The following is a 53,007-nucleotide window of genomic DNA, read 5'->3' on the forward strand; positions in this document are numbered from 1 at the left end:
CAAACCACATTTTTGGAAATGGCAGACTTGCCGAAAGATTTTTCTGTGGTCGGCAATGCATTTTTCTGGGCAAATATCGGGGCATTCATACTATTGGGCGTCTTACTTTGGGGCTTCTATCCCGCTCTTGTAATGGCTGCTTTCGAGCCTGTTAAAGTGCTTAAAGGCAGTTTTACCCATTCAACCAAAGGCGCTTTGATCCGTAAGTCGCTGGTTGTGTTTCAATTTACCATTACCATGATCCTGCTCGTGCAGACCTTCGTTGTGTTCCGGCAGGTGAAATTTTTGCGGGAGCAGGAACTGGGCCTGAATATCGGCCATACGATCGTGGTAAAAGCACCAGGGAACATTAACGACAATAAACCTTATGATGCATTCAAAAACATGCTCCTTGACGAGTCCATAGTAAAGTCTGTCAGCTATTCAGGGACTGTCCCCGGCATGGGCTCTGCCGATATGGGTACCACACAAGGAATCACCTTGGCTGATGCTGGCCAAAAAACAAGCTACAATTTCTATCTGACCGAAATCGACACCTCGTTTATCGAGCAAATGTCGCTTCGGCTTTTGGCAGGAAAAAATTTCGACGCCTCGACCATCCCTGGGTTTTCCGATACGATAAACCGGCAACTGATTGTCAACCTGGAAACATTGCGGCTCTGGGGCGTCAGCAGACCTGAAAACGCCATTGGCAGGCAGGTCGATCTTTGGGGAAAGAAGGCGACGATTAGAGGTGTGATCAACAATTATCACTACCTCTCGCCCAAGGACCCGCATATTCCTATAATCCATTTTTACAATCCAGGCTTCTGGAATTATGCCAGCATTAGATTTGCCTCCGGCGAGGCCGCCTCGCAGCTGGCCACATTGAAACGCGTTTTCGAAGCCAGTTTCCCGCGCTCGCCGTTCGTGTACTTCTTCTTGGACAACGAGTATGACAAACAATACAAAACCGACGACCGCTTCCGCCAGGTATTCGGCATGCTGACCGTGATTGCGATTGTGATTTCGTGTATGGGCTTATTCGGCCTCGCGACTTTTACCGCTTCCAAACGCACAAAGGAAATCGGTATCCGCAAGGTGATCGGCGCCACGACGACCAGTCTGGTTGTGCTGCTTTCAAAGGAATTTTTACGCCTGATAGCCTTCTCGGTCCTCATAGCCATTCCGGTAACATACTTTTTGGCCGACGCCTGGCTGAGTAGCTACGCCTCCCACACGGAGCTGACATTCTACATCTTCACCGGCCCCGCCATCGTAGTCCTTTTGATGGCGATCATTTCCATCGGCGGAAAAACCATCGCCACGGCGTTACTTAATCCGGTGAAATCGTTGCGTAGCGAATAAGTGGGATAACCGGATAGTACTGGCGCAGTATTAAGTCTCACAAAAAAGGAAAGTGAATTAAGTATCACATAGTCCTCCGGCCCGGTGCCGGATTCTGTTGTCAGGGTTTTGTAGGATAAAAAGTCAAACGAGCCTTCAAACACGCAAACCACTGAAGCTCCGTTCTTAATCGTTGTAATGTCCTTGGGGTTATTGGCATCCTTTCTTGAGAGGTAATTTCTGGGGTATAGGTCCAAATTTTTCTATTCTCATTCAATACCCTGGAATTAATCATCTCTTTTGTACCTATATAAATTCTTTCCTTATTTTGAGCATTTCCACAAAAGAGAGCAGCAGTAAACTAATGTTATAAATATTGGTTTCATAATCGGATTAGTGTTTGGTTTCATCTACATATTCAAGGATATCCGCAGGCTGGCAGTTGAGGGCCTTACATATGGCCTCTAAAGTGCTGAAACGTATGGCTTTCGCTTTTCCAGTCTTTAAAATGGACAGGTTAGAAAGCGTCAGCTCAACTTTTTCTGACAGCTCATTAAGCGACATCTTCCGCTTTGCCATCATCACATCCAAGTTTACAATGATTGGCATATTTATACAGTTAAATCGTTTTCGTTTTGAATATCTACTCCTTTTTTAAAAATAGTCGCAATAATATAGATTACAGCTCCCATAAAAATAAATGCTTGACTGTCTGCCCAAAATTGGTTCAAGTTGTCGGTAGCAAAACCGTAATGCATTAAATTTTTTGCTGACTTTCTGGCAATGTAACTTAACAGTCCGATTGAAAGGGTGTAATAACTAATTTGTGAAATTTGTCTGGCAACAAAAGTGTTGAATGGCTTTGATAAATCCATTTTATGCATTAGTCTGATAACTATGTAAAATAGGCAAACTTTTAAAATTGAAATGATTAGAATAAAGCTATAGATGCCGAAAAAAGCTAATCTACTTTCTTTATACATTTTAGTTAAGTCCAACTTTTGATAAAGATTTTGGACAAATTCAGGCTTATACAGACTGAAAATGAAATTTACTATTATGCCTCCTGCTTCAATGGACAAGCCGACAAAAATGACCCAAGCCACAATATATAAGCTCCAAAATACGAAGTTGTTGGTTTTTGACATAGTTTTTAAAGTTTGTTCTATGCACCAAAAATAATAAAATATTATTGATAAACAATAAAATTTTCTTGATAAAGAAGAAATGTTTGTTTATACTAATGACTTATCCCAAGCCTTTTGGGCTCCACTGGGATCGTGGCCGTTGCTCAACTCGGTCAAAAGTGTTCAAAATGGATGGTTACTAATGACAAGTGATGGTAAGGGCGCCACCGAAGAAGACAGGGAAAACTTTATGTTGATCCAGAACTTCACTTCGAACTTCATAAGGTTCTAATCGATGTCCACATGTTCTTTGCCAAAAATCTGTGTATCTTGACTCTATAGTCATAAAATGACAGACACCGGCATAAGGAGTTACCTATGGATAATGATCTGTATTCGACGCTGCCAGATGAAATGTTGGGAAGGCTTCTTTTTACGGGGGATGCAAAAGCCTATGAGGCAATCTACCGGCGCTACTGGCGCTCGCTGTTTTCCATTGCTACTTGGAAAACAAATAGTCGGATTGCTGCCGAAGAAATGGTTCAGGAGTTATTCATGAGATTGTGGGAGAACAGGCAAAAGATCCTCATTGAAAATCCGGATGCCTACCTGAAAACGGCTCTCAAATACAGTGTGATCGGCTTTATTAAAGCCAGGCTTGCCAACATGCAGACCGACCTGGGAGAGGTTCCCGAACAAGCCACGGACCAGCTGGCTGATACCGGCGTAGGGCTGGCCGAGTTATCTGCTGCACTAGACAATGCGCTGAACCTGCTTCCTGAAAAAACACGGCTAGTATTTCAGATGAGCCGTTTTGAACAGCGATCCACCTCAGAAATCGCAAATCATTTAGGGCTGTCCGATCGCGCGGTTGAATACCATATCACGCAATCTTTACGCATCCTGCGATTTCAATTAAGGGATTATCTGGCTTATTCAGTCGTTGCCACCCTTATATGCGCATAAATTTTCTCTGCATACAATGATCCTGACCGGACTCTGCGATGATGCGGCAATTCCCATTGCCGAGTGAAGACGTTCGTATCCGTCCGAGCAACCCATCTATCCCTGCATTCTGTAATTCCTAATCTTGTGTCATGAAAACAGACACAGAACAAATGCGCGTTCCTTACGATCAATGGTGCTTGGAAGGGTTAGTAAGCAGCCATTTTGTAACCGAAATGGCATCGGCTATTACAAATTCAGTTATTGGGTGAAGAAATTTCGTCACGATAATGCGAATGAATCGATTTCCCGAAAAGGATTTTCACAGATAGCAATTCAGCAACCACCGTTACCGCGGCCGCAAAGACCTCTGCTTACGTCTTTTATTTTTGCTTCCGGGGCCAGACTGGAGTTATTTACCGCGCTGGACTCGTCCTTCATCAAGGAGCTGGCGAACTAAGTATGCTGGCCCTCTCGCATACATGCCGGTGTTTTCTGTACGACAGCCTAACCGATATGCGCTATGGCCACGTCGGCGGTCCGAATTTACAGCTGGGCGTATGTATGTGGACAAAATGGCAAGTAGATTACCGTCGTCGCTGAATAGAGGGGTTTTGTGAGATTCTTAAAAATTAACACATATATTACTCGCAAATGAAGGCGACACCTCGGTTGAGTGTTTGCTTTTCTTTCTGGCCGGATCATCCCCGGCATGGAAAGGAATTGAGCATCTGAATTTTAATGGTTTATTTCCACTCTGGGGCAGTCTCCCGATGTACTTCATCGCTGTCACTTGGGGCTCACAACAGAAGAATATAATAAACTCGCTTACTCTCGAATGTATTTTGATTTCGTATTAGAGGGTTCGCAGAGAGTGACAATGAGTTCATTGTCAGACTGATCAATATCCCATGTAGCGCAGCCAATACAGTCAACAATGGGGCACTGGGAACTGATTGATATCGCTTCCTTAGGGATCACTTCGAAGAGCTCCCCGTTCACATAATACGATTTGGGTGCACAATTGGGACAACCATTTGAATCAAGTATCACGCCATCATATCTAAAAACTATGTAGTTTGGCTCTCCATCTATTGGAACCCAAATATTGGATCCATTTACATTCTTTTCATAAGCTGTATGCTTCCATTTGCCCACGATGGTTTTAATTTGTGGATCAGGTTTTGGGCTGTCCTTTTCACAGGCAACCAGAACAAAAAGCAGAACAATTGAGAATAAGGGGGTTTTCATAATTTGAGGTTTTTGATAGGATAAATATTAATCTGTTATCGTTGGAAAGCTTGGCATTTAATTAATCCGCATCCGTCCGGTAAAACCGTATTGTCCTGTCAGCTTAATTTACAAGGCGCCTAAACACCCGGTTTCCGGTACTTGATCCAGTTATTGGGAGTAATTGGTAAAGATTTTTGTGCTTGTGTGATTGAATTCTTTCCAGCACATCGGTGAGCCATTGCTGCTCATCAACACCGTTTTTCTTGCAGGTTGCCATAAAGGAATACATGGCAGCGGTCATTTCGGCTGCTTGGTGGGAGCCTGCGAATAAAAATGCCTTTCTTCCAATGGCAAGCGGCCTGATGGCATTTTCGGCCAGGTTACGAACTAAAAGATCTGTTAAAATATGGTTCTATAGGACGCATACAGACGCTCTACGCCTAAGTTAGGTTTCTTTTGCCAAATCGGACTTTGATATTTAATTATTTCAAGAATTGCTGCGTATAGTTGCCATTTATTTTTCATTTTTCAAATAAATACAAAATTCGTTTACGGCTCCACCTGCTTTTTCATACTTTCTCATTGAACACTTCCGAAGTCCCGATATAATGAATCGATCTGCTTTTCTTGCTTTATTGACCCGTTACGAAACGCATACGTGCACATCTGAGGAAAGTCAGCTGGTTGAGCAGTGGTATGAGTTGCTTGGAGAGCCGATTGAAATTCCGTTGTCGGAAGAACACTGGCTAATGATGGAGCAAATGCTTTGGCGTAAGGTCCAGCCGCAAACTCCGGAATTGGGCGTAGAACCTGTACTGTTCGTGAGGCCATTGTGGCGTAAAGTTGCATTCATCGCTTCCGGGATCGCTGCTGTTATTGCAATTGTGATCGGTCTGAATTGGTACCAGAAGCTGCACTCAAACTGGTTCGGACAGCAGTCGCTGATTGATAAAGTGGAACAGACCGAATGGACGCAGTTTGTGAATGAGTCTGGAAAATATAAGGAAGTTAAGCTGCCTGACGGAAGTATTGTCGTGCTGTCGCCGCGTTCGCAACTGGCCGTGCACAAGGAATTCAATAAGAAGACCAGGGATGTGAGATTACTGGGAGAAGCCAGCTTTAATGTGCGTCGGGATCCCAGCCGGCCGTTTCTGGTTTATTCCGGCGATATCACTACCAAAGTATTAGGGACGACATTTCAGGTTCGGGCAGGCGATCCCGGGCAACCTATTCAGGTGACCGTTCAAAGCGGTAAAGTTACGGTGTACAGGCAGGCGGCAAAGGACCTTACCAATGTTAGTCCCAACCGTGGTGTTATCCTGACTCCAAATCAGAAAGCTACTTATTTTCCTGACAATGAGCAATTTGTTACCAGTATTACGGAGGATCCGCAGCCGATTATGGCCTCTGTATCAGAAAAAGTGACAGCTCCTTCGCTCGTATTCGAGGATACGCCCATTGGAGAAGTGATCCACCAGTTGGAAGTCATTTACGGGACGGAAATAGAACTGGAGCAGGAGTCTTTGAGCCATTGCCCATTTACCGGGAATCTCACGCATCAGGACTTGTATACCAAACTGGAATTGCTTTGCGGGACGATCAACGGAAGTTACGAAGTGCGTGGGACCAAGATCCTGATTACCGGAAAAGGCTGTCAATAATCACTCAACTATAACCCCAATACTATGTGATAATCTTTATCTGACTTCCGGAAATGAAATCGGTACCGTTGCACCGGTACCGACTTTCTTCGCCCTTCCTGTATCTCGCAGAACATCCATTCCAGGGTGTAAAAGGGCTGCTATTGCTAAATCCTAAACAAAACTTAACAAACATTCAAAAGTATGAAAGACCATCTACATTGTCAAACCTGGCTTTGGGTAGTTATGAAACACTCCGTCTACCAATTTATCCTGGCGGCTTTTGTTATGAGTGCCATCCAGGCAGGGCCCACCCATGCGCAAAACCTGCTGGAACGGATCGTCACGATTCATCTCGACCATAGTAATGTTGGTACATTTTTGAATACCCTGGAAAAATCGACCGGAGTCGATTTCGTATACAGTTCCAAGGCGATTGGTGTCCAGCGAAAACTGTCTGTTCATCATATCAATCAAAAGCTGTCTTTTGTGCTCGAAACCACATTGAAACCCTTGAATATCGGTTTTCGGCTGGTAGATGGCTCCATTCTTTTGAACCGGTCTACCGGAGATTCTCCCGAGACAGTCGGTAATCCAGGTAATTTTCTGGGTGCAATTCCCATCGTAGATCCTCAGGACCGGACGGTAACGGGTTCGGTAACAGACGAAAAGGGCGAAGGGTTGCCGGGCGTGAGCGTAGTGGTAAAAGGTTCGCAACGTGGTACAGTCACCGGTACCAGTGGCCTATACAGCATTAGTGTTGCCTCAGATGCTGATATGCTTGTGTTTTCGTTTGTAGGGTATCTCTCACAGGAAGTTACTATTGGAAGCAGAAAAAAGATCGATTTGTCGTTGGTAACTGACACCAAGGCTTTGGAGGAAGTGATGGTAGTGGGCTATGGTACTCAGAAAAAGTCGGACCTTACCGGTTCTGTCAGCTCGGTAAAAGGTTCTGACCTGACCCGGCTGCCTACCCAGCGTGTAGACCAGGCATTGCAGGGCCGCGCCGCGGGTGTAATGGTGCAGAATACGGACGGGGCTCCGGGAGGTAATGCCACCATTCGCGTCAGGGGCGGTAACTCCATTACCGGCGGGAACAATGCGCTGGTGGTTGTAGATGGGATACAAGGCGTAAACATCACGACCATTAACCCGAATGACATCGAATCCCTGGAAGTGTTAAAGGATGCATCGGCCACGGCCATTTACGGTGCCCGGGGTGCTAACGGTGTTATCTTGATTACAACCAAAAGAGGCGCGTCAGGCAAAGCGGTTTTCAACTATGGTTTCAGTATGGGCGTGCAGACATTGAACCATAAATTGGATTTGATGAATGCCGGCGACTACGCCCGGAAGTCCAATGACTGGGCGGCCACGCAGAATGGAACCCCCAGCGCTCCCATTACGCCAATAATACCTTTTTCTACCGAGCAAATCGCCAAACTGGATGCTACTGGTGGCACCGACTGGCAGAATGAAATATACCGGAGCGGCAAGCTGCAGAACCATCAATTATCTGTCAGTGGCGGCGGTGAATCGGCCCGCTTTTTCGTGTCGGCGGGTTATATGGATCAGCAGGGAATCGTGTTAAACACGAAATATACCCGCTATAATTTGAGGAGCAACCTGGATCTGAAAGTAACCAGCTGGATGAATGCAGGTGTAAATCTTAACGTGATCAAGGACAAAGGAAATGTGCCGCCTGTGGGAGAGGGGACGCGTTTTGGCGATATTCTTGGTCAGGTAATCAATACGGTTGCAAGATTCGATCCGATCACACCCGTTTATGATGCGAATGGAAATTACAATAGCAAAGCTTTAAAAGGCGGACCCGATGGTTCGAAGATCTACGCCGATAATGATGTGTGGAATCCTGTTGCGACCGCCTTGGAAACCAAGTCGGAGAAAAATAACATCACCAACGAGATCAGCACGTTTCTTGATTTTAAACTGCTGAAAGGATTATCATTACGGGTTACCGGTGCTGCCAGCATTAACTCCAATGATGAGCAACATTATTACAGCACCAAAACGCAGCCCGGCCGCGGCGTGAACGGACTCGGTGACCTCAATGAAAGCAAATATCAGTATTTTCAAAACTCCAACATCCTTACTTACAGCAACATTTTTAACAAGAAACATGCGTTAACGATCACAGGGGTAGCAGAACAGCAATTGATACAATCCAAGAACTCTTTCATTTCCGCTCAGGGTTTTTTCAGCGATGATACCGGTATCAACGATTTAGGCGGTGCTTCTCAGATCAACGAACGTTACAATGCACAGGCAAAACAGGTTTTGAATTCTTATCTGGGCCGTGTGAATTATGTATTTGATGAAAAATACATGATCACAGCCAGTTACCGGGCAGACGGTTCATCGGTTTTTGGAGCCAATAATAAATGGGGCTATTTCCCTTCTGCGGCTGCTGCATGGCGCGTTTCCCAGGAGGCATTTCTAGAAAATGTAAAGGCTATTTCCAACTTGAAACTGCGGGCAAGCTGGGGAAAAACAGGTAACCAGGCTATCCAGCCTTACCAAACATTGGCAACGGTTGCATCGGGTTTCAATTATCCCTACGAAGGGAACAGTGAGCCCAATGTAGGCTTTGCCCTGGGCCGCGCCGCAAATCCCAATTTGAAATGGGAGACTACGGAGCAAACCAATGTTGGTATGGATCTGGGCTTCTTCGGTGAGCGGCTGGTTGCCACGGTGGATCTTTACAAAAAAACAACCACAGATCTTTTGTTAAACAAACAGGTAGAAGCCTACACGGGCTTTACCACCATTCTTTCCAATGTAGGCTCGATCGAAAATAAAGGACTTGAAATTTCTGTCGGTGGTAAACCGCTGGCAACCGGAGCTATAAAGTGGAATACCTCCGCCAACATTTCTTTCAACAGGAGCAAGGTTTTAACCCTGCTCGATAATGCTCCTTTGGCCATTCGGACCAATACGGGCGGCGGTTACCAGATCTATGGCAGCGGTTTTTCGCTGAAATACCTGCAGGTTGGGCAGCCGGTAGATCAGATGCGCGGTTATACAAACCTCGGAACATGGAGCGAAGCCGAACGTGCCGAGGCAAAGAAAATGGGGCAGGCCCCCGGTGAGGCCAAATGGAAGGATGTGAATGGCGACGGTAAAATAACAAGGGCCGGCGATGGGCTGGAAACGATCGGGAATGCTTCACCAAAATTCATATATGGCTGGAACAACAGTGTGAGCTACAATAACTTCGATCTGACTTTCCTGATACAGGGCAGTTATGGTAATGACATTTTCAATGCGGTGCGGATTAAAACGGAAAACCCATCTAATGGCCTGAGTGCGAATCTCAATAACAGGTGGACCGCCGACAACCAAAATACCGACGTGCCCGTGTTTTTGAGCTCACGCGAGAGAAACCTGCTGGATCTGGGAAGTAATCAGACCTCAGGTATTGGTGTGGATCAACGTTCCAGCCGATGGATCGAGAATGGTTCGTATCTGCGTATGAAAAACGTAACGCTTACCTATACCATTCCTACGTCGATTGTCGGTAAGATTGGCGTGAGCAGGCTGTCGACTTATGTGACGGCGATCAACCTGTTTACCATTACCAAATACACCGGCTATGACCCTGAGGTAAGCTCGTTCAATGCCGGCGGGGCAGGTGGCCTGGGTATTGACCTTAGTAATTATCCCACAGCCAAGTCATTCATGTTTGGAATCAATCTGACATTTTAAGAGCGCATCACAATGAAAAAGAACATATTATATCCAGGTAAAAGTGTCGTAGCACTCGTTTTGATGATTGTTAGTCTCTCCTGTCAGAGTTTAGAAGAGGCACCTGAGGGCATTTCTACTCCACAGAATTTTTATACGACCGTTAGTCAATGTGAGGCAGCCTATGCTGGTTCGATGAACGCCCTGTTTGTAACCTGGGGCGGCTACCAGAATATTCCAGCTTTTCCTGACGGCCAGTACGAAGGTACCAGCCTTGATTTTGGGGTTACCGCATTCAATGACCTTTGGAATTGGCACTACAAGTCGATCGCCAACATCAATTCCGTACTAAAAGCGGTCAAAGGTGGTAGTCTGGCCAGTAACCCGCAGGATGTCATAGACAATGTGATTGCACAGGGCAGATTCCTGAGGGCCTTCAACTATTTTACGCTGGTACGTTTGTATGGCAAAATTCCTTACATCACCGAAGATACGCCTGACCCGGTGTTGACGCCGCTAACACCCGAATCACGCCTCGAAGTAGCGGAAGTGTACGATTTGCTGGAAGCCGATCTGACATTTGCAGTGGACCACCTCGGCGACTACGACGCCGCAACTCCGGGCAAACCAAACAAATGGATTGCAAAAGGCTATCTGGCCAAAACATATCTGACCAGGGCAACTGCCCCGCTCAACCAGGCAGACTATTATGCAAAAGCACGCGATGTGGCCGACGAGATCATTACAAAAGGACCGTATAAACTGTTACCTAGTTTGCTGGATGTTTTCAAAACGGCCAACAACCGCAACATGGAGATTATGTTTGCTTTTCATACGACATCTCAAACACCCTACATGCCCGGCAATGTCTTTGCGCCTTCGGAAATGGACGGGTGGAGCGGCGGTCCTGTGAAGATCTACTGGGCTTCGAACATTTATCCCGAGCAGCCGCGCAAGCATAGCTACTTGCTCCTGGATTTTACTTCGGATATTTATGATCCTTCCGCACCCATTATCAACTGGTCAAAATCTGCCGACGGCGTTCCTTACATTGGCAAGTACAACATGCCAAACCTGACATATGACCAGCAGGTTGGCGGAGGAGATGCAGGCATCGAAATGAAGCTGCTCCGTTTTGCCGACATATTGCTCATCTACGCAGAAGCGGCCAACATGGCGGCCGGCGCACCTACCCAGCTTGCGGTAGACAGGCTGAACATGATCATCGATCGCGCCAATGCAGGTAATGGAAAAGAGCCGCGGGCCACGCTGGCTATGAGCAAAGCAGTTTTTGATCAAAAGGTCATTGATGAAAGAAGTTACGAGCTGTGTTTTGAAAACGACCGGTACTTTGATGTGCTGAGAAAACGGATTTTGGAGCAGGTCAATCTACCCGACAATGCCCAGGGGTTCCAGGAGACTGATTATTTGCTGCCTATTCCGGCACTGGACGCAAAGGCGATCGGGCAGAATCCGGGGTATTGAGCATTGCGCGGTCGCTGGCGCGTTCTGTTTAATTTGCTAAATCAGATACTTGATTGGTCAGCGTGAGCGCAGCGGCCGCCGTTGCGCTCGAAGTCAATAAACATCAACCCCAGCCTAAAACCTAAAATGCTAAAAACCGCCTTTACGATATTGCTTTTTATAGGTAGTCTGAATTTCTGCGCTGCACAAAGTCCGGATTCCCTTCTGCTGAAAAACTACCGGCCGCATGCTATTTACAAAATACCGGTAACCAAAATCACCAAAGCTAAATATCCGGTGATCGACATGCACGCCCATCCGGGAAATGTAAAGTCTGATGCCCAATTGAATGAATGGGTAAGTCGTATGGATCGTTTTGGTGTTGAAAAAACAATCATACTGACAATGCTGACCGGTGCCGCATTCGACTCGGTTTATAAGGCATATGCCCGGTACGGTGACAAGTTTGAGGTATGGTGTGGGTTTGATTATACGGGTTACAATGAGCCGGGGTGGGCGGAAAAAGCGGTGAGGGAGCTGGAACGTTGTGCCAAACTAGGCGCGAAAGGGGTGGGTGAGCTGGGGGACAAAGGCCTGGGAGAAGTTTTTTCGGAACCAGTACCTGCTTATGGTATGCACATTGACGACCCGCGAATGAAACCGTTGTTTGAGAAATGTGGTGAGTTGAAGTTGCCGGTAAATGTGCATGTGGCCGAACCGATGTGGATGTACCAACCAATGGACTCTACCAACGACGGGCTAATGAATGCTTACAGTTGGAAAGTTGACCAGACCAAACCAGGGTTTCTGGGCCACGGCGCGTTGATTAAAACGCTGGAGAATGTGGTCCGTGACAATCCCGGGACCACATTCATCGCCTGCCACCTGGCGAATTGCGAATACGATCTCTCCATCCTGGGCCGGTTGTTGTCGCGATATAAAAATCTCTACGCCGATTTTGCGGCCCGATATGCAGAGTTATCGCCCATACCAAGGTATATGTATTCATTTTTTGAAAAATACCAGGATAAGCTGGTGTACGGAACGGATATGCAGGCTACCGACTACATGTATGAGACGACGTTCCGGATACTGGAAACGACAGACGAACACTTTTACGCCATTGACCTCACCGGTTACCATTGGCCGCTGCATGGCTTTGGGTTGAGTGATACGGTCTTGAAGAAAATTTATAAGACCAACGCCGCAAAAATATTAAGTAGGAAATAGGCTGACCTGTCAACCATTAATTCGTTAGAAAATATGTATTTCAAAGTGGTATCGAAGGCCATTGTTTTCGTGTGCTTTCTTGCTGGCATTTTCGCATTCCGGTCTGCATTTCATGACGATCATTTTAAAGAAGATCAAAAACCTCGGTGGGAGAAAATAGGGCCTGGCGGTGGGGGCGCCACATTTATTCCCACATTCTCCTATCAGAGCACTTCTGAATTTTTGTTAAAATGTGATATGACGGGATCATACCTGACCAAAGACGGAGGTAAATCCTATGTCCAGATCAATCTTCCGAATGGGGCAACTAGTTTTGCTTATGATCCTGCGGATTCCAACACCATTTACATTGGTTCCAGTACATTAAAGAGGAGTAAAGACGGCGGTAAAACCTGGCAGCAGCTATTTCCAGCAAAAGCCGAAATCATGGGCGAATCCTACTCCGGCGATCACGCAAACTATCAGATTCAAACCGAAACCGGCTCACTTTATGAAATGAAAGACGCACGTATAGGAACCATCCGTGTGGACCCGGTCCGGTCGTCGTCATTATATTTTAGTATGGGTTCGTTTCTGTTCTATTCTGTCAATGGCGGCAAAAGCTGGGAGAAAAAGGATTTGGGAAAACGCATTGACTATTTGTATAGCAATACCTCGGGGCTCAAAGATGAGCTGATGATCTTTACTGCCGAGTCGGCTTTTGTTTATAATAAAACTACCCACAAGATCATTCCAAGAACTTTCCCGAAGGCCATGAGCCCCGCGTTTTCGTTTACGGCTGGCAGCGTGTCAAAAGGTGGTAAAGAAATTTTTTACGCATTGCATCACGATCCTGAGCAGGAGATCCGGGAGGAATTTGGCCATAGTGAGGTGTGGGTTTCGGAGGATAGGGGAAGTAGCTGGAAGAAAAGTGAAAGTCCATTTATTAGCAATGTAGAAGCAGGCGTAAAGCCCAGCTACTCCATGATTTCCTGTGCTGAGTTTGACGCCCGGCAGGTATACCTGGTCACTAACCGCTATGAAGAGAAGAAGGGCGACAGGTTTATTTATTGGTACGGCGCATTGAAAACGGGTGACGCCGGAAAAAACTGGGATTGGGTATGGAAAGGCGGCGGAGGCTCGGGGCAATATGGTGTGAAAGATGGCATCGATGTCGGTAACCTGAAAGATGCTTGGACGGCCAAAGCATTTGGCGGCGAGTACATCCGGTTAATGGATGTGGGCGTGTCCCCGATGGACGGAAACGTAGCGATCGTGACGGATTGGTACCGAACTATGAAAACCATGGACGGCGGTAAATCATGGAGTGAAATTTACAGTGAACCACAGCCCGACGGGTCTTACAAAAGCAGAGGACTCGACGTGACCACCAGCTACGGCGTTCATTTTGACCCTTTTGATAGCAGCCACATTGCGATCAGTTATACCGATATAGGCTTTCATCATAGTCTCAATGGAGGCAAAAGCTGGGTGCGGTCTGCGGATGGAGTTCCGGCTGAATGGGTTAATACTTGCTATTGGGTGGAATTTGATCCGAAAATAAAAGGAAAAGTGTGGTCGGTGTGGTCGGGCATGCATGATTATCCGAGGGGCAAAATGACCAGAAATCCTGCGTGGAAACAGAACGCAAAAGGTGGCGTTTGCGTCTCGACAGACGGAGGCAAAACCTGGCAACCCAGCAATGAAGGTATGGGAATGGATTCGCCTGCGACCAGCATTATCCTTGATCCAACGTCCACTCCGGGGAAGCGCACATTATATGCCAGTGTGTATTCCAAAGGCGTTTTTAAATCGACGGACGATGGCAAGACGTGGCAGTTAAAAAACAAGGGAATAGGGGAAAATACATGCGCCTTCGAGCTGACGCGGACCAGCAACGGTACACTTTTCCTGACCGTGAGCGCAACTCCCGCGCACAAGAACGGCAAAAAAGGCAGAGCGTTTTACTCGGGAGCCGTTTACAGATCGACAGACGGAGCTGAAAACTGGACCAAACTGCATGTTACGTCCGCCGACGAATTGCTTTTTCCGAGCGGTATCGAATGTGATCCCCAGAATCCAGACCGCATATACGTGGCTGGCTGGGCCGACATTGACCTAAGCGACCTGATCGGCGGAGATGTAGCACGGTCGACAGGAGGAAATGAAAAACTTAAAATCCCTGGCGGTATTTTTCTTTCGGAAGATGGCGGAACGAGCTGGAAAACTATTTTTGACGATAAACAATATGTATATGACGTGACAGCCGATCCGTATCATCCGGGAAGGCTTTATTGCAATACATTCAATAGCGCTGCTTATCGAAGCGATAACTATGGGAAAACCTGGAACAAAATCAAAGGCTACGATTTTCATTGGGGACAACGCATTACCATTGACCAGAATGACCCGGAGCAGATCTACATTAACACATTTGGTTCCAGCGTATGGCATGGCGTTGCTTTGACAGATCAGGGAAAAGGCAAAAACCCGAATGGCAGAAACGACCAATGGGGATTTGTAGGCTTTGGCGGCGGAGGAGCGATGTTTTATCCTGCAATCAGTCCGCATAACCCAAATCGTGCTTTGGTAGCCTGCGATATGACGGGCTCATTTGCTACTTATGACGGCGGGAAATCGTGGCGGATGTTTAATTTGAAAGGGCCTGTGAATTACTTTGCTTTTGATCCCGTCGATTCCAATACCGTTTATGCCAATTCAATCGGTTTATACAAAAGCACCGACCGCGGCAACACCTGGTCACTTTTCTACCCGTCTCCGTCAGATGTGAGCGGCATTGTTTCACAGGGTGATCACGCCAATGAAAAAGTCGTTACCAAAGATGGTACTGCGAGGAAAGTGCAGGCCTTTGCAGTCGATCCGGCTGATTCTAAAAAGCTATATGCAGCGATCTTAATTGATGAACAGTCTGGTTTTTATACATCAACAAACGGCGGTAGCAATTGGCGAAAAGAACACGAATTAGAAGGAAAAACAAAGAACATTTACATTCAGCCCGACTCTCCGGAAAACAATCGGACGATTTATATATGTGGCCAGAATGCGATCACCAAACGTGAAAAAGGCATTTGGAAAATCAACAAAAAACCGGACGTAAAAGAGCTTACCGAGTTTTCGGGAGGCTTTGACAAGAAAAATAAAAATTACATCATCTATGCCATTTCAGGCACTTCTTACTTTAATCCTGGAAAAGAAATCTCCGGAATTTATTACACAAAAGACGGCGGAGAGACATGGGAAAACAGGCAAGCCGGGCTGACTAAATTTACCATTAAAGGCGCCGCAGCTCCCGAGTGGCGCAGCATTGCTACAAGTGCCCAGCACCCGGAAGTGGTATATGTGTCTTACGCGAATTTGAAGGTACATCAGGACACTACCAGCATCGGCGTGGCGAAAAGTGAGGATTTTGGGTTAACCTGGAAGCTTGTATGGAAAGATGACCTTACCAAAAACAAGAATGTTATTTCCAAGAACTTTGAACTTGAATGGATCAATGAACGCTTCGGCCCGACCTGGGGAGAAAATCCTTTCTCAATCGGTGTATCACCTACTGACCCGGATATTTGCTATGCGACTGATTTCGGTCGTACCATTAAGTCACAAAATTGCGGCAAAAGCTGGGAGCAGGTTTATACCAGAAAAAAGGACGGTGGCGGCTGGATTTCGCGCGGATTGGAGGTAACAACGAGTTATGCGGTGGTTTTTGATCCTTTTGATACCAATCATGTTTTCATTGCGAATACCGATATCGGGTTGATGGAAAGTAAAGATGGAGGTGAAAGCTGGCTTAGTGCGACTCAAAATAATGGCGTTCCGGCAGCCTGGGCCAACAGTACTTACTGGCTTGAATTTGATCCGAAAGTGAAAGGCCGCATCTGGGCAGTCATGAGCGGAACACACGACCTGCCGCGACCGAAAATGTGGCGGAAAAGCGGGACGAAAGACTATCAGGGAGGCGTGTTGCTCAGCGAGGACGCAGGGAAAACCTGGAAGCCCGTCAGCCAGGACATCGGAGAAGGAGCCATGACGCACATTCTGATCGACACCGCCAGTGACCCCGAACGCCGGACATTGTATGTTTGCGTTTTCGGTAAAGGCGTATACAAATCCACCGATGGCGGGAAGAGCTGGAAGCAAAAAAACACTGGAATTGAAGGCAATCAGCCTTTTGCGTGGCGGATCGTGAAAAGAGAAAAGGATAATACATTGTTCCTGGTCGCAAACCGCCGAAGCGAAAATGGCAGCATCGGCGCGGGAGACGGAGCATTGTACCGCTCCATAGACGGAGCAGGGTCGTGGACAAAAGTAACATTGCCCGACGGAACCAACGGTCCGACCAGCCTGGCAGTCGATCCTCAAAAACCGCACAGGCTAATACTCTCTGCCTGGGGAAGAAGAACGGGCGGCAAATACGCGCCGGATACGGGAGGAGGGATTTTTGTTTCAGATGATGATGGAAACACCTGGGAGCAGACCCTGCAAAACGATCAGCATGTACATGACATTACCTACGATGCGCGCGTAAACACTTTTTACGCCTGCGGATTCAATGGCTCGGCTTATCGGTCGGAGGATTCCGGTCATTCTTGGACGCGAATCAAAGGCTACAATTTCAAGTGGGGCAAACGGGTAGATCTTGATCCGCGCGATCCTGAGAAGGTTTTTATCGTGACATTTGGAGGAGGTATCTGGTACGGTCCTGCGGGCGGTGATGAAGCTGCCGTGGAAGATATCGTGAATTGTTGTGATCAGAAACCTTCAACAGACGCTGATACCAAAGTCATTCACGAGATCAATCACAAAGAAATTCCTGCCGGTACAAAGACAATTGCCATTACAGGCGCAACGATCATTGACGGAAATGGCAGTGAACCTGTCGCGAATGGTTGTGTGGTGGTTGAAAATGGAAAAATCATTGAGGTTGGTAAAAACGGAGATGTTACCATTCCCCAGGGAGCCGAAATTGTCGATGGAAAAGGAATGTCGCTCTTACCCGGATTCATAGATTCACATTTTCACCTGGACGGAGAGGAGGGACTTACTTCCTTGTTTTTGCAACATGGCATTACTTCTTTGAGAGATCCGGGCGCGTGGATTGAAGCCTATGACGGAGAAAGAAAATCGGGAAAAGCAGTCCCGCGTTTATTCCTCGCCGATCCGCATCTGGATATGTTTCCACCTGCTTATCCCAAAGATGCATACGTAGTAAGAGATGCATTGGAGGCCGTCAATCAGGTTAATAAGATGGCTGACAGGGGAGCGTCGGTGATAAAAGTGTATTTCAGGCTGCCACCCGGGATTATTGCGGAAGTTTGCAAAGCAGCGCACAAAAGAGGCCTGCCGGTGACGGGACATCTGGAAACCACCGAAGCAATGGAAGCCATCAATGCCGGTTTGGATGGGATCGAACACATTACCTCATTCGGGCTTTCGCTACAACCAAAAATCGAGGGAGAAAAATACCGGCAAATGGTACTGGCCGATAACAATGCCCGAAAGCACGGCCGCTACGATGTGTGGGATAAACTCGATATCCACGGATGGCGTGTAGATACATTACTGTATTTTTTGGTGAAAAAAGGTACGTTTGTCAGCCCAACTCTTGGCGCATTTGAATATCAGGCGCCCGGCCAAAGCGACACCGCGTCAGTAGATTCCACGAAACTGGTTGGTTTCAAAAATATGAAAGCCTTAACCGCCAAACTGAAAAAAGGAGGCGTGAAAATGGTACTCGGCTCACATTCCATGATACCTTATGCGGAGACCGGCTGGGCGTTTCAGCGGGAACTGGAATTGTTTGTCGAGAGTGGGATCAGTCCGTCGGATGCCATTGTAGCGGCGACCATGGAAAATGCCAGGTTTTTCCGCATTGACGACCGGCTCGGCAGCATTGAAAAAGGAAAGATCGCCGATTTGATCCTGGTAAAAGGAAATCCTGTTCAGGATATCAGGGCTACAAGAAATGTTGTGAAAGTGATGTTGAATGGCCTTTGGGTTAAATAAAAAACAACTTAGATCAATTTCGCGCCGCGACTTCGTTAATACGTCCTTACTTGTTGATTTTTAGGTAGTTGTTCGGGAGATGCACATCTCTCTACCGTTGGCTGTTCCATACAGCAAGAGGTTTTTTGTAGTCTGCCTGGCGGAAATTACGAAGGAAAGCTGCGAGAAGTATCCGTTTTAAGGGTTGCTTTATTCCTTTCTTCTGAAATAGTACAGAAAATCGGAGCGGCCGTCGTTTCGGTTAATGGCAGTGTCATAATGCGCCCAGCCGTGGCTTTCCAGGAAGTTCAGCAACGCGGCTGTGGAGGTAAACAATTTCTCCTTTTTCGTTTCACTGTCGACGATTTGCAGGGCTTTTTCATTGGTTTCAAGGTTCCGAACTTTGAAATTCGTTTTTTGTCCATAATCAACAAAAACATGGACAGACTTACCGGAAAGGCGTTCGGCAACCATGACCTCGATAATCTGCACATTTTTTTCCTGGTTGATATCTACGTCTCCAACCCAAACCTGGGCGAATGAACGGCCCACGTAATTCAGAATAATGAAAGATATGAGTAGGTATTTCATTTCAATTAATCGTTGATTTCCTTTTGCCGCAATTTCGGGAAATCCTGGCGCTGAGGAAACGAATGTCGAAGGCTTAATGATTAATTAATATGGATTCACCTGGAACGGAGCAGCTGTCCTGTCTGACCAATCCGATCCGCGTCATGAGACCACGTTTTCGGATATAAACTTCTTGGATATGGTTAATCCGCTCGGTTGCATCTTTCCTAGTTTTGCTTTCGTTAAAAACAAACGAAATTACCGAAGCTGAAACTTGCAGCATTGGGAAGCCAGGGACTTAATGTTCCTGAACTGGAATTGGGCTGTATGGGAATGACCGGCATGGCCCACATGGATATCTACGGAAAAGCAGCTATTTTATGGTAGTTGACAATTCATTCAATATCACCTGGTGAGGCATCACATTTACATTTCCCTTTGTTGGAATCAAATTTCTCCAAACCCAGTTGTAGTGCTCAATCACCTGAACTGCATTTAAATGCGGTCTTTCCCCGGTCGTGTGACCATCCTCGATGACAGTTACTTTATAATCTTTTGATAACGCTGATTGAATTGTTGCTTCTACACAGAAATCTGTTGCACAGCCCGAAATTATCAGCTCATCCACAGAACATTGTTCTAGTTGTGATTGAAGATCAGACCTATAAAACACATCATTTGCGTATTTACTTATCAGAATGTCACCGGCTTCTACTTTTAAATCGTCCAGTAATTCCCACTCTGTTGTATGCGGAACAAAATTGCCAGCCGTAGTCCCGTCATGCTGAATAAAAAAAACAGGCAACGAATTAGTCCGAAAAGCCTTGGCCACCAAATTTATCCTCTGAACCACACCATCTGTATCGTGACGGGGAGTGAATGCAGTAAATGAACCTTTTTGCATATCAATGACCAGTAATGCTTTTCTATTTCTCATGAATAATGACTCTTAAAGATTGTACAGTAGCAGTCGCCGCAAAGTGTAATTGGTGCTCGCTAAAATAGTCAATTCATTACTTATCTCACGTGCGTTTTCACATCATACAACGATAGTTTTTTAGCAAAATATCAAGTTTCAATATGGGGATTTTGCTTTTTACTTGTCTGTAAAGGGATATGTTGCCAAAAATCTTCAAAATACTTCTACGTGACGTCGACTTTCTTTACGAAAATAAGTGCCATTTAGAAGTAGTTTTTCCGATGCGGTGACAATCCAGTTTACATCATAATACTAACGTAACATTTATGAAAAGATCGATCCGAATCATGCTCCTGCTGATTGCATTTGCAGGAGCTTTGAATTTTGCAGCCAACGCGCAGACTTACAATTGGCGACCCGTAAGAATAGGCGGGGGCGGCAACGTCACAAGCATTAAGGCCCATCCGAAAGTCCCTAACCTTTATTTTATTACTACCGATGTAGGCACGCCGTACCGGTGGAACCATGCATCCCAGAAATGGGAGGACCTGATGTGGAACGATAAAATACCGACCACGTACTGGAACTGGGAAGCCGCTGCAAAATGCGGGGATCTTGCTTTTGATCCCAGCGATGCAACCGGAAATATTCTTTATGCGACTCATCAGACAGGCAAGGGAACGGTTCCCGGGGGCGGAACCTCTCCCGGAACGATCATGAAGTCGGTGGACCGGGGTGCTACCTGGACCGACTGCCAGCTTCGGATAACAGTTCTGCCTAACAGTGACCAGACTTACTCGGATCGTCTGGCTGTCGATCCCAACAATAGTAATGTAGTGTATGTAACAACCCGGGCCAATGGTACCTATAAAAGCACAGCCGCAGGAGCGGTAGGATCATGGACGAAGGTGAACACTTCTTTGCCGGATTCCGTATCAGGGAGATTTATCTTTTTTGACAAAAGCGGAGGTGTGGTCAATGGAGTTACCCGAAATATTTTTCTCGGTGGCAAGGCCGGTGTATATCGCAGTACAGACGGAGGAAACACGTTCGCATTGATGATCGGTAGCCCGGCCGAACCAAGGCGCGCCAGCATCAGCAACGACGGTACTTTTTTTGTAACACAGTTGCCAAAAGCTGATTACCGCCCATTGGGAGGTTTTACGTTGCATAAATGGAATGGAAGCAGCTGGGTGGATATTACCCCCGTTGCCGGCAAAGAGTTTAGCGGCGTGGGCGTCAATCCTGCCAATAGCAATGAGGTGGTCGTATCAACCACCGGCTCGTGGAACCACGATATTGCTTATCGCAGCATTACCGGTGGAAGCCAGGGCAGCTGGTCGTCGATGGTTCCGGCAACCCGCGATGCTTCCGAAGCACCCCATTCAGCCGGAAATGGAGCTGACGGAAATATCGGTCACAATGTCAATGGTTTTGCCTGGGATCCCTTCAATGCCGGTCATGTCTGGTTTTCGGATATGCTTGATGTCGGCCATACGACCAATGTTTGGGCAAGCAGGGTTACCTGGAAATTGCGCGATAACGGACTGGAAGAAATTGTGGTAGCAGGTCCATCGGTTTGCCCGCCTTCGGGTCCCAACTTCCTGGTTTCGACAACGGGCGATGTAGGCGGTTTCGACCATAAATCGCTGGATCTGCCCCCTGCAAAGGGAATAGCTTATTGGTTTCCAACCAATTTTGGTACCAATACATCCGGCGGCGCCATTCAATATTCAGATCCGAATTTTATCGCGCGTGTAGGAAGTGATGGCTGGAATGGTACTGGCATAGGAGGTTATTCAACCAACGGCGGAGATTCTTATACAAAATTCCCATCCATTCCCGGAGCAAGGGGAAGGATCGCCGTTTCTGCTACCAGCAGGAAAATGGTATGGGTCACACAGGGCGGCCTGACTTATCATTCCGACAACCTGGGTACAAGCTGGACGGCATGTAACGGAGTTCCCAATGCGGTTTTAAAGCCCGGAAGCATTTATGAGGTATGGGCCGGGATGCAGCCATTGGCAGCAGACAAAGTAAATGGCAACATTTTTTACATTTATGCAGCAGGCAAGGTTTACGTAAGCACCGATGGCGGTGTGAATTTCGCTGCCACGACAGCTTCTAATTTACCCAATGTCGGAAATGTGGCACAAATGAATGTGGAAACGACGCCCGGCAAGGAAGGTGATATCTGGATCTCATTTTCGGGTGACGGAATTTACCATTCTACCGATGCGGCTAAAACGTTTACCAAGGTAAATCCTACGGTGATTACAAAACCAAAATGGATTGCTGTTGGAAAGGCAGATACCACCGCATCGTCCAACCCGGTGATCTATGTAAGTTCGGAGGGAACTGCTATCAATGGTGTTTCTTACGGTGTTTTTCGTTCAGATGATAATGGTGCGACCTGGACGACGATTGCCAACCCGGTTCCGGGGATTGTGAGCAATATGACTGCGGATTTGCATGGCAGAGTGTATTTGGGGATTGGAGGAAACGGAATCTTTGTTGGCGAGCCTGCGGGCGGACCAGTCGTTTCAGTGGCGGTAACCCCCGCTGCGGATTCTGTCATAGTTGGTTTTACCAAACAACTTAAAGCCACACTTACCCCCGCATATCCGTCAAACAGTGCAGTTAGCTGGTCTTCATCCGATGCGGGCATTGCTACCGTCAGTGCAAGCGGACTGGTTACCGGCGTTGCTCCTGGTATTGCAGCCATTACAGTAACGACACAGGATGGAGGGAAAACTGCCCAAAGCAGCATCAAGGTAACTCCTGTCATTGGTGCGACGGGTGTCGTGCTTGACTCTGCGATCATAATAGGGCTGGGTACCAGCAGAAATCTGACGGCAACCGTGCTCCCTGCCAACGCCACGAACAAAAAAGTGAGTTGGGCATCATCGGATACGACCGTCGCCAAAATAAATTCCAGCGGACTGGTCACAGGTTTAAAGCTGGGTTCCACCACCATTACTGTCACCACAGAAGATGGGGCAAAAACAGCCACATCCCTATTGACGGTTGGAACGGTCGTTATTGCAAACAACTGCGGTGGACCTACTATCGGCAATTTTATAGCAGATACGCCACAATCCGCATCTATGTGGACTTCTACTGTGACGACGCCAATCGATCTGAGCGGGGTAGTAAAGCCCGCGCCTGCCGACGCCTACAAGACTCAGCGTAATGCCGGACAACCGCTGATTTACCAATATGATAACCTGATCCCTAATGCATTATACGTGGTAAGGCTGCATTTTGCGGAGATTTCAACAACCATCACGGCTGGAAAAAGGAAATTCCATATGACGGTCGGTGCCGATACGTTGCTTAGAAACTTTGATATTTTTACAGAAGCGGGCGGCAGATACAAAGCCATCGTTCGGGAGTTCGCAATCAGATCCACTTCCACAGGTCAGATCCGCATGGTATTCCGGCCGATTGCAAACCTCAACTACCCCGCCATCAATGCGATCGAAGTTGGACTCACTCCATTGACTTCCATTGCCGTCAACCCATCCACTGCCACAGTTGGGGTAGGCGATACCACAAGGCTGTCAACGAGCATATTACCTGTAACTGCAACCAATCAAAAGGTGACCTGGAGCTCGTCGAACACATCCGTTGTAAGTGTGGATGGAAGCGGACTTGTAAGAGGAATGTCACCGGGCACAGCCACCATTACCGCTACCACTAACGAGGGTCAGAAAACAGCTTCATCAACAGTTACTGCGGCCAACATTGCGGTAAGTGGCGTTACGATCGCACCCACGGCGTCCGTCGGCGTGAATAACTCCATTACCCTTGTTGCGTCCGTACAGCCTGTCAATGCGACTAATAAAGCGCTGACCTGGTCCACTTCCGACGCAGGCATTGTATCTGTCAGCCAGAGCGGCGTGCTAACAGGGGTAGCACCCGGAACCGCCACGGTGACGGTCACAAGCCAGGACGGGGCCAAAACCGCAAGCAGTGTGATCACAGCTTCTAATGTTTTGCTCACATCCATTACGTTAAACAAACCGGCTGTTACCGTTGGAGTAGGGGATACGACTACCATCAAAGCAGCGATAGCTCCCCTTAATGCAAGTAACAAAACAGTAGTATGGAGTTCATCCAATCCGTCTGTTGCAACGGTAAATGCGACGGGGATTGTTACGGCAGTGGCCGTCGGTACTGCCACTGTTACTGCCACAGCGCAAGATGCAGGCGGTGTTTCCTCAGGCTCAGCGGTAACCATAGTTAGCGCGGGGTCATGCGGGGTACTTACCAACAATGGCTTTGAAAGTGGTTTTGTAGACTGGGTCAGAAACCCCAATACTGCGGCTGCAACTATTGGTACGTCAGCTCAAAGCGGATTGAAGAGTGCTGTTATTACCGCCGACGGCGGAGCAATTAATTACGGCAAGACGATTGCCATAACCGGAGGCCGGGAAATCACTTTCGATGTCTGGGCCAAAGTGGAAGGTACGCCTAATCCTGCTAATGCTGCCCAATTGATCCTGCCGTGGTGGGCCGGGATCGGAATCGATTTTTATGACGCACAGGGAGTTAAAATTGCTAGTGGTACCACGCAGTTCCAGGTTCACCCATTTGATCCACCTAAAACAGTATATACCAAGTACTCAGTGACCAAATTAGCACCTGCAAACGCCGTAACGATTGGTATATGGGCTTCAAAAGCAGGCCCGAGCGGTAAGCTTGTGCTGGATGATTTCTGTCTGACGATCGCTGCTCCGGCACTGATCGCACAAACGGTTTCGCTGGATAGTTTAGCGCAAAAAACAGTTGGCGATGCGGGTTTTGATCCGGGTGCAGTAGCAACGTCTGGCTTGCCGGTCAGTTATGCAAGCTCGGATACATTGGTTGCCGTCATAACTAACGGAAAAGTAAACGCAGTAGGGCCTGGGACTACCGTAATCACAGCTTCTCAGAATGGGAACGAAACATACAGCCCCGCTCAGCCATTGAGCCGTACGCTGGTGGTTTCGTCCGGTTTGAAAGTGCTTTACAAGGATGGCGACAATGGCCAGGTCAATAATAATACCGTTAAACCCTTCCTGACCATTGCCAACGAAAGTTCAGTTGCCGTCCCGTACAGCGAACTCACTGCGCGATACTGGGTTACTGCCGAGAATTATGCAGGCATTAACAAATGGATCGACTATGCCGAAATGGGCAACAGCAAGGTAACAATGAACTATGTTGCACTTGACAAACCGCGCCAGGGCGCATTAGGGTATGTTGAATTCGCTTTCAATGCATCTGCGGGTAATTTAAATCCGGCATCAAATTCAGGTGTTATCCAGTCCAGGTTCGCCAACGCAAATTGGGCTAACCTTTCGGAAACCGACGATTATTCGTTTAAAAGTGCTTCCGCTTACATTGCCAATAATCATATCACTTTGTATCGCAATGGAAAACTTTGGTGGGGCGCAGAGCCCGACAGTGCTGCCGCAGCTTTGGATCTGAAAGTCTATTCTGAAAACAAAAACACCAATGCGGCACCAACGGCCCTGAGCACGTGGATCAAAGTAGAGAACAAAGGCAATGTCCCGGTTGACTACGCCGATCTCGTAATTCGCTACTGGTTCACCTCAGACGGTACCGCCAGCCTGAACCACTGGATCGACTTTGCGGAGTTGGCCGCTGCAAACATCACCGGCCAGTTTGCGGGCAACCAGCAGAAAGCCAAGGCCGACACGTATTTTGAACTGAAAGGCGCTCCGTCCCTCGGAAAACTGTATCCGCTGAGTAGCACCGGGAATATTCAGTACCGGATCGCGAAATCAGACTGGTCGGTAATGGATGAAAGCAATGACCATTCGTACAAGATGGCGGGCACATTTGCAGAAAATGACAAGATCACGGTTTACTATAAAGGCCAGCTCGTATATGGTGAAGAACCGGCAAGCCAAAGTAATGGCCGGATTGGTGTAATAGCGAGTGAAGTGTCGCCAAACAAACTGAATGTAATCGTGCTGGGAAACCCGGTAACCGGCGACCAGGCCGAGATTGTGATCAGCGGGGCGAATGCAATGCCGCTCAGTATTGCGGTGACCGACGCGAATGGTCGTTCGCTGTTCAGCAAGTCAATTGGGAAACCCGTTGACAACGATCGCCATGTATTGCCTTTGGGTAAAAACGGCGGGCTTTACCTGATTAAGGTCGCTTCCTCGAAGGAAGTGGTGGTGTTGAAGGTCGTTAAGCCTTAGGAGTTTTATTTTTAATATAATTCGTTTTCGTCCGGATCAGCCCAGGTTGATCCGGACATTTTATCGCCTTCCACCAGCCACTAATATGTATGTCGGCAAAATTGAATTATTTATTGAAAAAAAAATATTATTTATAGCATGGGGATGAGATTTGCCGACTTGTCTTTATGATCAGACTGCAAATCCGCAATTGGTTAAAGAAACGCTATGGCAATTGATTCTACCAAAACACTCCAGCCGCCCGGGGTCATGGGGCCTTCCGTGCAGGATAACGAACCATTGATCGTCCACGACGAATACCTGATAACGGAAACGTTCAGCCAGGACCCTAAAAAAGGATGTGAGCTACTTTTTAGAAAGTATTATGCTAATTTATGCAACCACGCGATCCGGTTTGTGCATTCACGGGAAGTGGCCGAAGATATTGTTTCTGAGGTATTTGCCGCGTTCTGGCAAAACCGCTCATTTGAGCTGATCACCTCTTCCTACCGCGCCTATCTGTACAAGTCCGTCCGCAACCGATCATACAATCACCTGAAATGGGAGCTGAACCGCACATCCCCGATCGAACTGGTCACTACACCTTTCCTTGCGCAGGCGCTCAATCCGTACGAGGCTTTGCAATACAGCGAGTTGCACCAGCAGATCGAACGCATTGTGCAGGAAATGCCGCCGCAATGCAGAAAGGCTTACTTATTGAAACGGATGGAAGGTAAAACGCTGGAAGAGATTGCGGCCGAACTTCGGATCACTCCCAAGTCCGTGGAGGCGCTGATCACCCGTGCCATTGCGAGGCTCCGCAAGGGATTAAAGGACAGCTGGTTTATATGTCTCGTATACTGCTTGCAATAAAAGTGTTCAATCCGGTATGGGGTTGCGTATACTGTACTTGTCTGTTCTTGTAAATAGTCTAAATGAGCATTGCCGTGTGCCGTTCTATCACGGTTATGTGGTTGCTCTGAAATCACTCAAACAGGCCTGACCGGACTGTAAATACTAAAAAGTATAAGATGAAAGAATCCCTATCCAAAGATGTCCTATTCGATTTTTTTGACGGAAGGACCACATCCATTCAGCGTAAGCTTGTCGAGGACTGGCTTGCGGACCCCCAGAACGAAGAGCTCTACCACCAATATCTGGACGAATGGGAGAGCCGCCATCCGCAGTTTTCGCCCCAGATCGAAAATGCGCTGTCAGATTACATTGCATTGATGAATGATGAAGATACGGGCAAAGAAATTCCTTTGTCCCAAACAGAAGTGAAGCAATCCGGAATCTGGAAAAGTCCGTGGCTCTATGGTGCAGCAGCGGCATGCTTCCTGATGGTGGTCAGTTTTGTTTTTAGAAACGAGCTGATGTATAAATCATTGGAGTCTGAAAATGGCCAGACATCTGAATACAAACTCTCCGACGGTACAAACGTGGTGCTCAATGCCAATTCTATTTTACGGGTTCCGAGGATGGGTTTCGGTTTGGGTAACAGGGAGGTGATGCTGGATGGTGAAGCGGAGTTTAAAGTAGTTCACACTGAGCACAGTAGCCGTTTTATTGTACGTATGAACCAAAACTACGTGATAGAAGTGCTTGGTACCGAGTTTGTTGCGTTTTCAAGAAAACGCGGCACCAAGGTTTTTCTGACGAAAGGAAAAGTGAAGCTGAGCTTACCCAAGGGAAAGCAGCTTTACCTGAAACCCGGTCATCTCTTCGCCACAGGAACGAATGGGGCATTTACCCTTACATCCTCGTCCACACCGGCTGCGTTCGTGGCCTGGAAGGAAAACATGTTTTATTTCGACAATACACTCTTATCCGAAGCAGTGGAGCAAATAAATGACCGCTTCAAGGTGAATGTACGTATACTGGACCCCGTTTTGGGGAAACGCCGTATCGGAGGGGTGTATAAGGTGAAACAGGCCGACGACCTACTGATCATATTATCCGAGCTGCTCCATCTGGAAGTGGTAAAACATGACGAATTTATCGAATTGAGAAAATCAGTAACCAATACAAATCATGAGTAGCAGATTTCTACAAAAAATACGTATCGTGCTGACAATGTTATCTGTTCAGCAGCTTTGCGTGGCGCAAGGGATTTCCTTGGCGAGTCAGCCGGTTGCGGCCCAGCCGTTACCAGCCCAGGCGCAGCCGAATGCGGCCCAGCGCGGAGAAAGCCGGGCCAAAAATCTGAAAGATTTGTTGGTCGACTTGGGCAAGCAGCACCAGGTGAGCATTTTGTTTGAAGAAGAAACGGTGAAAAACATTGTGGTTACCGGCGCGGATTACCACCAGGAAGGGAGCAAGCTGGAACGGCAGCTGACCGACCTGCTCAAACCGTTCAATCTCCGTTTCAAAAAGGCGGGAAAAGAAGCCTATGTGATTGTGCCGAGATTTGAGAAAAAGGACCCGGAATCCGGTATTGCCACGATCGAAAGTGCAACTATTGCGCCGCCAGCCTCGCCCGCAGCTTCGGACAAGGCTGATGCCTCCATTTTAAAAATTATCAGGTCCGGTCGGGAGGAAGTAACTGTGAAAGGTAAAGTCTCCGATGAGCATGGAGACGGACTTCCCGGTGTAAGCGTCGTGCTCAAAGGCTCCCAGCGCGGTGTTACAACCGACCTGTCCGGGAAATATGAAATAACCAGCGGAAGTGCCGACGCTATTCTGATCTTCTCGTTTGTGGGCTATTTGCCTAAGGAAGAGATTGTCGGTAACCGTTCGGTAATAGATATTTCGCTCGCGGTAGATACGAAAGCATTGGAAGAAGTAGTGGTTATCGGCTATGGAACGGCTAAAAAGAAGGACCTTACCGGCGCGGTTTCAGTGGTGGGCCGCAGGGAGTTCGGCGATGTGTCCGCTACATCTGCCCAGCAGCTTTTGCAGGGAAAGATAGCTGGTGTACAGATCGTCAATACGGGCGGATTGCCTGGCTCTAATGCTAAAATCATCATTCGTGGTGTAGGCTCACTTACCAATTCGGATCCCCTGTATGTGATCGATGGCATTCAGGGTGGCGATATCAACTCGGTCAGTCCGTATGATATTCAAGATATTACAGTTTTGAAAGACGCTGCCTCTGTGGCTATTTACGGGGCTTCGGCCGCAAATGGGGTGGTTTTAGTCACGACAAAAAAAGGAAAGGCCGGAACGCCCAAAGTAACCTACAATGGCTATGCAGGCATAGCGAAGGCATGGAAGAAGCTGGATATGCTCGATGCGGCTCAATATGTCCAGCTGGTAAAGGACATTGATGAAGTACAGGGAAACAAAGTGCCTGACAAACTGAATACACCCGAAGTGCTGGTGACCCGCACGGATTGGCAAAAGGAGATTTTCAGAAATGCGAAGGTAACCGAGCACCATGTGAACGTAACGGGGGGAAGTGAAAAGGCAACCTATAATTTCTCCGCCGGTTATACCAACCAGGAGGGTATCATGAAGGATTACGGCTATCAGCGGATCAACCTGCGGACACAACTCGAAGAGCAAATCGGTAAGAAAATCCGCCTGGGACAGACTATCAATTTCAAATACAACAGGACAACGGGAAATGCAGCCAGTTTCGTGGAGGCCCTGCGGATGCCACCCTATGCACCAACAATGGACCCTAGGAACCTTGGAGGATATAGTAAGGTGACGACAATCATCGACCAGAACGATGCATTGAATCCGTTACCAGGAATTTATCTTACTGAAAAACTGGGAAGAAGTGTTTCCAACCTGTTTCAATTGTGGGGGGAAGTGGATATTATTAATGGATTGAAATTCAGGACTCAGGCGAACATTGGCCTTTCCAATAGCAACAGTTATAATTACACAGGCGAATATTTGAACGGCAATACAAGAACCGATCGTAAGATCGATGAAAGCTATTCTTTCTCAGTCTCGCCGATCATTGAAAATATCCTGAGCTATTCTCGGAATTTTGGCCGTCACGATTTTTCGGTCATGGCAGGCAATACCTTCAATGAAGGCAACAGAAGCAGGAGCGTCAATTTGACTGGTTCGGGCTTTACGAATGACCTGATCAAACAGATCGGTGTTTCCAAATCCAACAGCATCACAGGCGCTGGCTCGGGTATTTATGCTTCACGCTCCTATTTCGGTCGGCTTACTTACGCTTTTCACGACAGGTATCTGGTAAATGCTTCCATCCGGCAGGATATTAACCCGGCATTCGGGAAAGCTCACCGGAAAGGGAATTTCCCATCCGTAGGTGTGGCATGGAAGGCTGCTAACGAGGACTTCATGAAAAATGTTGCCTTCATTTCCGATCTGAAACTCCGGGGAAGCTGGGGCATTACCGGAAACGCCAACATTGGACTGTTTCTCACCGATCCAACCGTGTACCGGGGTTATGGAAACAACAACATCGTATATTCTTTTGGAGAAAACAAAGCATTTCAGCAGGGAGCGACGGTTACGCGCGTGCCTAATCCTTTCCTGAAATGGGAGGAAACCACGCAAGTCGATTTCGGAGTTGACTTTGGTCTTTTGCAAAACAGACTCCAGGTGAGCCTGGACTACTACAAACGCGACAGCAAAGACTTGTTGCTGGATGTGAAATTGCCGGTTTCTACGGGCCTGGGTGATGTTTACAATGATGCCAGCATGGTGCAGAATGCTGCGAATGCAGTTAATAAGGGTTTTGAAGTAGCGGTCTCGTATGCGGGCCAGGCGGGAGATTTTAGTTATAGTATTTCTGCCAATACCGGTTTCAACAAGAATAATGTGGTTTCACTCGGTAACGGTGCGCCCATCGTGAGCGGTAGCACCAATGGAGGGATTAATATTACCAAAACCGATGTGGGAGCGGCAATCGGTTCGTTCTATGGTTTTAAAATGGATCGCGTAATTTCCAGCGCCGCCGACGTAGCCAGGTTGAACGAACAGGCTATTGCCAAAGGCTTTAAAACATACCAGGATGGATTGAAAGCCGGTGATATTGTTTACAAGGATTTGAACGGCGACGGGCAAATTACAGATTCAGACCAGGCATTTCTGGGTTCTGCCATTCCGGTTTGGACTTATGGGGGCTCTGTCAATTTATCATACAAAGCGTGGGACCTTTCGATGGGCCTGGCCGGGATTGGTGATGTGAAAGTTTACAATGCATTGCGGTATTGGACAGAGGGGACTACCCGCCCGTTCAATTCTTCTACGGCCGTTCTGAATGCCTGGAAAAAAGATGGAGACATGACAGACATGCCCAGGTCGGGGCAAAATACGCCCTCCAATCTGCGCGCGTCCGACCGCTTTCTGGAGAATGGCTCATTCATGCGGCTGCGAAACCTGACCGCCGGATTCTCTATTCCAAAATCATTGCTGAATTCCACCGGTGCAAAAGTGTTTTCGAGTTTCCGGATTTATGCAACAGCGATGAACCTGCTGACCATCACCAATTATAAAGGATATGATCCCGAGGTAAGTGCGAGTGTCAATGATGCCAAGTCGTTCATTTTCACAAAGGGAGTGGATACAGGTCAGTATCCGCAGCCAAGGACTTTTCTGCTAGGGGTTCAGGTCGGGTTTTAAATTCTTTTCATTCATTCTCAATCAGTCATCATGAAAAAGCAGATACTTTCACTGGGAACGCTGGCCTGCCTGGCTGCGGCCGGGTGTGACAACTCGCTGGATAATGTCAAAAACCAGACGAGCTATAACGATGATACTTATTTTACCACGCCTGCCACCATTTCAGAAGCAGTAACTGCCGCTTATGGCCTGATGCTTTACAAAGGGTTGTATTCGAGGGATTTCTACTTTCTGATGGACCTCACCGGCAACGAAGCAGAGGCGGACGCTCCCCTTTTGGGCGATGTTTTGCAATTGCACGATTATAGCTATGCTTCAAACCACGCGCAGATTAATGATCTCTGGTCGACTGCCTATAAAATGACATTCCGGGCTAATCTGGCGATCGACAAGGCTGCAAAAGTGGTGCCCGCTTCAGACGCTGAGAAAACGAAGCTCGCCCAATATACCTCCGAAGCGTACTTTCTAAAAGCATATGCGGAGTTCTTGCTGGTAACGCTCTGGGGCAGGGTACCCATTCGCAAGGATTACAGCGGTAACAGCGAATTATATCTTCCAAGGGCCACCGTAGAAGAAAGCTGGAAACAGGTGGAATCCGACCTGACGAATGCCATCAGCGGGCTGCCTTCCGCCTATGCGAACACGGCGAGCGATCTGGGTCGTGCTACCAAAGGCGCTGCCATTGCGCTATTGGGCAAGGCCTATTTATACCAGAAAAAATATGCAGAGGCCTCCGCGCAATTTGAATTACTTACCAGAGCTCCTTTTACGTATGACCTTGTCCAGAATCTGGACGAGCTTTTTACCAAATCGCCCGTGAAAAACGCAGAAACGGTATTTGACATCCCGCATAAAGAATGGGGCGGTTGGGCGGAAGGAAATCCGTACTATATGTTTGGCTCGCAGGAAGGGTCGGGTAGCGGTAAAAATACATTGACCGGCCGCGCCATGGAATACGGCTGGAACGACTGGCGCAACGTTTTTATCTCCGATGCAGCAGTGAAAGCATTCACTTATAAGGACGAAGCGGGCAAAGTCTATATTGATCCGAGAGCCAAGAATACGTTTTACGGAGATAAGGCCAGCGGGGGGGACGTGACCTATTGCGATAAATGTACTGCCGGGCCAAAGCCTTATCCTTTCGCAGAAAACGGCAATGGCTACCGCTGGAGAAAATACGAGCCTTATGAATACAAGGAAAAGGGGGAGTTGCCTCAATCGGATATCAATTCACAGGTGATCCGCTATGCCGACGTGTTGCTGATGTTTGCGGAAGCACAGATCAATATCGGTAAACTAAGTGAGGCCCTGCCGTTGGTTAATAAGGTGCGCGCACGCTCCGGCGCATTCGCCTACACAACACTAGGCAATAAGGAGGAAGCGATGAGGAAAATTATGCTAGAACGCCAGCTCGAACTGGCCGGTGAGCAGGTGCGCTGGTTTGACCTGATCCGCTGGGGCATTGCCAAAGAAACTCTAAACGCGGAGAAGAAAGCCAAATATCCGGCTTCAAGCCAATCTTTTTTTCAGGACAAACATGTATTATTCCCTATTCCATTAACTGAGAAAAACACAAACCCAGTTGTCGCCAAAGACATCAGCAACGACTGGAATTAAGAAGTCGATTGTTTTCAGATATTTGATATTACCCGTTGGCGTGAGTCAGCGGGTTTCCATGTTCAGGGACTTGATCTTAAACCAAGCCATCCACCCAATTATGGAGATTAGGAGCACCCAAATCCAGCTGGGAACGGTCCTTGGTGATTCACTACCGGTCATGAAGAATTTTCGCTGGTCTGCTTTCCCGTATGCGTTGATCATAATGGGTAAGGTGCCATCGACTTGCTGGTTGTCTTTCAGCCCTAATTAGCAGGGAGCCAATGGTACAAATTACTGTTACGGTGGAAATACTAGTGCGGTCATTTTCTGTATATTACACCAGCAGCATAAGCACCTGTCTTTACCCCATCGGCACAGCTTTATAGCTTTGTGTATTCACCGCGGGCTCGGGCAATTCAAAAAAAGGATTGTGAAGTTTCCTTGAAAATGACACCAAGGTACATTATTATGCCTGGTATAAGTAAAAAGTGCCATAGGTGAGTTAAATAGTACCTTTTGTTGAGACGGCTCTGAGATACTTTTGAAGGGATTTAATATGTTCCTTAAAAGAAGTTTTCATGGCACTGACAATTAGCGAGAGGGTACACAAAAAGGCGGTACGGGATATTATTGAACTGGATACCAAAATCAAGCTCTTCCAAGCCGGGAAGCTTGATAATGAATCATTTAGGGCATTCAGGCTGACACGGGGCGTTTATGGTCAGCGCCAGCCCGATGTCAATATGATCCGGATAAAGCTCCCCTTCGGGCGCGTAACGCCGGCACAATTAATACGGATAGCCGAGCTATCTGACAGATACGGCAGCGGTAACCTGCATGCGACTACCCGGCAGGATATCCAGCTTCATTACGTGAAGTTGGCCGATGCCCCCCAGCTTTGGGCCGACCTGGAAGATGAAAGGATTACCCTCCGGGAGGCTTGTGGCAACACAATCAGAAACCTGACAGCATCTCCTTATGCGGGAATTGATCCTGATGAGCCTTTTGACGTATCCCCATATGCGAATGCGGTTTTCAATTACTTTCTGCGTAACCCTGTTTGTCAGCAGCTGGGAAGGAAATTCAAAATCGCATTTTCTTCCTCGGAAAAAGACTCGGCCTTCACATTTATACATGATATGGGATTTATCCCGAAGATAAAATCCGAAAACGGGTTAGAAGTGCGCGGGTTTAAGATTGTCATGGCCGGAGGATTGGGGGCGCAGCCGTTTCTAGCTCATCCGGTATTCGACTTCATGGAAGAAAACCAGATAATCCCTTTCACAGAGGCCTGCCTGAGGATTTTTGACCGGTACGGAGAGCGCGCAAAACGTCATAAGGCCCGCTTGAAATACCTGATTAATGATATAGGCATCGAGCGTTTCCTGGAACTTGTCAATGAGGAGCGGAAAGCGATCAGTAGCAGTAGCAATCACGTCAATCTGGACCATTATGTGAAGCCTCTGATCCCCAAACCAAGGATATTCCAGGCACAGATACCCTCTGATCCCGTAAAATATCTTGCCTGGCGTCAGACCAATGTCACCCGCCAAAAGCAAAAGGAAACATTTTTTTCGGTCCAGATAAAGGTGACTACGGGTGATCTGAGCTCGGATCTGGCACGCAAACTGGCAAAGGTTATCGATGCGCATGCATCAGACGATATCAGGATTACCGTAAACCAGGGTTTTTTATGCAAGTATGTCAGGGAGCAGGCGCTCATCTCATTATTTAACGAACTTAATGAGATAGGGCTGGCAGAACCAGGGTTCGACACCCTTGCCGACATTACTGCTTGCCCGGGGACAGATACGTGCAATCTGGCGATTGCCAGTTCAACCGGTCTGGCGAGAGTCCTGGAAAACACTTTACAAGAGGAGTTTCCGGATATCCTTTTCCGAAAGGATATCAAGATTAAGATATCGGGCTGCATGAATGGATGTGGTCACCATGCGATCGCCAATATCGGCTTTCATGCGATGTCGATGAAAGCGGGAAAATTTGTTTTGCCGGCGATGCAGGTTATGCTAGCCGGAGGGCCAACTGGCGACGGAAGCGGCCGAATGGCAGAGAAGATCATTAAAATCCCATCACGAAAGGCGCCGGATGCGATGCGGACAATCCTGAATGACTTTAGGGAAAATGCAGAACCCGAGGAGATGTTCAATTCATATTACCTGCGTTTTGGCAAAAACTATTTCTATAACCTGCTCAAACCACTTGGCGAGATTTCCGAGATCACACAGCTGTATCTGACTGACTGGGGTGCTCAAACGCAGTATGAAACGCTGATAGGCATAGGAGAATGTGCTGTCCCAATGATAGACATGGTTTCGGTGGTAATAGATGAAGCCCGCGAGACAGCTGAAAAAAGGGATGAAGCCTATTCGGCCCAGGAATGGGTGGAATCGATCTATTACAGCTATAACGTATTTCTGGGAGTAGCAAAGGCATTGTTGCTAACCAAGGACATGCCATGCAATACACAGTTCAGCATTTTGAACAACTTTGACAAGACCTGGGTTGAGACAGGCGAATTATCGCTGGGATTTGAAGGTTCTTTTAAAGACAAAGTACTTGAAATCAATAAAGTTGAACCATCGGTATCTTTTGCCACGACATTTCGGGAGCAGTCCGAAGCCTTCCGGAAGCTGGTCATTGAGGAAAGAAATGCTCAATTATTGAAACAATAAATCGATTCGCCGGCAAGATCGTGTTTCCGGTCTACCACTAGCTCTCTGACCCGGTGGTAAGGGTCTCAGCAGGAGTTGAGCGATTTGGGGGGAGCTAACGGAAGGATTAGGTCTTTTTTCTACGAATTTTTCCGCCTAAATTCCTCAGGAGTCATGCCAGTATGCTTTCTGAAAAATTTGGTAAAGTAGGAATTGTCGTTAAAATTGAGTGAGTATCCTACTTGGGAGACACTTAGGGTCAAATTTACTAACAATCTTCTAGCCTCCAGAATGATCCTGTTTCGGATCAGCTCGCCGGCCTGAATGCCAAGGTGGGCCTTGCACAAGGCGTTCAGATGGTTGGGCGTAATAAACAACAGGTCCGCATACTCCTTCGGTAGGCGCAGGGTGAGATAGTTTTTTTCTATCAGTTTCTGATAGTTTCTCAGCAGCGTGTAGTTGTAATGTGGGATGGACTGGCTTTTATGAAAAAGCGTATTCTGCTCTATCAGCATGAACATTTCTAACAGAAGCACCCGTATCATGTCCAAGCCAAAAATGCCGCGTTGAGGCTTTGAGAGCATCTTTTTAAAGATTGTCTCTATCTCCCGGGCTAAATCACCCGGCAGGTTAATCACACCGTCGATAGCGATGCCATTGAAGAACGAAAAGTTCTCCAAATAGCCGCCTTTTAATAGGAAAGATTCGAAGAGCGACTCGGTAAAATTGACTACATACCCATCCACGTCACCTTGAAAAGACCATGAGTGTACCTGACCTGGAACCATGAAGTAGATTTGATTCGGAAATACGTTGAAAGTCGTGAAATCGATCGTATGGGTACCAATGCCCTTTAAAAAGAAAACCAGGTGGTAAAAGTTGTGGCGGTGTGCGACGTCCAGCGTTTTATGGTGCTGGTGCAAATACTCTGAAAAAGGACGAACAAGTACTTCCGCCTGTTCGCTGCTGAAAAGCCTGTTAATATCGATCGTAGGAATAGCGTCTATCTTCATAAATGAGCCTAAAAATCGGCACTAAGGTAAACAAACTCAAATTGTTGAGGACTGCATTTTTAAATAAAAATGATAAGTTCAAATCGTATGCTTTCAAATTATTACTGCGGAGATAATTAGCTTACCAATTATCAAAAGACTCGCGCAACGTCACAGCTATAATTATATGAATTCTAATTGTTATGGATTTGTCGCAGATAGTCAAATAATGCTTCGAATTGCAGGCAAACTTACTTAAAAGAGGATTTTTTAAGAAGCTTGGGATGTATACGGTAAGAGTTAGTCAGCTTTCGAACCTTAATTTGTTGAGTGAAATTTAACATCTACCGGGAAAGTATCGCTAGTTCGTAAAAACTAATTTTACATTTTTTGTAAAAATAGTTTGAGTTTGTATTTTTTTAGATACCAAAAGTTACTAAAATTGTGTGGCAATACTGCTACTATCTAAAACATTTTGATTTATGAAAAGAACCTTAGTGCTCTTAGGGTTAATCGCCGCTCCATGGCTATTTAGTTCGTGTCAAAAAGATTCGGAAACGGAGGAGTTGTTCAGTAAGCAATCAACAAAACCTAAATTCAGTACAGCCAAATTCGATAATTCAACCAACATTGTTGCGATTGATTGGTCAGACGTAAATCAAAAGTTTTACTATTGGAGCACTCAGGGGTTTGCAATTTTTGGGACTTACAACGACACCGACCCTGTTGGCTCCAGCGCATATGCGTTCACCTTAGCACCTGGGAAAATTCCAAGTGATATTGTTGAGACTGCCATTTATGCGCCTGTCGGCGGGGGGGTAAATAAGGTTTTTACTTACTATTATGACGGAACAGTGAGCTCAGGCATTTCGAACGACCTGGATAGTTATACAGCTCCAACGCCATATTCGTGCCCAACAGGATATAATCCAAGCAATATCGTTGGAATGTCAATAACTTCTCAGGGGAACCTCTTTACATGGTACAATGACGGGAAAGTATCTGTTGGCAACAGCACAAACCACACAAATCTTTATAACGTAACAGCGCCTACGAGCTATTCGCTTCCGCCTGGAAAAACTTATTCGCAAATCATTGCAATGGCTTTTGACAGAAACAATAACAATTTGGTTTACACGTGGTTTACGGACGGAACTGTGTCTAAAGGGTCATCGATAGATCTTGACGCAATAGCAGCACCAGTTGCATTCGATTAAGAATATAGTGCCTGCCTGGAGAGGCGACTACTAGACGTCATTTTCAGGCAGGCTCCATTCATCTGTTTCTTCGGTGATTGTGAATATTATACCAAGTTTAGAATATCCGCTTTTAAGTATTAATTTCTACCATAGCTTGTTGTTGTGAAATTGATGAGTGGATTGGTAAGATACATACGAAGCTGTCACTACATCTCCCTTCTCAAATTTTTAGACTGACGAAACCAGGCAAGGTCGCCTAAATTAAGAGTCTACACGAAATGTCAATGGTTATGCTAAATAAGGTTACCTTAGCATATGAAAATCAAAATATTAGGAAAAAAAGATCTCCCACCGCCAAGCTCGACATTGAAATTTAGGATTAAAAATACCACCAACTGGCGCGTTGGCTTTACCGACGGTGAAACCGGCGATTTTGTCCAGGTAGTGGAAGGAATCACTTACAGCTATTCCTGGAACCAGATTGATGAATATTATTTAACTGCGCCTGTATTACCGTAGCATAATGCTACCTATCCTGCTCCTTTTGCGCATGTTTTACAGGGCCATCTCTGTTTGCTCTGCCACTGCCTGCTAATTACAATCCCATTTCAGCCCATAAGTACTATATGTATTAATTATATTTTTTTCAGAGTCAAATAGAGTTGGACTTATCTCTTTGGGAACCGGGCTGTCATTGAAAAAGAGGTATTCACCGTCCACCAAATTATTCGCAGAGAAAATCCAGGGCGCACTTCTCGACGAAAATCTGAAAGTTTCTAATAACTTAATAGAATTCGCCGAGTTATCATAATTGAAGCTTGCAACATAATCCCAGTGATTTTCACTAGGAACAAGGCTGGTACCATATTCTCTGACAATATTGCCATTCTTGTCATACTCATACTGATATTTAAATACTGCTTTGGGTGTTCGACTCCCATGTGGGTATTGATTGGGATCATCAAGAGAATAGGTATAATGAATCATGGAAGTGGGCCTATCGAAATTATCATATGTGTAATCAAACCGATAGTCAACGTAACCTGTCGTATAAAAGTAAACTTTTTCAATCCCTTGGGGACCGTAATCAAATTTAATTCTTGTATAAGCCTCCTCACCGGCTGCCTCGGGATAATCTTTTAGCTCGTTTAAAATCCTCCTTAAGTACCCGTTTTCGTACTGGAATCGCCAAATTGGCCGATAGCCAGACGGCGATCCGCTACCAGGTATATTAAATACGGCTTCATTTAGTTTATCTAACTTATTGTCAGCTGCATACTCGAGGGTATAACGGTTGCCATTATACGATTTCAATTTACATGGTGTCGAAATTATATCCACAAATTGTTGACTAGGAACCTGGCCTTTTTTACACGATACGGTCACTAGAAACAGCATAAAAGCTGTAATGCATGAATACAATGTCTTCATCAAAACTTGTAAGGGCTTGTTCTCAATTTTGCATAAATATATGTAATATCTTAAACCCGTTGCTAATCCAGCATCACAAGATCTCACTTCAATACGAGCACCCCGTTAGCTTGCAGCAGGAGACCGCAGGCGAACGAGGAGCAACTCGAATTGGCAGAAGAAGAAAACTGAAAAGGAAACCGATCAGATTTCCTTTCAGTGCTGCACCTATCTTTTCAGTATCTTCAAACTTTGAGTTTGACTGGCGGTGCTAACCCGCAGGAGGTACATTCCGGCTCGTTTTTGAGCCATCGGGATTGTCTCCTGGTAGGTACCTGTTCCGGCAGTCACCACTTTATCCAGGATCGTACGGCCGGAAATGTCCAGCAACTGCAGCCTCACTTTTTCTCGCCCGGCACCCCCAATCTTGACGGAGAACTCATCATCGATGGGATTTGGATAAGTAATGGCACTGAATGCAACTTTCGGGGTTTCTTCTTCGACCGCTACACTTTCATCCTGGGCAGTGCGGCAGATGTCGCAAGGTGCTTCCTCAGCTTGCGAAGCCGGGGTATTAGGATTTGAAATATAGTCAACCGATGCCAGCAAAGCCCCGGAATTCCCACCCACAGCAAACCGGCCATCACCGTAAGTGATGGTATTCAGGTGTTTATAGGTGGATGATGACGGATTTGACCAAAATGTGTTAGGTATAAATCTTAAAATCTTACCGTTAGTCCCGGTGATCACAAAGTGATTGTGGGCGTAAATGATATCGGTAAAGTCACTCTTGCCTATATTAATTGTGGAGGTTAGCGGCGTCCACTTAATGCCGTTGGGAGAGGTGAGGATGGTATTGTTTTGTCCAACCAAAATCCATTTTTCGTGTCCAAATGCCACACCTTTGAGATGGCTCGAAGTGCCGCTGTAGTGGTACGACCAGGTATTTCCATCCGTCGAAGTGCCAACAACACCCGAGTTTCCCACGAGCACGAACATGCCGTTTGCATAGGCCACGCTATTAAATGAGTAAAGGACCGTGTTAGTTGATTTCTTCCAAACCTTTCCGTTGTAAGAAAACATAATCAGACCGTGGTCGCCGACTGCAACGAACTTTCCGTCCCCGAATGCGACGCCATGAAGGGTTTGTCCAAATTCGACCTGACTATAACTCCAGTTTTTCCCATCCTGCGAAGTCTGGATCAATGCATCGGACCCTACCGCCACAAATAAATTATTTCCAAAAGCTACATCATTCATTGATTTTCCGCCACCAACCAGCTTTACCGTTTGCCCGATCGAATAGTTCACCCCGTCTGTGGAGACAATAGCGAGATTTGTAATTCCCAGCCCCGTCGTTCCATTGTCCAGCGGCGCACTTCCCACCGCTACGAAATGCCCATTTCCAAAGGCCGAGCCGTTCAGCTGCATGTTCCTGAAATTAGTGGTTGTTGAAGACCATGAATAGCCGTTGTTATACGATGAACGGAACGTTCCCTTGCCTCCGACGGCCAGAAATGAATTTTGTAAAAAGCGGACGCGGTTGAAATACCAGGCGGACCCGGTTGGCATGGGCGCGTCACCCCAGTTCAAACCATCGGGAGACACGAGCGCCACGCTTTTATTCGAGCAAACGGCCACGAAACGGCCGTTCGACGGATTGCATTCGACACCACTCAGGGATAATGCTTTGTCCTGGTTTGGAACGGGCGTCCAGGTTGTACCGTTGTTTGAATGCAAGATGGTTCCCTTATCACCTACGATCACTGCACTTCCGTTAAAGCCACCTTTTACAGCCCGCAATTCGTTGACGGTGCCTGATCCCCTCACTGACCAGTTTACGCCATTGTCAGTAGAAGTTTTGATCACCCCGTTCGATCCCACAGCAACAAACCTGTAATTCAGATAGGCAACGTCGTGTAAAAAATCCTGGCCATTTGGGCGTTGTGTCCAGTTTTCGCCGTCTGTGGATGTGAGTAATGCCCCCGCTGAGCCTACCACTACGAATGTTCCGCCACCGTAGGTAATACTCTGTAATACCTGTCCCGTTCCCAGCGATTTTGTGCTCCACGAAATCCCGTCCGGCGAAGTGATGATCACGCCAGGACTGCCGACTGCAACAAACTGGTTGTTGGCAAAAACAATACCGTATAATGTACCATTGCTGCCCAGGCTAGACTGTTGCGTTTTCCAGGTTGCACCGTCTGTCGAAGTGCGGACGATATTATTTTCGCCCACTGCAACGTATTTGCCAGATCCAAAGGCCACGTCCTGAAGCTGTTGCTCTGGGCTCAACGTTAAGCCTATCCATTGCGTTTGAGCGTCTGCGGTGAAGATTTTTAATAGCAATAAAACAACTGTCAGTGTGTGAATGAAATAATGGAATGGTCTGGTGGTAATGATTTTTTTCATGACTAATATTTTTTTGAAATAAAATGATTGAACTACGCTTCCGGAAAACAAACTGGAATGTCTGTTCCGGAAGGCAATGCAAACCCAGGGCGGATAAATACCGGCAACACTTGCAGTCTTCTCCGCATTCAGATAAGCTACCGCGCTGCTCCGTGTTACCTTTACATCACCACCCTGTAATAAATTGATTTTTATGGAATGGCTAACTTTTCGGAATTGCTTATTTCTAGTAAATTCTGTAGAAATCCTCGTGATAGATGTCCAGGATCAACGGGAAGACATGTTTGACTACCACAAGTTGATACTTACCTAAGCTTGTCTTATATGCGATCACGGTCCCTACTGGCATGTAATCTGTCCAAGAGTAAGAGCCGGCTGGTGCGTGTGATACCTGACCTTTGACAAACGTAAGTGTTTTCAGGTAGTCAGGTGAAACCGTTTTCACATCTACAATTTTGAGGTTGACCTGGCCAACCTTCCAGCATTTGATAGCCTGGTAACAACCACCATCAGAACCCCAGCTGATATCGCCTGCATCTTCATTTACGATCGAAAACGGGCTGCTCAGGTTCAGGCCCTTGTTCAATGGAACAGTTACGGTTTTCATCATCTTCCATTCAAACCCATTTGGCAGGGGTGCCTTGTTTGTGATCGGGTTGCCAACTTGCATGGCATTGGTAGTAGCAGGTGTGGATTGGTAATCTACTGCGTTCTTAGTGCCTGATCCGGAGTAGGGGAGTGGCTCGTTTGAATTTTCGCAGGAGAACATAGAAAGGGAGAAAAGAATGAATGCGGCACTTACAAATAGATTTTTCATGGCATTGTTTTGGATTGGTCTGATATAGAATAATGAATGGATTTATACCGTCCGGACGACGATGAAACCGTGTTCAGGACGATGATACAAACCTAGGGCAGGTTAAATCCGCTCACAAATATCAGACGTATACAAAAGGTGATGACCTTAGAAAACAAGGTATACAAAAGGTAAGCATCAAAAATTTGGGCATGGTAATTTTTGTGTACCTTGTTGATTGTCAATATCTTGCTCACGATTCTAATCGCCTGCGCAAGTTTGGACGTTCGGGTGCTGATATAAATCCGAAAAACGCAGATTGATATACGCCGATCATCATAAAGAGGCGTTTACGTATTTCGAGGCCACCGATGAAATGGACGATGAAACTGTGGAAGCATTCGAAATTTACTGTAAGCAGATCAACTACTGGCCGTACTTCGACTATGAAGCCTTTGCAAGAGACTTGTTTCTGGAAGGATACAGCGAATATGAAGGTCATATTTTCGCAGATACTGAAGCTCGATTGAGTGCGATAATCGGCCGTCGCCGGTTATCGCACTCAATCAAAGGATCAAGTTGTCCATGACTTGGCAAAGCTTAGTGTCTTGTTCGCGATCCGCGAACAAGAACAGGTCTCCGGCCGCCTATCTAATTGAAGGAAATTGCGGCCCAATAACCAGAATCACAGCGGCCGGCCATTGATATCCAGCTGCGCCAATTTAGCTTTTCCCAGTTTTTTTATTTCCTCAAACTGAGTGGCTTTATCACCCACAACCAGGTATATCATATCCTCCTCGTTCAATTGTTCTTGAATGATCGTTTTAAAATCGGGTAGTTGCATACTCATCAGCTGTTGCTGCTTGTCTTCCAGGAATTTCAGCGACTTGCCGTATTTACTGATGTCACCCAGTATTGCTAGTTTGGAAGCCTGGCTTTCATACAAAAGCGTATTTCTTTTCAACACCTTATTTTTAGTGATACTTACTTCGGGATCTCCAAAAGTTTGCCCGTAATCACGAAGCATATCCCGGATAATTTCCAGTGAAGCCAGCGTAGCATTTGCCCTCACGCTCGTATAAACTGCAAAAGGTGCCGTTTCTTTTAATTTCACCAGTGACGAAGACGCACCATAAGTGTATCCCTTGCCAATCCGGAGCACCTGCGTAAGTCTTCCGCTGGATCCGCTGCCAAGTATTTCATTGGCAAATTCAAGCCGGTCACTGTTCGGGTCCGTGGCCGGGACCGCTAATTTCCCGACATACAATACAGACTGTTTTGAGCCGGGTACATCAATAAAAAATATGGATCCGGCATTTGCCTGGGCCGGAATTTTATAAGAAGGTAATGCTACCTGCTTTGCCTTCCAGTCTTTTTCAAGTGCTGCAATTGCCTTGGTTACTCTTTCCCGGGTTATATCACCAGCGACATGGAAGGACGCAACAGACGGGGAAAAGTATTTGTCGTAGTAGGTTTTTAGATCTTCCAGGGTAATGGCTGAAACCGTCTTCAAGGTCCCGGCAGCAGGATAGCCGAAGATATGCTGATCCCCGTAAAGCAGTTTGTTGAAGTTGATAGCGGCAATGGCCGTGGCATTGGCTTCCCTGCCCTTTAAATTTGTAAGAAGTGCCTGATACAAACGTTCATATTCCGTTTTATCCCAGCGTGGCTGCAGCAGTATTTCCTGCATCAATGCAAAAGTCGGTTCAAAGTTTCGTTGGAGACATGTAGCCCTGATCCGCATTTCCTCATTGTTGCTCGTCACGGTAATGTTGGCGCCCAACAGGTCTATCGCCTCTTCCAGTTGTGCAGCTGTTTTGGTCGCCGTTCCCTGCATAAGCATATCCGCAAGCAGCAATGCCACTCCGGACTTCTCCATAGGGTCAGCCCAATGACCCCCATTCAATACCACTTCAAAATTTACCAGCGGGATCTCGCTGGTTTCTAGCCCAAACACTTTCATACCGTTTGCCTGCGACCCGGTCCAAATGGGTGGCATCCTGAACATGGGCGTTTCTCCGAAAGCGGGCTCAGAGCGATCGTGTTTCGTCTTTGTTTTTTCAAATTTAGCGTCCTCGCCCGGGGCCACATTTTCATTTTCCACCCCAGCAATGACCGGTTCTACCCAAACAGTCGCAGGTACAGCACCGTCCAAAGCCAGTTCTTTTTTTCCTTTGGGGACAAAACTGGTGGCTATATACGGCCTGTTTTTGATGTATTGGTTAAACACTCTTTTCACATCTTCGCTGGTAACCGCCTGCAAAATGGCCGCCTCTTTGCTGATATATCCGGGATCGCCCTTAAATTCATTATCCTGGCCGAGGCGCTGGGCTTTATCCAGAATGTTTTCAATGCTCAGGTACAGGTCGGTTTCTAACTTGGCCTTAATACGTTTGAGGTCTTTGTCCGGAAATGGCCCTTTGTCAAACGCATTTAATGCCTCATCAACGGCTGCTTTTACATCGTTCAGTTTGGTGCCGGCATTACCCCTTATCCTGATATAAAATTCACCGGCAATTTCCTTGCTGTAATGGTAGGCATTTACAGAGGGCGCGAGCTTTTTATTTTCCACAATGACCTTATAGAGCGGAGAGGTTTTGCTGCCGCTGAGTAACTCAGCCAACACATTCAATACATATCCATCCTGATGGTATTCTTCCACGGTTGGAAAAACCAGGGTTAATTCCGGCAGCGTCGCAAAATTATCTTCATAATAGAGTGACTTACTTGCTGTTAGTTTTACAGGCTGGGGCTTTATGGGCGCTACGGCCGGCCCTTTTCGTATTTCTCCAAACCAGAGCTTTACCCTTTCCTTTGTTTTGGCCATATCAATATCTCCTGCGATCACCAGTGTAGCGTTGGCTGCCCCATAATACTTATCGTAAAACTCTTTAACGTCATCCAAAGTAGCCGCCTGAAGGTCGGGGAGCAAACCGATCACCGTCCAGTTATAGGGATGTTCTTTGGGATACATGTTAGAGACGATCACCTCATTCGTGTTTCCATAAGGCATATTGTCATAGTTCTGGCGCTTTTCATTTTTTACCACCTGTATTTCCTTTTCCAAAGCCTCTTTGGTAACCGTATTGATCATATAACCGAGCCGGTCAGAGTCGATCCAAAGTATTTTTTCAAATGCATCCTTTGGGATCACTTCATAGTAAATGGTCCCGTCATTCCACGTCCCCCCATTCCGATTACCGCCCCATTCGGGGATCAGCTTGCGGTTTGCGCCGCGCGGCGTGTTCTCCGAATGGTTGAAAGACATATGTTCAAAGAAGTGAGCAAAGCCCGTCTTACCCGGTTTCTCCCGGTTAGAACCTACGTGGACAATGGTGGAAACAGCCACAATAGGATCCGAGTGATCTTCGTGCAGCACGACTTCCAGTCCATTATCCAACACAAACTTTTCGTATTTAATACCAAAAGTTTTGGTTGCGGCATTTTGACCGGATTGTGAAAATGCATGGCCGACACCAGCTATCAGCAATGCGGGGAGCAGGAGTTTTTTTAACGTGGACATATCGGTTGAATGGTGATATGATGAAGGTAGTAAATTGTGAATAAATGTTGCATGGCCTAATATGTTCAAATATGCCTCATCGCCCTTGTCTGTTCCTCCCAAACGAATCAATAGGTTCCGGTTAAATAATTATTTTATGTTTCTGGTTAGTTCTACTGATGCCGGATTGTTTTCTTTTTTCATACCCTTTGTAATAATTTTTATTCTGGTAACAGACACACCATTACCGCCTGAGCCCCTCCGGGGTTTTGTGTAACTTCAGGAATGCAAGGAAAGAAAAACTACTCGGAAAAGCTGTTCGTCAGCTTTCAACTTTCAGATCGTATTCCGAAGGAACACTTCTATCGCAAGCTCGGTGAATCACTCGACTTGCAGTCTTTGATTCGGCACATGATCCACTAGTTCAGTACGTTTTGAGATGCAAACTTGTAGACACATATCCCGTAGCTCTATGAGATACGCATTCCGCATGAGATCGGAGGATGGCTGTTTGATCGTCCAAATTTTTATTGAGTGAACTTTCAGTTTTATTAAGGATTTTCTTTGGCGCAAGCACTAAGATAAGTATGAGTTATCGTAATAAATGACTTGCAAGAGAGGTAATGATGAAGCGTTTCATGGCACTGTGTCGTTATTGGTTTCAGATACAAATTATTGAGGTAAGTGAATTTTGGCTAATTGCCTGAAAGACATGTACCATTCGAAAAAATGATTTGGTTGATTCTGCACCCATGGATAAATGAAGAGCGTAAGACTAAAAGAAGTGGTACAAACAATTTCATAGAAAGAATTGCTACGTTGAATACATGCTTATATCTTTTTGCGTATAGAGGTCAGGTCGACATTAGTAGCCGTAGATAGCTCGAATGGTTGGCTGAGTAATTGCTCCGTAGCAATCTTTCGCTTATAAGATACAATGATCCTTAGGCCAGCTTTTGGGTACTCTGCCGGAACAGACGACAGGTGGGTCCCGCAGCGTGACTATTTTTTGTCCAACCGAGTAACGTTTGATTTAAGACACATGAGCGGGACACATAGTTGGTTTAATAGATGGGAATAATATCCCTATTTTAATAAGATGTGCTGTCCGGGCATTGTCTTCTTGCTGATCGTTAAAAATGAATCGTGTTTCGATGTGATGGACCTGCATACTATGGTTACATGGAGGTGGGAGAGCGGTTATGAGGTGAACTATCAGGCTTGAAGTGAGGCCTCCTGCACATTGCATTTGCATAGAGGATGTCGTCAAGGACAATATAGTAGCCGGCCTCAGGTCAGAATTACCTATATTTTGATAGTGTCTGCGGTGAACGTCCGGATCGTGTACGATTCAGTCAGCTGGTCACAAGGTACATGCAATGGGAAGCAAGATATAAAAGATAACGATTGGCCTTACAAGGAGTGATTATTTGGCCAGGCGTTGGCAACTCGCAATTTTCCGCTTAGTTTTGATTAGGTAGCTTTCATATTCAACCTTGCTATTAAATACGATTGGACGGGAGCAATAAAAACCAATACCGGAGAAACTTCAAAAATCATCAATTAAAGACCTGCTTTGGAAACTAAAACTTTATTTACCAGGATCCTTATTTTGAGTGGACTGTTTATTCATTTAGGATTTAAAGCCTCTGCTATCGCTGACGGACAGAGTATCCCCACGGATAATCCATTGAGCAACCGATTGGATTCACTGGTTGATGCGAGCGTGAAGACTTATTTCAGCAATGGCAACGCAGTCGCGCTGTCGATAGGGGTCGTTAAAAAAGGCAAAACCTATTTTTATAATTATGGCGCAATAGATAACCAAAAGCTGCCGGACAAGAAAACGATATACGAACTGGGGTCGATGACCAAAACGTTTACCGGCATCCTGTTAGCACAGGCCGTTCTGGATAAAAAGATCAAACTGAATGACGATGTGCGCAAGTATCTCAAAGAACCTTACCCAAATCTGGAATTTAAGGGCATCCCCGTCAGGATCGTAGACTTATCCAACCACACTTCACGGATTACCAGGATCTTCCCGAACCTATATGAAAGGGGAGCCTATGTTGATGCAAATCCATATTCGAACTATTCCAAGGAAATGCTTTACCAGGGACTACACAACATGACGATGGATACACTTCCCGGTAAAATACATTCGTACTCAAACATGGCAGTAGGGCTGCTGGGATGTATCCTGGAAGACGTTTACGAGCAGGGTTACTTTACGCTCATATCGAAATTTATATTGAAGCCTCTAAAAATGGGCGATACAAAAATTGATCTCTCCCAGGAGAAAGCGGCACGTATTGCCAGGGCTCATAATGAAAAGAAAGAAGTAGTCCCTTTCTGGGATTTGCCTGACCTTCCGGCGATCGGCGCACTCCGTTCGAATACTTCGGACTTGGTAAAATACATTTATGCGAATAATTCGGAAGCGAGGCCAGCTATATCATTGTCCCATCAACTTACATTTGGTACGAACCAGGAAGGCGTTGCCCTGAACTGGTTTATTCATACTTCGTCGAATGGGTACAAAGTGCTTGAACATGGCGGCGGTACCGGTGGTTCGAGAAGCTCTCTCCAATGCTTTCCACAGCTCAATTCAGGGTTCGTTCTACTGACCAATAGCCTGGCCAATCGAAACCAATTGGAAAAAGACCTGGCATCAATTTTAACGGAGCAAACCAAATAGTGCTTCTCGCATTGGCCGTCCGCTAATACAAAGTTTGGTGACAGACGTTATTTTCGAAATACGTGAATCCTGCCTTTCTATTATCCGTTACTAAATCACAGACGACACCGCGTTCGAGGGGAGAGCGGACTGAGGGGTATGGTAATACCGATTTATAAAAGATTCGTTGATTTCCGGTCTAGCTTCGGTTTTAATTACATTGCTTAAAAGAGTCCTTAGAAACACCAGGAGCCAACGGGCGGAAAGACGAAAGGAGGCAAATATCCAGGATGTATCACTTCCAATTATCCATCAGTATCACATTAAACTTATGACCGTCAGGATCAGCAAACACAAACCCATAATAATTGCTTTCGTCTCTCCCTGATTCCTGAAGAATATTACCGCCGGCGGTTTTAACTCTTTCTGCCCATTCATTTACTTCCTGTTCTGATTCTGCAGAAAGTGTGAAAATAATTTCGCTGGTGGTTTTTAGTCCAGGCGTTAAATATTCATCGATTTTTGAACCCTGTTCAAAGAAATGGATCACAAAATTATTGTCGCCAAAAAGGAAACTGGCCAGTTGAGGAGTGTTGCCTACGTTATTGGGTGTAAACCCTAATTGTGTGTAAAATTGGTTGGTGAGCCTGGCGTCTTTTACGCTAAAATTAGCCCATATCATTTTTGCTTTCATACCGTTAATTTACAATGTTTTAGATTACCGTCAGCTGTAAAAAGATCACCAGCTGTTCCCGCGAAGAGCCCTGCAACTTTGGATTGTTTATTCCCAGCTCCATTTTCACGGCGGGCCAACTCTGCTTCATTTACTTTCTCGGGTACAAAGGAACCACATTTTACCTCGCCATCCGGAACATAACCCGCATAAATCAAACCCTTTGATGAGACCTCCGAACCTGGCGGAGCGTTTCAATCGTCCAACTTTTCTTCAAAATTGCTTCCACCTCATACAATTCAAGTAGGAGGGCCTCTTTGTCGCCTCCGGAGTATTTAAACCCATCGATCGGGTTACTTGAATGTATTTCTTCTTTCCCCCCGATTTCAACGATCTTTTCGGCCCATTTCACTTCCTTGCGCGGTGACCTCGGCCAGTGGTTTGTCCACTCCGGGGTGATGTAGTCATTGTAATCTTCAGCGAAAGTGTCGGGAAGTGCTGACAAGGGCCAGTGCTACCGTAGCATAATGCTGCTTATCCTGCTCCTTATTACCGTCCGAATACCCTGGAGGTGGTTCAGAATCCACAGCCTTCGCAAATTAAAAAGATATCCGGAGAATGATTCCGAGTGGACAATCTTGCCGGGTCGCCAAAATATCCTCGTGCAAGATTTGCTAGGCAACGGCTCGAAGGTGTGTTTGCTGGACCTGGGTGATCGAGAGATTACGGACGTTCCATTTAAAAAGCCGAAAATGTGTGTGCTCCCATTCTCATCTCCGTTGCAACTCCGACCCGGATAACTTGATTTCCTGCATTATCTGAGCAATCTGCGATTGATTTCGTTCGGAAATGTCAAATCGCGTCGAATCGAGATGCGTCTTTGATTCATGAGTAACAGTACCTCTAAAATATATAGTATTGATAACCCAATGGTTGCTAAAAAAAATTTCAGATCGAGGTAACTAAGCACGATTCCAAACACGAGGATGTTGAAAGTAAAAAAACATACTCAGCGTTTGACCAGTTAAAAATGATCCAATCCTGTTGTGGTCGCCAATTCGCTGCTTTATGTCCCCGAAATGCTTTATGTGGAAAAAGCAACGGGGAATCTCATGAGCTTTGCTAAAAAACTGTGAAAGTATCACAAGATTTAGCCTGCTATCATCAAATAGCAAAATATCATGATTCTTGTATTTTCCAACGATATAAAGTAAAAGTATTTCAAACTTCCATCGAACTTAGCTAATGTATATCTGAGGGTTAGGTCCGAGATTGTGGCAAGCCCTGGGGAAACACAGCGACGATGTTCGCTCTCAAAAGTCGGCCGCGTATAGGTGGAATAGCGAATGCATAAAAGGGGGCATTTGGGCCACCTGACAGCCATGAAAGAAATTCTATTTCCAAAAAAAATAATTATTTGTTTTATCCAACTTTCCCACTAGCAACCGGAATTAAGCGACCGAACCTCTTCTCCTTGATAATTTAAATGATCTCCTCTTTATTGAGAAAAGTGACGCAATTTTATTTGCATTTTTTTTGCTAAAAGAAACGACCTGACGTCGATATTGCGGATAACTTGACAAGTTTAAGTATACTATTTTTTACTATTATGTGACTTTTTTCCTTTATAATATATATTTAGGACAGAGATAGGCCTCTCTCTGTTTAATGAAACTTATTAATTATTACTTTAATCCAATTTCAACTATGAAAGATCAAGCATGTACACTTGCGAAAACTAATGTTACGCCGGCAGAGAAATTAAACATAATTCAAAACCTTATTGGTAACAACCATAAAGGCGTATGTTCCAAAACCGTTGCTTACGCTGACACTACATACGTTCGCTAATTTTTTCGGATAGAGGGCCTGGAATCCAGGTTCTCTATTAATCGAGTTTTATTTATTTATAAAACTTGCTACTATCAGCTGATCTTTATACTTCAATTTTACGATTTTGAACCTTGCAGGACTAATTCTGAAAATTGCCAGTCGGTGCAATCTCAATTGCTCTTACTGTTATATGTATAATAAAGGAGATATGTCATATCTGTCGCAACCTAAATTCATGAGTAAAAAAACCATGATTCAGGTGATAGACAGAATAGAAGAATATTGTAAGAGCAATAATCTGGACGGGTTTCTTGTGATATTTCACGGCGGTGAGCCTCTCATGGCGCATAAGGATTTGTTCGAATTTTTTGTTCGTGAATGTTCAAAACTGCAATCTGTCTCGATCGACTTTGCTATCCAGACGAACGGCATACTTGTAGATGATGAATGGTGCGAGTTGTTCAAAAGACTTAAAATTAGCGTAGGATTTAGTTTGGACGGAACGCGCGAATCAAATGATGCATACAGAGTCTATCACTCCGGGAAAGGCTCATTTATGGATAGCCTTAAAGGAATCAACATTTATAAAAAGCACTTTCCCGATGACCTTTCGGTGATAACTGTCATGAATATTGACTACGATCCGATCGAAATTTATGACCACTATAAAGAGATCGGGGTTAATATGTGGAATATATTACTACCGGACTACACTTACGACACCTTACCCTACTGGCTGGAATCAAAAAAATCGACGATTTGGGCCGATAAGATGGTGCAGCTTTTTGATCACTGGCTCGATGACAAGGATGAAAGCAAACCCATGATTGATATATTTATTACAATCATAAACCTTATTCTGGCCAGAGAAAATGCAGGGAATGACCATTTTGGAACCAGGGAAAATAACACTATCGTCATTGAAACAGATGGCGGCATTGAAGCAACTGATCCGCTGAGGGCTTGTGGGGACGGATTTACAAAGGAAGGGATGACCATTTTCTCAAATACCCTGGAAGAGGCACTGCAAACCCCACTTAGTAAACTGTACATCAATAGCACATTGTGTGATCTGTGCCAAGCATGCCCGATCGTCGAGATTTGCGGAGGGGGATATGTGGTTCACCGATATAGTAAGCACTCTGGGTTCAATAATCCGTCGATTTATTGCGGCAACCTGATCAGATTGATTACTCACGTTTATAACAGGCTCCTGAATTTGGAACCGTCTCTAAAAGTACATCTTGGTCCTATGAAGTACTCCCTATTTTCAAGACCAGCGATTGGCTATTGTTAATTTAGATTAAGCGGCATTCAGATAAAGGGTTATGGGTTTCTTGCGGTCAAT

General features: G+C 46.2%; 31 protein-coding genes (1 of these 31 cut by a window edge). 18 read left to right on the forward strand and 13 right to left on the reverse strand.

Translation table 11 applies throughout. The features are described from left to right. A protein-coding gene (locus LZD49_RS30780; protein WP_234671922.1) for an ABC transporter permease crosses the window boundary here: on the forward strand, positions 1–1,347 show its 3' portion. Its footprint begins 1,080 nt before the window's first position; 1,347 of the gene's 2,427 nt are visible here — the last part of the coding sequence; its start codon lies off the left edge, out of view; its stop codon occupies positions 1,345–1,347. Between the two features lie 372 nt (positions 1,348–1,719). Here the strand turns inward: LZD49_RS30780 and LZD49_RS30785 are convergent, their stop codons facing one another. Together LZD49_RS30785 and LZD49_RS30790 are read right to left on the reverse strand one after the other, a co-directional pair. Continuing rightward, positions 1,720–1,935: a helix-turn-helix transcriptional regulator gene (locus LZD49_RS30785; protein ID WP_234671924.1), complete on the reverse strand. Its 216-nt coding sequence runs from the start codon at positions 1,933–1,935 to the stop codon at positions 1,720–1,722. A gap of 2 nt (positions 1,936–1,937) precedes the next feature. After that, positions 1,938–2,474: a DUF2975 domain-containing protein gene (locus LZD49_RS30790; RefSeq protein WP_234671926.1), complete on the reverse strand. Its 537-nt coding sequence runs from the start codon at positions 2,472–2,474 to the stop codon at positions 1,938–1,940. Between the two features lie 357 nt (positions 2,475–2,831). Between LZD49_RS30790 and LZD49_RS30795 the strand changes: the two genes are divergently transcribed. Then, entirely contained in the window at positions 2,832–3,419 is a 588-nt protein-coding gene (locus LZD49_RS30795) for a sigma-70 family RNA polymerase sigma factor (RefSeq protein WP_234671928.1), read from the forward strand. A 172-nt stretch (positions 3,420–3,591) separates the two neighbouring features. Next, a complete protein-coding gene (gene tnpA / locus LZD49_RS36180; protein ID WP_409021364.1) occupies positions 3,592–3,858 on the forward strand; it encodes an IS66 family insertion sequence element accessory protein TnpA in 267 nt (88 codons plus the stop codon). A 368-nt stretch (positions 3,859–4,226) separates the two neighbouring features. Here tnpA and LZD49_RS30800 read toward each other — a convergent pair whose 3' ends face one another. Next, on the reverse strand, positions 4,227–4,649 hold the full coding sequence (locus tag LZD49_RS30800) for a hypothetical protein (RefSeq protein WP_234671930.1): 423 nt from the start codon (positions 4,647–4,649) through the stop codon (positions 4,227–4,229). Between the two features lie 103 nt (positions 4,650–4,752). Then, positions 4,753–5,037, reverse strand: a complete 285-nt coding sequence (locus LZD49_RS30805; RefSeq protein WP_409021365.1) for a transposase domain-containing protein — start codon at positions 5,035–5,037, stop codon at positions 4,753–4,755. Positions 5,038–5,239: 202 nt separating this feature from the next. Between LZD49_RS30805 and LZD49_RS30810 the strand changes: the two genes are divergently transcribed. The 5 genes from LZD49_RS30810 (at position 5,240) to LZD49_RS30830 (ending at position 18,673) form a co-directional block, all read left to right on the forward strand. Beyond that, positions 5,240–6,292: a FecR family protein gene (locus LZD49_RS30810; RefSeq protein ID WP_234671932.1), complete on the forward strand. Its 1,053-nt coding sequence runs from the start codon at positions 5,240–5,242 to the stop codon at positions 6,290–6,292. 225 nt (positions 6,293–6,517) lie between these two features. Then, entirely contained in the window at positions 6,518–9,997 is a 3,480-nt protein-coding gene (locus tag LZD49_RS30815; protein WP_234671933.1) for a TonB-dependent receptor, read from the forward strand. A gap of 12 nt (positions 9,998–10,009) precedes the next feature. Further along, on the forward strand, positions 10,010–11,461 hold the full coding sequence (locus LZD49_RS30820) for a RagB/SusD family nutrient uptake outer membrane protein (protein ID WP_234671934.1): 1,452 nt from the start codon (positions 10,010–10,012) through the stop codon (positions 11,459–11,461). 126 nt (positions 11,462–11,587) lie between these two features. Then, positions 11,588–12,670: an amidohydrolase family protein gene (locus LZD49_RS30825; RefSeq protein WP_234671935.1), complete on the forward strand. Its 1,083-nt coding sequence runs from the start codon at positions 11,588–11,590 to the stop codon at positions 12,668–12,670. Positions 12,671–12,703: 33 nt separating this feature from the next. Further along, positions 12,704–18,673, forward strand: a complete 5,970-nt coding sequence (locus tag LZD49_RS30830; protein WP_234671936.1) for a VPS10 domain-containing protein — start codon at positions 12,704–12,706, stop codon at positions 18,671–18,673. Positions 18,674–18,862: 189 nt separating this feature from the next. On the opposite strand, the gene LZD49_RS30835 is transcribed toward LZD49_RS30830, so the two are convergent. After that, complete coding sequence (locus LZD49_RS30835) at positions 18,863–19,243, reverse strand: hypothetical protein (protein ID WP_234671937.1); 381 nt, start codon at positions 19,241–19,243, stop codon at positions 18,863–18,865. Positions 19,244–19,595: 352 nt separating this feature from the next. Beyond that, on the reverse strand, positions 19,596–20,159 hold the full coding sequence (locus tag LZD49_RS30840; RefSeq protein ID WP_234671938.1) for an isochorismatase family protein: 564 nt from the start codon (positions 20,157–20,159) through the stop codon (positions 19,596–19,598). 308 nt (positions 20,160–20,467) lie between these two features. Between LZD49_RS30840 and LZD49_RS30845 the strand changes: the two genes are divergently transcribed. From LZD49_RS30845 to LZD49_RS30870, 6 genes are all read left to right on the forward strand, one after another. Then, positions 20,468–26,359 (forward strand): Ig-like domain-containing protein, encoded by a 5,892-nt coding sequence (locus tag LZD49_RS30845; protein WP_234671939.1) that lies wholly within the window; start codon positions 20,468–20,470, stop codon positions 26,357–26,359. A 207-nt stretch (positions 26,360–26,566) separates the two neighbouring features. Next, a complete protein-coding gene (locus LZD49_RS30850; RefSeq protein ID WP_234671940.1) occupies positions 26,567–27,211 on the forward strand; it encodes an RNA polymerase sigma-70 factor in 645 nt (214 codons plus the stop codon). Positions 27,212–27,369: 158 nt separating this feature from the next. Further along, positions 27,370–28,380 carry a FecR family protein gene (locus LZD49_RS30855; protein WP_234671941.1) on the forward strand — a complete coding sequence of 337 codons (1,011 nt, stop codon included), beginning with the start codon at positions 27,370–27,372 and terminating at the stop codon, positions 28,378–28,380. Further along, a complete protein-coding gene (locus tag LZD49_RS30860) occupies positions 28,373–31,891 on the forward strand; it encodes a TonB-dependent receptor (RefSeq protein ID WP_234671942.1) in 3,519 nt (1,172 codons plus the stop codon). The genes LZD49_RS30855 and LZD49_RS30860 overlap by 8 nt, the downstream gene beginning before the upstream one ends. Before the next feature lie 30 nt (positions 31,892–31,921). Next, positions 31,922–33,508 (forward strand): RagB/SusD family nutrient uptake outer membrane protein, encoded by a 1,587-nt coding sequence (locus LZD49_RS30865; protein ID WP_234671944.1) that lies wholly within the window; start codon positions 31,922–31,924, stop codon positions 33,506–33,508. A gap of 560 nt (positions 33,509–34,068) precedes the next feature. Continuing rightward, a complete protein-coding gene (locus LZD49_RS30870) occupies positions 34,069–36,183 on the forward strand; it encodes a nitrite/sulfite reductase (protein WP_234671945.1) in 2,115 nt (704 codons plus the stop codon). A 119-nt stretch (positions 36,184–36,302) separates the two neighbouring features. On the opposite strand, the gene LZD49_RS30875 is transcribed toward LZD49_RS30870, so the two are convergent. Then, the gene (locus LZD49_RS30875; RefSeq protein ID WP_234671946.1) at positions 36,303–37,175 is read right to left on the reverse strand and encodes an AraC family transcriptional regulator; all 873 of its coding nucleotides are present in this window, start codon (positions 37,173–37,175) and stop codon (positions 36,303–36,305) included. 461 nt (positions 37,176–37,636) lie between these two features. Here LZD49_RS30875 and LZD49_RS30880 point away from each other — a divergent pair, with 461 nt between their 5' ends. After that, positions 37,637–38,371: a hypothetical protein gene (locus LZD49_RS30880; protein WP_234671947.1), complete on the forward strand. Its 735-nt coding sequence runs from the start codon at positions 37,637–37,639 to the stop codon at positions 38,369–38,371. A 297-nt stretch (positions 38,372–38,668) separates the two neighbouring features. After that, on the forward strand, positions 38,669–38,872 hold the full coding sequence (locus LZD49_RS30885; RefSeq protein ID WP_234671948.1) for a hypothetical protein: 204 nt from the start codon (positions 38,669–38,671) through the stop codon (positions 38,870–38,872). 72 nt (positions 38,873–38,944) lie between these two features. Here the strand turns inward: LZD49_RS30885 and LZD49_RS30890 are convergent, their stop codons facing one another. The 4 genes from LZD49_RS30890 to LZD49_RS30905 form a co-directional block, all read right to left on the reverse strand. Continuing rightward, entirely contained in the window at positions 38,945–39,787 is an 843-nt protein-coding gene (locus LZD49_RS30890) for a hypothetical protein (protein WP_234671949.1), read from the reverse strand. Between the two features lie 204 nt (positions 39,788–39,991). Next, the gene (locus LZD49_RS30895; RefSeq protein ID WP_234671950.1) at positions 39,992–42,175 is read right to left on the reverse strand and encodes a T9SS type A sorting domain-containing protein; all 2,184 of its coding nucleotides are present in this window, start codon (positions 42,173–42,175) and stop codon (positions 39,992–39,994) included. A 226-nt stretch (positions 42,176–42,401) separates the two neighbouring features. Beyond that, positions 42,402–42,992, reverse strand: a complete 591-nt coding sequence (locus tag LZD49_RS30900) for a hypothetical protein (protein WP_234671951.1) — start codon at positions 42,990–42,992, stop codon at positions 42,402–42,404. Positions 42,993–43,656: 664 nt separating this feature from the next. Beyond that, on the reverse strand, positions 43,657–46,494 hold the full coding sequence (locus tag LZD49_RS30905; RefSeq protein ID WP_234671952.1) for a pitrilysin family protein: 2,838 nt from the start codon (positions 46,492–46,494) through the stop codon (positions 43,657–43,659). Positions 46,495–48,049: 1,555 nt separating this feature from the next. On the opposite strand from LZD49_RS30905, the gene LZD49_RS30910 reads away from it, so the two are divergent. Beyond that, positions 48,050–49,174 carry a serine hydrolase gene (locus LZD49_RS30910; RefSeq protein ID WP_234671953.1) on the forward strand — a complete coding sequence of 375 codons (1,125 nt, stop codon included), beginning with the start codon at positions 48,050–48,052 and terminating at the stop codon, positions 49,172–49,174. 274 nt (positions 49,175–49,448) lie between these two features. On the opposite strand, the gene LZD49_RS30915 is transcribed toward LZD49_RS30910, so the two are convergent. Further along, on the reverse strand, positions 49,449–49,847 hold the full coding sequence (locus tag LZD49_RS30915; RefSeq protein ID WP_234671954.1) for a VOC family protein: 399 nt from the start codon (positions 49,845–49,847) through the stop codon (positions 49,449–49,451). Positions 49,848–50,040: 193 nt separating this feature from the next. Beyond that, positions 50,041–50,331: a hypothetical protein gene (locus LZD49_RS30920; RefSeq protein ID WP_234671956.1), complete on the reverse strand. Its 291-nt coding sequence runs from the start codon at positions 50,329–50,331 to the stop codon at positions 50,041–50,043. 1,452 nt (positions 50,332–51,783) lie between these two features. On the opposite strand from LZD49_RS30920, the gene LZD49_RS30925 reads away from it, so the two are divergent. Beyond that, entirely contained in the window at positions 51,784–52,956 is a 1,173-nt protein-coding gene (locus tag LZD49_RS30925; RefSeq protein WP_255721342.1) for a radical SAM protein, read from the forward strand. Positions 52,957–53,007: the final 51 nt, after the last annotated feature.

It is taken from the genome of Dyadobacter sp. CY261 (assembly GCF_021440085.1).
Classification (GTDB): Bacteria; Bacteroidota; Bacteroidia; order Cytophagales; family Spirosomataceae; genus Dyadobacter.

What these genes read in the sequence shown, in the direction of transcription:
- LZD49_RS30835 (WP_234671937.1), bottom strand. Translation starts at nt 19,243, where the DNA reads ATGAAATACCTACTCATATCTTTCATTATTCTGAATTACGTGGGCCGT.
- LZD49_RS30850 (WP_234671940.1), top strand. Translation starts at nt 26,567, where the DNA reads ATGGCAATTGATTCTACCAAAACACTCCAGCCGCCCGGGGTCATGGGG.
- LZD49_RS30860 (WP_234671942.1), top strand. Translation starts at nt 28,373, where the DNA reads ATGAGTAGCAGATTTCTACAAAAAATACGTATCGTGCTGACAATGTTA.
- LZD49_RS30865 (WP_234671944.1), top strand. Translation starts at nt 31,922, where the DNA reads ATGAAAAAGCAGATACTTTCACTGGGAACGCTGGCCTGCCTGGCTGCG.
- LZD49_RS30840 (WP_234671938.1), bottom strand. Translation starts at nt 20,159, where the DNA reads ATGAGAAATAGAAAAGCATTACTGGTCATTGATATGCAAAAAGGTTCA.
- LZD49_RS30830 (WP_234671936.1), top strand. Translation starts at nt 12,704, where the DNA reads ATGTATTTCAAAGTGGTATCGAAGGCCATTGTTTTCGTGTGCTTTCTT.
- LZD49_RS30885 (WP_234671948.1), top strand. Translation starts at nt 38,669, where the DNA reads ATGAAAATCAAAATATTAGGAAAAAAAGATCTCCCACCGCCAAGCTCG.
- LZD49_RS30790 (WP_234671926.1), bottom strand. Translation starts at nt 2,474, where the DNA reads ATGTCAAAAACCAACAACTTCGTATTTTGGAGCTTATATATTGTGGCT.
- LZD49_RS30900 (WP_234671951.1), bottom strand. Translation starts at nt 42,992, where the DNA reads ATGAAAAATCTATTTGTAAGTGCCGCATTCATTCTTTTCTCCCTTTCT.
- LZD49_RS30820 (WP_234671934.1), top strand. Translation starts at nt 10,010, where the DNA reads ATGAAAAAGAACATATTATATCCAGGTAAAAGTGTCGTAGCACTCGTT.
- LZD49_RS30845 (WP_234671939.1), top strand. Translation starts at nt 20,468, where the DNA reads ATGAAAAGATCGATCCGAATCATGCTCCTGCTGATTGCATTTGCAGGA.
- LZD49_RS30800 (WP_234671930.1), bottom strand. Translation starts at nt 4,649, where the DNA reads ATGAAAACCCCCTTATTCTCAATTGTTCTGCTTTTTGTTCTGGTTGCC.
- LZD49_RS30905 (WP_234671952.1), bottom strand. Translation starts at nt 46,494, where the DNA reads ATGTCCACGTTAAAAAAACTCCTGCTCCCCGCATTGCTGATAGCTGGT.
- LZD49_RS30855 (WP_234671941.1), top strand. Translation starts at nt 27,370, where the DNA reads ATGAAAGAATCCCTATCCAAAGATGTCCTATTCGATTTTTTTGACGGA.
- LZD49_RS30785 (WP_234671924.1), bottom strand. Translation starts at nt 1,935, where the DNA reads ATGCCAATCATTGTAAACTTGGATGTGATGATGGCAAAGCGGAAGATG.
- LZD49_RS30815 (WP_234671933.1), top strand. Translation starts at nt 6,518, where the DNA reads ATGAAACACTCCGTCTACCAATTTATCCTGGCGGCTTTTGTTATGAGT.
- LZD49_RS30870 (WP_234671945.1), top strand. Translation starts at nt 34,069, where the DNA reads ATGGCACTGACAATTAGCGAGAGGGTACACAAAAAGGCGGTACGGGAT.
- tnpA (WP_409021364.1), top strand. Translation starts at nt 3,592, where the DNA reads ATGGTGCTTGGAAGGGTTAGTAAGCAGCCATTTTGTAACCGAAATGGC.
- LZD49_RS30795 (WP_234671928.1), top strand. Translation starts at nt 2,832, where the DNA reads ATGGATAATGATCTGTATTCGACGCTGCCAGATGAAATGTTGGGAAGG.
- LZD49_RS30915 (WP_234671954.1), bottom strand. Translation starts at nt 49,847, where the DNA reads ATGAAAGCAAAAATGATATGGGCTAATTTTAGCGTAAAAGACGCCAGG.
- LZD49_RS30880 (WP_234671947.1), top strand. Translation starts at nt 37,637, where the DNA reads ATGAAAAGAACCTTAGTGCTCTTAGGGTTAATCGCCGCTCCATGGCTA.
- LZD49_RS30810 (WP_234671932.1), top strand. Translation starts at nt 5,240, where the DNA reads ATGAATCGATCTGCTTTTCTTGCTTTATTGACCCGTTACGAAACGCAT.
- LZD49_RS30825 (WP_234671935.1), top strand. Translation starts at nt 11,588, where the DNA reads ATGCTAAAAACCGCCTTTACGATATTGCTTTTTATAGGTAGTCTGAAT.
- LZD49_RS30875 (WP_234671946.1), bottom strand. Translation starts at nt 37,175, where the DNA reads ATGAAGATAGACGCTATTCCTACGATCGATATTAACAGGCTTTTCAGC.
- LZD49_RS30895 (WP_234671950.1), bottom strand. Translation starts at nt 42,175, where the DNA reads ATGAAAAAAATCATTACCACCAGACCATTCCATTATTTCATTCACACA.